This window comes from Candidatus Accumulibacter sp. ACC003, assembly GCF_907163085.1.
GTDB lineage: Bacteria > Pseudomonadota > Gammaproteobacteria > Burkholderiales > Rhodocyclaceae > Accumulibacter.
Genome location: NZ_CAJQTX010000001.1, coordinates 115,344 through 171,061 on the forward strand (window position 1 = coordinate 115,344; position 55,718 = coordinate 171,061).

The 55,718-nt window shown below is 63.4% G+C and carries 50 protein-coding genes and 5 pseudogenes (1 of these 55 only partly in view); 34 read left to right on the forward strand and 21 right to left on the reverse strand.

Annotated features, from left to right (window positions below; translation table 11 throughout):
* Positions 1 to 1,029, reverse strand: partial view of a helix-turn-helix domain-containing protein gene (locus QZ656_RS00450; RefSeq protein WP_291991554.1) — the 5' end (the start) only. It extends 1,125 nt beyond the left edge of the window; the window shows 1,029 of its 2,154 coding nt (coding positions 1–1,029); its start codon is at positions 1,027 to 1,029; its stop codon lies off the left edge, out of view.
* Positions 1,030 to 1,218: 189 nt separating this feature from the next.
* Here QZ656_RS00450 and QZ656_RS00455 point away from each other — a divergent pair.
* Positions 1,219 to 2,991: pseudogene (locus QZ656_RS00455) on the forward strand (type I restriction enzyme endonuclease domain-containing protein); the annotation flags it as partial.
* 231 nt (positions 2,992 to 3,222) lie between these two features.
* On the opposite strand, the gene QZ656_RS00460 reads toward QZ656_RS00455, so the two are convergent.
* From QZ656_RS00460 to QZ656_RS00480, 5 genes are all read right to left on the reverse strand, one after another.
* Positions 3,223 to 3,714: a DUF3368 domain-containing protein gene (locus QZ656_RS00460; RefSeq protein WP_291991555.1), complete on the reverse strand. Its 492-nt coding sequence runs from the start codon at positions 3,712 to 3,714 to the stop codon at positions 3,223 to 3,225.
* Positions 3,704 to 3,958: a UPF0175 family protein gene (locus tag QZ656_RS00465; RefSeq protein ID WP_291991556.1), complete on the reverse strand. Its 255-nt coding sequence runs from the start codon at positions 3,956 to 3,958 to the stop codon at positions 3,704 to 3,706. Before QZ656_RS00465 ends, QZ656_RS00460 begins: the two co-directional genes overlap by 11 nt.
* Positions 3,959 to 4,188: 230 nt before the next feature.
* Positions 4,189 to 5,184, reverse strand: coding sequence for a cytochrome P450 (locus QZ656_RS00470; RefSeq protein WP_366522088.1), 996 nt, complete (start codon positions 5,182 to 5,184; stop codon positions 4,189 to 4,191).
* Positions 5,185 to 5,567: 383 nt separating this feature from the next.
* Positions 5,568 to 6,074: a hypothetical protein gene (locus QZ656_RS00475; protein WP_291991558.1), complete on the reverse strand. Its 507-nt coding sequence runs from the start codon at positions 6,072 to 6,074 to the stop codon at positions 5,568 to 5,570.
* A gap of 10 nt (positions 6,075 to 6,084) precedes the next feature.
* Positions 6,085 to 6,690, reverse strand: coding sequence for a hypothetical protein (locus QZ656_RS00480; protein ID WP_291991559.1), 606 nt, complete (start codon positions 6,688 to 6,690; stop codon positions 6,085 to 6,087).
* A gap of 97 nt (positions 6,691 to 6,787) precedes the next feature.
* On the opposite strand from QZ656_RS00480, the gene QZ656_RS00485 reads away from it, so the two are divergent.
* Genes QZ656_RS00485 through QZ656_RS00500 form a run of 4 tightly spaced genes read left to right on the forward strand, consistent with a single transcriptional unit; the run spans position 6,788 to position 10,499 of the window.
* A complete protein-coding gene (locus tag QZ656_RS00485) occupies positions 6,788 to 7,423 on the forward strand; it encodes a TetR family transcriptional regulator (RefSeq protein ID WP_291991560.1) in 636 nt (211 codons plus the stop codon).
* The gene (locus tag QZ656_RS00490) at positions 7,420 to 8,604 is read left to right on the forward strand and encodes an efflux RND transporter periplasmic adaptor subunit (RefSeq protein WP_291991561.1); all 1,185 of its coding nucleotides are present in this window, start codon (positions 7,420 to 7,422) and stop codon (positions 8,602 to 8,604) included. Before QZ656_RS00485 ends, QZ656_RS00490 begins: the two co-directional genes overlap by 4 nt.
* Positions 8,601 to 9,794, forward strand: a complete 1,194-nt coding sequence (locus tag QZ656_RS00495) for an ABC transporter permease (protein ID WP_291991562.1) — start codon at positions 8,601 to 8,603, stop codon at positions 9,792 to 9,794. Before QZ656_RS00490 ends, QZ656_RS00495 begins: the two co-directional genes overlap by 4 nt.
* Positions 9,795 to 10,499 (forward strand): ABC transporter ATP-binding protein, encoded by a 705-nt coding sequence (locus QZ656_RS00500; RefSeq protein ID WP_291991563.1) that lies wholly within the window; start codon positions 9,795 to 9,797, stop codon positions 10,497 to 10,499.
* A gap of 86 nt (positions 10,500 to 10,585) precedes the next feature.
* Here the strand turns inward: QZ656_RS00500 and QZ656_RS00505 are convergent, their stop codons facing one another.
* From QZ656_RS00505 to QZ656_RS00515, 3 genes are read right to left on the reverse strand one after another with little or no spacing between them, the layout of a single operon-like run.
* Positions 10,586 to 11,134 carry a hemerythrin domain-containing protein gene (locus QZ656_RS00505; protein ID WP_291991564.1) on the reverse strand — a complete coding sequence of 183 codons (549 nt, stop codon included), beginning with the start codon at positions 11,132 to 11,134 and terminating at the stop codon, positions 10,586 to 10,588.
* Between the two features lie 12 nt (positions 11,135 to 11,146).
* Complete coding sequence (locus QZ656_RS00510; protein ID WP_291991565.1) at positions 11,147 to 11,605, reverse strand: PAS domain S-box protein; 459 nt, start codon at positions 11,603 to 11,605, stop codon at positions 11,147 to 11,149.
* A gap of 42 nt (positions 11,606 to 11,647) precedes the next feature.
* Positions 11,648 to 12,067: a MarR family transcriptional regulator gene (locus tag QZ656_RS00515; protein ID WP_291991566.1), complete on the reverse strand. Its 420-nt coding sequence runs from the start codon at positions 12,065 to 12,067 to the stop codon at positions 11,648 to 11,650.
* 189 nt (positions 12,068 to 12,256) lie between these two features.
* On the opposite strand from QZ656_RS00515, the gene QZ656_RS00520 reads away from it, so the two are divergent.
* The 3 genes from QZ656_RS00520 to QZ656_RS00530 all read left to right on the forward strand — a co-directional run bounded on the left by QZ656_RS00520 (position 12,257) and on the right by QZ656_RS00530 (position 15,805).
* Entirely contained in the window at positions 12,257 to 13,408 is a 1,152-nt protein-coding gene (locus QZ656_RS00520) for a PLP-dependent aspartate aminotransferase family protein (protein WP_291991567.1), read from the forward strand.
* Positions 13,409 to 13,469: 61 nt separating this feature from the next.
* Positions 13,470 to 15,551 carry a phosphoenolpyruvate--protein phosphotransferase gene (ptsP, locus tag QZ656_RS00525; RefSeq protein ID WP_291992097.1) on the forward strand — a complete coding sequence of 694 codons (2,082 nt, stop codon included), beginning with the start codon at positions 13,470 to 13,472 and terminating at the stop codon, positions 15,549 to 15,551.
* A gap of 5 nt (positions 15,552 to 15,556) precedes the next feature.
* Complete coding sequence (locus QZ656_RS00530; RefSeq protein WP_291991568.1) at positions 15,557 to 15,805, forward strand: hypothetical protein; 249 nt, start codon at positions 15,557 to 15,559, stop codon at positions 15,803 to 15,805.
* 212 nt (positions 15,806 to 16,017) lie between these two features.
* On the opposite strand, the gene QZ656_RS00535 is transcribed toward QZ656_RS00530, so the two are convergent.
* Positions 16,018 to 17,238 (reverse strand): IS110 family transposase, encoded by a 1,221-nt coding sequence (locus tag QZ656_RS00535; RefSeq protein WP_291991569.1) that lies wholly within the window; start codon positions 17,236 to 17,238, stop codon positions 16,018 to 16,020.
* Between the two features lie 425 nt (positions 17,239 to 17,663).
* Between QZ656_RS00535 and QZ656_RS00540 the strand changes: the two genes are divergently transcribed.
* The 8 genes from QZ656_RS00540 to QZ656_RS00575 all read left to right on the forward strand — a co-directional run bounded on the left by QZ656_RS00540 (position 17,664) and on the right by QZ656_RS00575 (position 28,591).
* Positions 17,664 to 20,465: a DUF6600 domain-containing protein gene (locus QZ656_RS00540; protein WP_291991570.1), complete on the forward strand. Its 2,802-nt coding sequence runs from the start codon at positions 17,664 to 17,666 to the stop codon at positions 20,463 to 20,465.
* 160 nt (positions 20,466 to 20,625) lie between these two features.
* Positions 20,626 to 21,900 (forward strand): extracellular solute-binding protein, encoded by a 1,275-nt coding sequence (locus QZ656_RS00545; protein WP_291991571.1) that lies wholly within the window; start codon positions 20,626 to 20,628, stop codon positions 21,898 to 21,900.
* Positions 21,897 to 22,640 (forward strand): glycerophosphodiester phosphodiesterase, encoded by a 744-nt coding sequence (ugpQ, locus tag QZ656_RS00550; protein WP_291991572.1) that lies wholly within the window; start codon positions 21,897 to 21,899, stop codon positions 22,638 to 22,640. Before QZ656_RS00545 ends, ugpQ begins: the two co-directional genes overlap by 4 nt.
* A gap of 150 nt (positions 22,641 to 22,790) precedes the next feature.
* Positions 22,791 to 25,421, forward strand: a complete 2,631-nt coding sequence (alaS, locus tag QZ656_RS00555; RefSeq protein ID WP_291991573.1) for an alanine--tRNA ligase — start codon at positions 22,791 to 22,793, stop codon at positions 25,419 to 25,421.
* Between the two features lie 70 nt (positions 25,422 to 25,491).
* Positions 25,492 to 26,523 carry a low specificity L-threonine aldolase gene (locus tag QZ656_RS00560; protein WP_291992098.1) on the forward strand — a complete coding sequence of 344 codons (1,032 nt, stop codon included), beginning with the start codon at positions 25,492 to 25,494 and terminating at the stop codon, positions 26,521 to 26,523.
* On the forward strand, positions 26,523 to 27,011 hold the full coding sequence (locus QZ656_RS00565; RefSeq protein ID WP_291991574.1) for an NUDIX domain-containing protein: 489 nt from the start codon (positions 26,523 to 26,525) through the stop codon (positions 27,009 to 27,011). Before QZ656_RS00560 ends, QZ656_RS00565 begins: the two co-directional genes overlap by 1 nt.
* Positions 27,012 to 27,112: 101 nt before the next feature.
* Complete coding sequence (locus QZ656_RS00570) at positions 27,113 to 27,790, forward strand: class I SAM-dependent methyltransferase (RefSeq protein WP_291991575.1); 678 nt, start codon at positions 27,113 to 27,115, stop codon at positions 27,788 to 27,790.
* Between the two features lie 15 nt (positions 27,791 to 27,805).
* Entirely contained in the window at positions 27,806 to 28,591 is a 786-nt protein-coding gene (locus QZ656_RS00575) for a lipopolysaccharide kinase InaA family protein (RefSeq protein WP_291991576.1), read from the forward strand.
* A gap of 77 nt (positions 28,592 to 28,668) precedes the next feature.
* Here the strand turns inward: QZ656_RS00575 and QZ656_RS00580 are convergent, their stop codons facing one another.
* Both QZ656_RS00580 and QZ656_RS00585 read right to left on the reverse strand, forming a co-directional pair.
* Positions 28,669 to 29,925 (reverse strand): HDOD domain-containing protein, encoded by a 1,257-nt coding sequence (locus QZ656_RS00580; protein ID WP_291991577.1) that lies wholly within the window; start codon positions 29,923 to 29,925, stop codon positions 28,669 to 28,671.
* Between the two features lie 375 nt (positions 29,926 to 30,300).
* Positions 30,301 to 31,122 (reverse strand): formylglycine-generating enzyme family protein, encoded by an 822-nt coding sequence (locus QZ656_RS00585; RefSeq protein ID WP_291991578.1) that lies wholly within the window; start codon positions 31,120 to 31,122, stop codon positions 30,301 to 30,303.
* Positions 31,123 to 31,691: 569 nt separating this feature from the next.
* Here QZ656_RS00585 and QZ656_RS00590 point away from each other — a divergent pair.
* From QZ656_RS00590 to QZ656_RS00600, 3 genes are all read left to right on the forward strand, one after another.
* A complete protein-coding gene (locus QZ656_RS00590) occupies positions 31,692 to 31,889 on the forward strand; it encodes a zf-HC2 domain-containing protein (protein ID WP_291991579.1) in 198 nt (65 codons plus the stop codon).
* Positions 31,890 to 32,011: 122 nt separating this feature from the next.
* Positions 32,012 to 32,722, forward strand: a complete 711-nt coding sequence (locus tag QZ656_RS00595) for a TIGR04283 family arsenosugar biosynthesis glycosyltransferase (RefSeq protein WP_291991580.1) — start codon at positions 32,012 to 32,014, stop codon at positions 32,720 to 32,722.
* Positions 32,697 to 33,407, forward strand: coding sequence for a TIGR04282 family arsenosugar biosynthesis glycosyltransferase (locus tag QZ656_RS00600; protein WP_291991581.1), 711 nt, complete (start codon positions 32,697 to 32,699; stop codon positions 33,405 to 33,407). The genes QZ656_RS00595 and QZ656_RS00600 overlap by 26 nt, the downstream gene beginning before the upstream one ends.
* A 97-nt stretch (positions 33,408 to 33,504) precedes the next feature.
* Here QZ656_RS00600 and QZ656_RS00605 read toward each other — a convergent pair whose 3' ends face one another.
* Together QZ656_RS00605 and nhaR are read right to left on the reverse strand one after the other, a co-directional pair.
* Entirely contained in the window at positions 33,505 to 34,407 is a 903-nt protein-coding gene (locus tag QZ656_RS00605; protein ID WP_291991582.1) for a Tim44-like domain-containing protein, read from the reverse strand.
* 136 nt (positions 34,408 to 34,543) lie between these two features.
* Positions 34,544 to 35,551: a transcriptional activator NhaR gene (gene nhaR, locus QZ656_RS00610; protein ID WP_291991583.1), complete on the reverse strand. Its 1,008-nt coding sequence runs from the start codon at positions 35,549 to 35,551 to the stop codon at positions 34,544 to 34,546.
* Positions 35,552 to 35,822: 271 nt separating this feature from the next.
* Between nhaR and QZ656_RS00615 the strand changes: the two genes are divergently transcribed.
* Positions 35,823 to 36,212 carry an HPF/RaiA family ribosome-associated protein gene (locus tag QZ656_RS00615; protein WP_291991584.1) on the forward strand — a complete coding sequence of 130 codons (390 nt, stop codon included), beginning with the start codon at positions 35,823 to 35,825 and terminating at the stop codon, positions 36,210 to 36,212.
* A gap of 32 nt (positions 36,213 to 36,244) precedes the next feature.
* Complete coding sequence (locus tag QZ656_RS00620; RefSeq protein ID WP_291991585.1) at positions 36,245 to 36,922, forward strand: Bax inhibitor-1/YccA family protein; 678 nt, start codon at positions 36,245 to 36,247, stop codon at positions 36,920 to 36,922.
* 214 nt (positions 36,923 to 37,136) lie between these two features.
* On the opposite strand, the gene QZ656_RS00625 is transcribed toward QZ656_RS00620, so the two are convergent.
* The 3 genes from QZ656_RS00625 to QZ656_RS24000 all read right to left on the reverse strand — a co-directional run bounded on the left by QZ656_RS00625 (position 37,137) and on the right by QZ656_RS24000 (position 40,448).
* Positions 37,137 to 38,204: a C-terminal helicase domain-containing protein gene (locus QZ656_RS00625; protein ID WP_291991586.1), complete on the reverse strand. Its 1,068-nt coding sequence runs from the start codon at positions 38,202 to 38,204 to the stop codon at positions 37,137 to 37,139.
* Between the two features lie 15 nt (positions 38,205 to 38,219).
* Positions 38,220 to 39,473, reverse strand: coding sequence for an IS4 family transposase (locus QZ656_RS00630; protein WP_291991552.1), 1,254 nt, complete (start codon positions 39,471 to 39,473; stop codon positions 38,220 to 38,222).
* 267 nt (positions 39,474 to 39,740) lie between these two features.
* Positions 39,741 to 40,448, reverse strand: coding sequence for a peroxidase family protein (locus QZ656_RS24000; RefSeq protein ID WP_366522089.1), 708 nt, complete (start codon positions 40,446 to 40,448; stop codon positions 39,741 to 39,743).
* Between the two features lie 91 nt (positions 40,449 to 40,539).
* Here QZ656_RS24000 and QZ656_RS00640 point away from each other — a divergent pair, with 91 nt between their 5' ends.
* Positions 40,540 to 41,613: a Druantia anti-phage system protein DruA gene (locus QZ656_RS00640; protein WP_291991588.1), complete on the forward strand. Its 1,074-nt coding sequence runs from the start codon at positions 40,540 to 40,542 to the stop codon at positions 41,611 to 41,613.
* On the forward strand, positions 41,577 to 42,326 hold the full coding sequence (locus tag QZ656_RS00645; RefSeq protein WP_291991589.1) for an ISAs1 family transposase: 750 nt from the start codon (positions 41,577 to 41,579) through the stop codon (positions 42,324 to 42,326). The genes QZ656_RS00640 and QZ656_RS00645 overlap by 37 nt, the downstream gene beginning before the upstream one ends.
* A 19-nt stretch (positions 42,327 to 42,345) precedes the next feature.
* Here QZ656_RS00645 and QZ656_RS00650 read toward each other — a convergent pair whose 3' ends face one another.
* Positions 42,346 to 43,155, reverse strand: coding sequence for a peroxidase family protein (locus QZ656_RS00650; protein ID WP_291991590.1), 810 nt, complete (start codon positions 43,153 to 43,155; stop codon positions 42,346 to 42,348).
* Between the two features lie 702 nt (positions 43,156 to 43,857).
* Between QZ656_RS00650 and QZ656_RS00655 the strand changes: the two are divergent.
* Positions 43,858 to 46,786 (forward strand): annotated as a pseudogene (locus tag QZ656_RS00655) (Tn3 family transposase); the annotation flags it as partial.
* A gap of 30 nt (positions 46,787 to 46,816) precedes the next feature.
* Here QZ656_RS00655 and QZ656_RS00660 read toward each other — a convergent pair.
* Positions 46,817 to 47,383, reverse strand: coding sequence for a recombinase family protein (locus tag QZ656_RS00660; RefSeq protein ID WP_169068512.1), 567 nt, complete (start codon positions 47,381 to 47,383; stop codon positions 46,817 to 46,819).
* A 183-nt stretch (positions 47,384 to 47,566) separates the two neighbouring features.
* Here QZ656_RS00660 and QZ656_RS00665 point away from each other — a divergent pair, with 183 nt between their 5' ends.
* The 10 genes and pseudogenes from QZ656_RS00665 to QZ656_RS00710 all read left to right on the forward strand — a co-directional run.
* On the forward strand, positions 47,567 to 47,818 hold the full coding sequence (locus tag QZ656_RS00665) for an AbrB/MazE/SpoVT family DNA-binding domain-containing protein (protein ID WP_012806131.1): 252 nt from the start codon (positions 47,567 to 47,569) through the stop codon (positions 47,816 to 47,818).
* The gene (locus QZ656_RS00670) at positions 47,815 to 48,210 is read left to right on the forward strand and encodes a type II toxin-antitoxin system VapC family toxin (protein ID WP_169068547.1); all 396 of its coding nucleotides are present in this window, start codon (positions 47,815 to 47,817) and stop codon (positions 48,208 to 48,210) included. Before QZ656_RS00665 ends, QZ656_RS00670 begins: the two co-directional genes overlap by 4 nt.
* 167 nt (positions 48,211 to 48,377) lie before the next feature.
* Complete coding sequence (locus QZ656_RS00675) at positions 48,378 to 48,638, forward strand: type II toxin-antitoxin system VapB family antitoxin (RefSeq protein WP_291991591.1); 261 nt, start codon at positions 48,378 to 48,380, stop codon at positions 48,636 to 48,638.
* Complete coding sequence (locus QZ656_RS00680) at positions 48,632 to 49,021, forward strand: type II toxin-antitoxin system VapC family toxin (protein ID WP_291991592.1); 390 nt, start codon at positions 48,632 to 48,634, stop codon at positions 49,019 to 49,021. Before QZ656_RS00675 ends, QZ656_RS00680 begins: the two co-directional genes overlap by 7 nt.
* Positions 49,015 to 49,587: a recombinase family protein gene (locus tag QZ656_RS00685; RefSeq protein WP_291991593.1), complete on the forward strand. Its 573-nt coding sequence runs from the start codon at positions 49,015 to 49,017 to the stop codon at positions 49,585 to 49,587. The genes QZ656_RS00680 and QZ656_RS00685 overlap by 7 nt, the downstream gene beginning before the upstream one ends.
* Before the next feature lie 41 nt (positions 49,588 to 49,628).
* On the forward strand, positions 49,629 to 51,281 hold the full coding sequence (locus QZ656_RS00690) for a hypothetical protein (protein WP_291991594.1): 1,653 nt from the start codon (positions 49,629 to 49,631) through the stop codon (positions 51,279 to 51,281).
* A 138-nt stretch (positions 51,282 to 51,419) separates the two neighbouring features.
* Positions 51,420 to 51,716: a transposase gene (locus QZ656_RS00695; RefSeq protein ID WP_291991595.1), complete on the forward strand. Its 297-nt coding sequence runs from the start codon at positions 51,420 to 51,422 to the stop codon at positions 51,714 to 51,716.
* The gene (locus QZ656_RS00700; protein ID WP_291991596.1) at positions 51,713 to 52,333 is read left to right on the forward strand and encodes an IS3 family transposase; all 621 of its coding nucleotides are present in this window, start codon (positions 51,713 to 51,715) and stop codon (positions 52,331 to 52,333) included. The genes QZ656_RS00695 and QZ656_RS00700 overlap by 4 nt, the downstream gene beginning before the upstream one ends.
* Before the next feature lie 58 nt (positions 52,334 to 52,391).
* Positions 52,392 to 53,554 (forward strand): annotated as a pseudogene (locus QZ656_RS00705) (IS3 family transposase); the annotation flags it as partial.
* A gap of 279 nt (positions 53,555 to 53,833) precedes the next feature.
* Positions 53,834 to 54,049: pseudogene (locus QZ656_RS00710) on the forward strand (IS3 family transposase); the annotation flags it as partial.
* A 12-nt stretch (positions 54,050 to 54,061) separates the two neighbouring features.
* Here QZ656_RS00710 and QZ656_RS00715 read toward each other — a convergent pair.
* Both QZ656_RS00715 and QZ656_RS00720 read right to left on the reverse strand, forming a co-directional pair.
* A complete protein-coding gene (locus tag QZ656_RS00715) occupies positions 54,062 to 54,907 on the reverse strand; it encodes an ATP-binding protein (RefSeq protein ID WP_291991597.1) in 846 nt (281 codons plus the stop codon).
* Positions 54,904 to 55,506: pseudogene (locus QZ656_RS00720) on the reverse strand (IS481 family transposase); the annotation flags it as partial. The gene QZ656_RS00715 and the pseudogene QZ656_RS00720, both read right to left, overlap by 4 nt.
* Between the last annotated feature and the right edge of the window lie 212 nt (positions 55,507 to 55,718).

The window sequence follows — 55,718 nt, forward strand, 5'->3', positions numbered from 1 at the left end:
ATCGTTAACCCAGTAGTCGGTGGTGCCCCGCAGGCACAGGCGTTCGCGCGAGACGTAGCGCTTCGACAGCCTGGCCTGCTCGCCGTGATACACCCGAACATGACCATCGACATACAGGTAACCCGCTTCTTCTGGCTCGCTTTCCATCCAGAGCTTCGCGAGATCCCGCATCCAGGCTGCCGGGTCACCCGTCTTGGCCAGCAGATGGACCTTTTCCCGCAGGGTGCGGACTTCCGGTACCCGGTCCAGGCCGATGACTTTGCCGAGTTCTCCGGGCGAGGTTTGTCGCAGATGTTCCGGCCGCTTGATTCGCCCCAGGGCCATGAAGCCGAGGACGAGAAGGATGTGCAAGGCGCTGTAGAATCCCCGGGGCAGCTTGAGATGGCGATCCAGGCCGGTCAGTAGCCCGTTCGCGCACAAGGCCGGCAAGCCGGCCAACAGCCCCCCCATCGCCACATCGTGGCTCGCTTCGAAGCGCGTCGTCGCACCGGTCGCCAATCCCAGCGCCGTTTGGATCCGCTCGTCGGCGCGCGTGCAGGCGGTGCCCATCCCCGCGGCGGCTTCCGCATCCGCCCGGCTGCGCTCACTCTTGGTGCTCGCCGCTTCCAACTCCCCTGCCTCTTGCGGCAAGGCGGCCAACTGCGGCACGCCCTGGCGCCGGATCGCCTTGCGCAGCGTCGACTCCTGGACGCCCACCTGCCGTGCCACTTCGGCAGGACGCTTTCCCTCGCTCAACAGCCGCGCGCATTCGGCACTCTTGTCCGGCGTCATGATCCGCGGCCGGCTCGCCGCCGCCGGTCGAAAGAAAGACGATGGCCCGGCTTTGCGGCTTTGTCCCACCCAGTTCATCAGCGTGCGGTGCGGGATGCACAGCGGTGGCCTTTCCAGTTCGACCGCCTTGACGTGCCCGTTCTCCATCAGGCTGGTCAGAGCGAACCTGCGGCCAGCGTCGTCTCCTACGGGGTGCGAGAAGTAATTGTCTCCCCCAACAAAGTAGATCGCTTGGCCATCCTTCTCCAGAATCGCCAACCCTTCTCCCACTTTCTGCGCACCATCCGGAAACCCTGGAAGCCACGATTGCCTCAACGTCTGCTCCTCCTTGCACTCCTAGCGAAGCTTGGTTTATGCCATAAGAAAATCATGGCCGTCAAAATAAAGTGCCACGTGCAATCCCGGAATTCTACCTACATTCCCGGCCGGGATCAGGAAATCTGCACTTTCGTCGGCTTCACCGGTACGCCCGTGGAAAGCACCGACAAGGACACGCGCGCGGTGTTCGGCGACTACGTCAGTATCTACGATATCCAGGACGCGGTGGATGATGGCGCGACGGTGCCGATCTACTACGAGAGTCGGCTGGCCAAGCTGGACCTCGACCAGGCCGCGATGGAACAGCTCAACAGGGATGTCGAGGAGGTGTTCGAGGACGAGGAGGACGTTGCCCTGCGCGAGGCGGCCAAGACGCGCTGGGCGGCGCTGGAAAAACTGGTCGGCGCGCAGCCGCGCGTCGACCAGGTGGCGGCCGACATCGTGCAGCACTTCGCGGCGCGCAATGAGGCGGTGGCCGGCAAGGGCATGATCGTCGGCATGAGCCGCGAAATCTGTGCCCGGCTCTACCCGGCCATCGTTTCCCTGCGCCCCGCGTGGCACAGCGACGACCCGGCACATGGCGCGATCAAGGTGGTGATGACCGGTTCGGCGGCCGATCGCGAGTTGTTGCGCCCGCACATCTACAATCACAGCACCAAGAAGTTACTGGAAAAGCGCTTCAAGGATGCCAACGACGGCCTCAAGCTGGTGATCGTGCGTGACATGTGGCTGACCGGCTTCGACGTGCCCTGTCTGCACACCATGTACGTGGACAAACCGATGCGCGACCACAACCTGATGCAGGCCATTGCCCGGGTGAACCGCGTCTTCCGCGACAAGGAAGGCGGACTGGTGGTCGATTACATCGGCATCGCTGCGGAACTACGCAGCGCTCTGAAGGCGTATACCGAAAGCCGTGGCAAGGGCCAGCCGACGCTGGATGCGGCCGAGGCGCTGGCCAAGCTGAAGGAGTTGATCGACGTGGCGCGTGCTCTGCTGCATGGCTTCGACTTCGCGGGCTATCCGACTCGCGCGGTGGCGCTATTGTTGCCGGCCGCCAATTTCGTGCTCGGGCAGGAGGAGGGCAAGAAACGCTGGTTCGATGTCGTGCTGGCCATTACCAAGGCTTTTTCGCTGTGCGGCACGCTCGATGAGGCGATGGCGCTGCGTGAGGAAATCGCATTTTTTCAGGCGATCAGGGCGGTGATCGCCAAGGCGACGACTTCCGAGAAGAAGCTTTCGGAGGACCAGAAGAACGCCGTGCTCAAACTGATTCTCGACAATGCCGTGGTCGCCGAGGGCGTCGAGGACATTTTCAAACTCGCCGGGCTGGATCGACCGGACATCGGGATTCTTTCTGACGCTTTCCTGGAAGAGGTGCGCCGCCTGCCGCAGCGCAACTTCGCGGTCGAACTGCTGCAGAAGTTGCTCAACGACGAAGTGAAGTCGCGTTCGCGGACCAATGTGGTGATGGAGCGCAAGTTCAGCGAACGCCTGCAGGCGGCGCTCAATCGCTACCGTGGCCGGGCCATCGAAAGCGCCCAGGTGATCGAGGAACTGATCGCCATGGCCAAAGAGTTTCGCGCCGCCGCCCAGCGCGGCGATGCGCTGGGACTCAATGACTCCGAACTGGCTTTTTACGATGCGCTGGCTGACAACGAAAGCGCCGTGCGCGAGATGGGCGATGAGATTCTGAAGAAGATCGCGCACGAGCTGACCGACAAGCTGCGCAGAAGCGCCACCGTCGATTGGCAGAAGCGAGACAGCGTACGCGCTCGCCTGCGTAACCTGGTGCGCATTACCCTGCGTCGCTACAAGTACCCGCCAGAAATGCAGGAAGAGGCGATTGCGCTAGTCCTCGATCAGGCCGAGCGGCTTTCGGACGAGTGGACGCGCTGTTAGTGACCATTCGGCTGACTTGAGCTTTCGCAAAAACCGCCTTGGCAACTGTCCCCCCACACAGCGTTGAGCACCGTCACTGCGAGGAGCGTAGCGACGAGGCAGTCCAGTAGTCCCTTCCGATCACCCCGCTGGGTCCGCCGCTGCACCCCCCTGGATTGCTTCACTCCGTTCGCAATGACGACTGGTCGGCTTAGTGGCAACTGACTGGCCGAGGCGTTGTTCATGGCCGAGTCAAATCTCTCCCGCTTCCGTCAGGATGGTGCGAACCAGACCGTCGGACAACCAGAGCCCGGTAATGCGGAGCGCATCCAGAGCCGGTTTGACGCAGGGGATAAGGTGACGATGTTTGGCCAGCAGAATGACGCCGCAAGTGCCCAGAGTCTTGACCCCAAGAGCGCGCGCGCAACGGCGAGCGTAATCGTCGTCGACGATAGCGCGCAAATCAGGGGCCGTGCGGGCAAGCGAAATTACCGCGGTTTCGCCAAGGCCGGCATCCCATGCCATGACCAGTGGGTCGGGCAATGTCGGCGGCAATCGCTTGATCCATTGCGCGGAACGAATGGCCTGTGCAGCAATGTCCTGATGGCCGCCCTCGGCAACTTCAAGCCAGACGGCATCGGGCACGTGGACTTCGGAAAACAGACCGGGCAGCAGCTCCGCGTGTCCGCTGTTGAATAGCGTGATCAGAGGCGATGAATTGACCACCACCCGATCAATCCGCATCGGACATTTCCTCGCGCAAGGATTCTGCTGTTACCTGAAACGGTGAAACCCTGGCGTCCGAGAGGGCGCGAATGAAATCGGCACGACTCAAACCAGCGATTTCAGCGGCCTTGTTTTGGCTGATCCGCGCCTGGGCATACCATTGAATTGCGGCGGCCACGCGCATCTCCTGAACGAATTCCTCCGGGGCAAGATGGAGGGCGGAGAAAACGGATTCGTGTAAGGGGATGGAAAGGTTCAGCATTGGAGCGTTCCTCCGGTGTTCTTACGTCGTTCTGGAAGCCTCGCCAATCAGCGTTTTGCAATGTGGCGTGCTGGCGAGTCAATGAATCCGGTGCTTTTCAGACCTTACTATTTGCAGATCATTTATTCCATAGCGCTGGCCTCGACAATGATCAGTTCGAGACCGGTCGGCCGAGTATGAATCGCGTCGGCCGCTTACTACTCACTCCGTCGTAAGCGTGTTGGCGGCGCTTAGCGGACTCGCAGGGGCAGGGTGGCGAAACCACTGCCGGGGTACACCGCGCCGGTGGGCGGCGTCTCCGGGATCGGGTCGATCCGGGTCGTGTGCCCGAGTATCTCCTCCATCGCCACGCGCATCTCCATCCGAGCAAGAGGAGCGCCTGGGCAGACGTGGATTCCCGCGCCGTACAGCAGATTTGCGGTCTGGTCGCGGTCCGGCCGATAGGCCTCCGGTTCCTCGAAAACACGAGCATCGCGGTTGGCGGAAATCCAGATCAACGAGAGCCGTTCGCCGGCCGCGATCTTCCGGCCGCCGATTTCAACCGGACGAGTAGTGATCCGGCGGTTGGACACCAAGGGTCCGTAAATCCGGAGAATCTCTTCGATTGCGGCGGGCAGCAGGGAGGGCTGTGCGCGCAGCTGCTGCTGCAGATCCGGGTGTTGCGCGAGGTAGTGAACGAGGATGCCCAGCGCTGCCGAGATCGTGCCGACCTCACCGACGGTCCAGTTTCGCACGATGCTGACGATTTCTTCATCGCGCAGCGGCCGGCCCTGTACCTGTTGCCGAAGCAGCGAACCGGTGATGTCGTCACTGGCCTGCGCACCGGCCGCGCGCCGGATTTGCAGCAACTGGTGAACGTAGCCCTCGAATTCTTTGGCGATTTCCGCCATCGCCGGTCGGTCCTGCGCAAAAGTCGCCTGATGATTCTTCTGCGTCCAGAGACGCAGTGTTTCGCACATTTCGAGCGGCCAACCGAGCGAGGCGGACTGAATCCGTACGGCGAACCAATGGGCGAAGTCGCCAATGAACTCCAGCTCATCGCGCTCCAGCAGCGATTGCAGACGCTTCGCGGCGATCTCGCGACATTGCGGCTCGAACGCGTCTACACGTTCCGGCCGAAAATATTGCTCGATCATCCGTCGGTACTCGGTATGCTCGGGAGGATCCATTCCGTCCGGAACGGAGAGATGTCGGGATGCGGCGTTGCTGAAGGTGTCGGGGTCCATCAGCACGCGAACGATATCCTCGTGCCGAAAAACCGACCACTCAAGAAAATCGCTGTACGCGACCGGACAGCGCTCGCGCATCTCGTCGTAGGCCGCTCGCTGATCACGCTGGACAGCGTCGGATTTTGGCTCCCAATCCGCTTGCACCTTATCGTTCACCGTCATTCCTTCCTTATCGTTTTAGAGGAGCGCCCGCGGCAGGGGCAGAGCTTGGCGTTCGCTGTGCAAGCCGTTCGTCAGGCGCGAAACAGACCCCTACACGTCACGGCGAAAGTCCAGCGCGAACTGGACGGCGGTTGGCGAAATGGATTTTATCGCGGACCGCCGCGCTTGACGATGAAAGACCGGCGGTGCCGACATCGACGATTCGCTCGCCAGACGAATCAGTCGATTGCTGCCCACCCCGGATGCTGGAAGTAGCGGCCGTACTGGTTCACTGCGCCTACCGTCTGCGCTGCTCCGGCAGCCGGCGTCGCTTTCGACTTGCCCTGCATGGCGTCGGCGCCGGTGCTGAGTTCGGCGACGATGAGGTGCAGGTTTTCGTCTGCTGCGGGGTCGAGCTTGCACTCGCTGACGATCTTGGCGACGTGCGCTTCGACCAGGCTGCCGAGCGCCTTGTAATCGTCTGCCGTCAGCGTTCCGTGGTGGATGGCTGTGGCTTTTGCGACCAGCGCGCTGCGGATTTCGCTCATGTTCCGGCGCAGCGGCTCGTCCGTTGCCCACTTCTTGCCGTGATCGAGCATCAGTTTGGTCGGCGTCGCCGCTGCGTGCTGGTGCGAATTGGTGGCAGAGGTGGCAGAGGCGGCAGGGGCTGGCGCGGCAAAGGCCGGCGCGCCGATGGCGAAGGTGGTGAGCAGGGCGGCGGTGAGCAGGCTGCGCTGGATCTTCATGGGATTCTCCTCAGTGTTGAACAACAATGATCTCCGGATCGTCAGCATGCTCGACGAGCAGCATCCGGACGCGGTCTTGCCACAATGACTGGAACTGTGCGAGCTGGTCGGCGCTGGCCGTGCCGGCGACGCAGCGTGGCATCAGGGAAGCGATGCGCGCATCGCCCGGCAGGCGCTCCAGCCGGGCGGAGACAATCGCTGTGGCATTGGTGTCCTGCCGCGTGAAACGCAGCTGGCCGGGGATGTCGGCGCCGAAGGAGAGCAGGCCACGGCGATCAAAACGACCGGCAATTCCCTTGAAACCGGTATCGGTGCTGGCACCGGTGAGCAAGCCGGCGACGTTGGCGATGACGCCAGCAACGCCGGTGAGCGGGTCTTCCCGGAGCTCGACGCGGATGCCACCGCGCTCGGGAAAGGCTGCCGGGTAGAGGACGCGCATGGCGGCGCGGGTCATCAGATACGCGGCAGCGACGGTCGGGCACGAATGCCCGGCGAGCTTGACCGCGTCGCTGTAGGTGTACTCGATGATGCCTTCCTCCGACGCCCCGAGGAACCGGGCCAGCGGGTCGCGAACGGTGATTCGTGGTGCAGATTCAAAAAACGCCGGGAATTTCATGAGTTCGTTCTCCTCGGGATGGATACGCTTGTCAAACGGACATTACACGCCTAAGATAGTAATCACTTACTTACAAATGTGCAAGCGGATGACCATCATGGATATTCAGAGCAGCGTCCAGAAGGCTTCTCGCCAACGTCTGAGCAGCGACGAACGACAGCGCGAGATCGTCGCGGCGGTCCTGGCGCTGGCCCGCGAGCGTGGGCCGGAGGCGATCACCACGCAGGCCATCGCCGACCGGATCGGCGTCACGCAGGGGGCGATCTTCCGTCACTTCCCGGACAAGGAGGCGATCTGGATGGCGGTCTTCGCCTGGGTCCGGGAATCGCTTGGCACGGTATTGGCGACAGCGGTGGCGCAGCGCCAGTCGCCGCTGGCGAAGATCGAGGCGGCGTTTTTTGCGCACGTGGCCTTCATCGCGGCCAATCCTGGCGTTCCCCGCGTGCTCTTCCACGAGCTGCAATATCCCGGCGATTCGCCGGTGCGCGCCGAGGTCCGGGCGATGATCGCCGGCTACCGCGAGCGGCTGGCGTCGCTGTTCGCCGAGGCCAGGGCGGCTGGTGAGCTTGCCGCCGAGCTGGATACCGCGCTGGCGCCGGTGCTGTTCATTGGGGCGGTGCAGGGCCTGGTCATCGAGTCAGCGCTCGCCGGCAACGAGGACGCCATGATGGCGCGTGCGCGCCAGATGTTCCCGTTGCTCGTGCACGGCTATCGTGGGCCGCAAGAAGCATGAACGCGCGCTTTTCCCGCAAGGTCGTATTGGGCGTCGTCGCCGTCGCCAGTGTGCTGCTGTTCGGCTGGCTGGCGACCAGCCAGGGACCGCTGGCGCCGACCCGGGTGACTTTGGCAAAAGTACAGCAGGGGCCGCTGTCGGCGAGCACCTTCGGCATCGGTACCGTCGAGGCGCGCCGCAGCTATACACTGGCTCCGACGATGGCCAGCCGCGTGGCGCGCGTGCTGGTCGACCAGGGCGATGCCGTCGTGGCTGGGCAGCTGCTTGCCGAACTCGACCCGGTCGACCTCGACGATCGCGTCGCCAGCGGCCGACTCGTCGCCCAACGTGCCGAAAACACTGTCCGCGCGGCGCAAGCCCAGCTCGCCGAGGCGCAGAGCCGTGCGCGAGTCGCGGTCGCCAGCGCGCGTCGTTCGGCCGAACTGCGGGGCCGCGGTTTCTTCAGCCAGGAGGCCGCCGATGCCAGGCAACAAGAAGCCAATGCCGCGACGGCGGCAGTGGACGCCACTACCGCCCAATTGGCGGCGGCGCGGCGCGATCACGAACGCGCGCTGTCCGATGTCGCCGGTGTTGGCAAGCTGCGCGCGCAGGCACGGCTGCTGAGTCCCGTCGATGGCGTCGTCAGTGCGCGGCTGTTCGAACCGGGATCGACGATCGTCGCCGGGCAGGCAGTGCTGCAGGTCATCGATCCGGCGAGTCTGTGGGTCAGGGCGCGCATCGACCAGGGCCAGGCGGGCGGCGTGCGCGTCGGGCAGTCAGCCGAGGTCGTGCTGCGCTCGGATGCCAAGCGGGTCTACCCGGGCGAAGTCCAACGCGTCGATTGGCTAAGCGATGCGGTCGCCGAAGAGCGCATCGTCAATGTCGGCTTCGCGGCGATCCCCGACGCACTGTCGATCGGCGAGCTGGTCGAGGTGACCATCGGCACCGCCGAACTGCCCGACGCGCTCTGGTTGCCGGCGGCGGCGGTGAAGCGAGTGGACCGGCAGGACGGCGTGTGGCGAATCGAGGGCGGGCGCGTCACGTTCCATCCGGTCGAGGTTGGCATCGCGACCCTCGATGGCCGCAGCCAGGTTCTCTCTGGCCTGGCAGCGGGCGACGAAGTGATCGTACACAGTGAGCAGGCATTGCAGCCCGACGCAAAAGTCAGGGCCGTCGCCGCCATCGTCGGTGCCGGGAGATGATCAACCTCGCCGGTCGCGACATCCTCAATGGCTGGGGCAAGTTCCTGTTCACCGGCATCGGGCTCGGCTTGCTGATCGGCGTTACGCTGTCGATGGCCGGGATTTATCGCGGACTGGTCGATGACGGACGTGTCCTGCTGAGCAATGGTGGTGCCGATCTGTGGGTCGTGCAGCGCAATACACTCGGCCCCTACGCCGAACCGTCGAATGTGCGCGACGACGCCTATCGCGCGCTGCTCGGCGTCAAGGGAGTGGCCGAGGCTGGCAACGTCACCTATCTGACGATGCAGATCGAAGATCAGGGCAAGGATGTACGGGTGATGCTCGTCGGCTTCCAGCCCGGCCACCCCGGCGAACCCGGCTACCTCGTCGCCGGGCGTCCGATCACGCGCTCGCACTACGAGGCGATTGCCGATATCAAGACCGGCTTCCGTCTCGGGCAGCGCATCCGTATCCGACGGCACGAGTACACCGTGGTCGGGTTGACCCGCCGCATGGTGTCGTCGGGCGGCGACCCGATGGTCTTCGTGCCGCTGCGCGACGCGCAGGAAGTGCAGTTCCTCAAGGACAACGACGCGCTGGTCAATGAACGTGCGCGCAGCGCCGCCAATCCGGCGTTTAATCGCCCCGCTGTGCCGGGACTGCTCGAGGCCGTACAGGCCAGCCAGGCCAGCAGCCGGACGGTGAATGTGGTCATGCTGCGGCTCGCGCCGCACGCCGACGAAGCGATCGTGGCCAGCGACATCAGGCGTTGGAAGCACCTGGAAGCGTATACGCGCGCCGATATGGACGAAATCCTCGTTGCCAAGCTGATCGCCACCTCGGCGAAGCAGATCTTCATGTTCCTGGTCATCCTGGCGATCGTCAGCGCGGCCATCGTCGCCTTCATCATCTACACCATGACCCTGAACAAGGTGCGCGAGATCGCCGTGCTCAAGCTGATCGGCGCGCGCAACCGGACCATCTCCGCGATGATCCTCCAGCAGGCGCTTGGCCTGGGCGCGATCGGCTTCATCGTCGGCAAGACCGCAGCGACGCTGTGGGCACCGATCTTCCCCAAATACGTCTTGCTGCTGCCGGGCGATGCGGTGCTTGGCGCCTTGCTGGTACTGGTCATTTGTGCGCTGGCGAGCATCGTCGCCATCCGTGCCGCGCTGCGCGTCGACCCGGCGACGGCGATCGGCGGCTAGATGGCTGCGGCGATTGAAATCAGCGGCCTGACCAAACGCTACGGCGTTGGCGATGCCGCGGTCGACGCACTGAAGGGCGTCGACATGGTCGTCCAGCCCGGCGAGGTCGTCGGGCTGATCGGTCCCAGCGGTTCCGGCAAGAGCACGCTGCTGAAATGCCTGGGCGCGGTGATCGAACCGACCTCGGGCCGTATGGCGCTCGCCGGCGAGGCGATCTACGACAACGGCTGGCGGGTCAGCGATTTGCGCGCCCTGCGGCGCGATCGCATCGGCTTTGTTTTCCAGGCGCCGCATCTCATCCCTTTTCTCGACGTCACCGACAACGTCGCGCTGTTACCGATGCTGGCCGGTATGGCCAACACCAGGGCGCGTGCCCGGGCGCGCGAGATGCTTGCGGCGCTGGATGTCGGGCATCGCGCCCAGGCGCGGGTGGAGCAGCTTTCCGGCGGCGAGCAGCAGCGGGTGGCGATCGCCCGTGCACTGGTCAACCAGCCGCCGATCATCCTCGCCGACGAGCCGACCGCACCGCTCGACAGCGAGCGCGCATTGGCCGTGGTCCGGATCCTGAACGAGATGGCGCAGCGCTTTTCGACGGCGATCATCGTTGTCACCCACGACGAGAAGATCATCCCGACCTTCCGGCGGATTTATCACATCCGCGACGGGCGCACTTACGAGGAAGCCGGCGAGGGACGGGCGGCGTGATCCGGGGGCGGGTGAGCGAGCCGACCGGCGATCGCCGGCGGCCGAGGATTGGAGCATGCGCCTGCGCCTGCGCTTGTAGCTGGTGCCTAAACCTCGCCGGCCCCCCGGCGCGCGCGCATCGCACGGCCGACGCCAGCGAGCTCAGCATCGCTCAACAAGCGCGCCGCCATTGGCAAGAGCTCGCTTTCCTCGCACTCGATATGGTGTTCGTAGCGAACCGCCAGTGCCTCGACATCGTCGACGAGCAGCGGCACGCACTCGCCCGCTGCGATCATTTCGAGAGTGGCGCGCAGGTGTCGCCAGCAGGCTTCCAGTGCGCGGTGATCGGCGCTCAGCCCAGCGATTATTGCGCGCAGGCAGAGCGCGTCCGATCCGGCCATCGACTCGATCAGCGCTGGGAAGAGATCGTCTTCCTCATCGGCATGATGGTCCAGGGCGGCGGTGTCGAAGTAGCGCATCAGCGTGATCGCTGCGGTACGCGCCGCGTCGTCGGCGCCGTGGGCAAGCAGGTGCGGGACCAGGCGCCGCAAGCGCGTGCATTGCGCCTCGATGCTGCGGTGGCAAGCGGCAAGCATTTCCAGCGGCGCCTCGTTTTCGGCGATCGGCTCGGAAAACTCCGGGAGGTTTGTCATCATTTCACGATCCATTCACTCGGCTTGTTTTGCGCAGGGACTCGCAGTCTGCGAAGACTGCGCAGGGACCGCCTTGAGATGGCGGGCGGTGCAGTCACGGCCGATAGCCAGCGAACCGACAACCAAACCGCTGCCGTTCTTGACCAGTCCGAAGCTCAATTCCACGTAGAGCTTGCTGCCGTCCTTGTGCACCGACCGGGTCGTCAGTACCTTGTTCCGGTGCTTGGTCTGGCCGCTGTCGATGGCTTTGTGAAAGCCGTCCCAGTGCGCTTTTCGGAGCCGCTCCGGAATGATCACGTCGAGGCTTTCGCCGAGGACTTCGCTAGCGGCAAAGCCAAAAACGGTTTCAGCACCGTGGTTCCAGACGCGGATCATTCCCTGGCAGTCGGCGAAGATGATCACGTCCGGCGCCTGCGCCACGATCGCCTCGAAGAGATCAGAATTCGCCTCTGGGAAGCCGGAATTTCCCGCCATGGTGTAACTCCTTTCAAGCGCGATGTGCGCAGCGATACGCGGCTATTCGTGACCGAGCGTCGTCAAGTCGGGCACCGCGAATTTGCCCTGCAAGGACAGCAGCTCGCGGCGATGAAGGCCTGCCAGCTGCTCAAGGCATTCGTTTCCTTTTGCGGTCAGTTGCACGTCCACCTGCCGCCGGTCGTCGCAGCCGACGCTACGCCTTACCAGCCCGGCGAGCTCGCAGCGCGAAATCAGCGACACCACCCCATGATGCTTGGCCTGCAAGCGTTCGGCGAGTTCGCCTACGGTTGCCGACTCGCGTCCGGGGAAACCCTTGATCTGCAGCAACAGCAGGTACTGCAAGGGCGTTATTCCGTTGCCGCGCGTCAGCTCTTCGCTGAAACGCAGATAGCGGCGCAGTTGGTAGCGAAAGTGGGCAAGCGTTTCAAAGTCAGTCTTCGACATTCGCTGCTCAGCCATTTCTTGCAAACCGCCTTCCCTGATATTTGTATCACAGCATGATAGAGTTAGCCTGACGCAAGGGCAAGCCGCACTGGCTCGAGTCGCTTCCCCTCGGACGCTGCAAGGTATGCTCGAGGCAAGGAAGTGAACCGCCTCGTTCAGGCGTCATCCCATAGCATCCACAGCCAAAGGCGGGCCAAGAACCTGATGACTACTGACTCCCATACTCACCACCTTTCGACGCTTTGTGTCCACGCTGGCACCTACCGGGACCAGACCACGGGCGGCGCATGCAGTCCAATCTTTACGTCAACGGCCTTCGCGGTGCCGAACCCGGCCGCCGAGAATCTCTATCCGCGTTGCTTCAATACGCCCAACCAGCAGGTCATCAACCGCAAACTGGCGGCGCTGGAAAAGGGCGAAGCGGCAGTTGTCTTTGGCTCGGGAATGGCGGCCATTGCCACTTTCCTGCTCGCCCACCTGAAAGCGGGTGAGCACGCAATCTTCCAGAATGATCTCTACGGCGGCAGCATGCAGTTGATCAGTCAGGAACTGCCGCGACTCGGCGTGCAGGTTTCGTGGGGTGCGAACGTCGCCGAGTTCGCTGCGCTCATCCGACCCGAGACGCGGCTGATCTATGTCGAATCGCCTTCGAACCCCCTTTTGCGCTGCGTGGATCTGGTGGCGCTGGCCACGCTCGGCAAGCGCCATGGCGTGTTGACCGTCATCGACAATACCTTCGCCACGCCGATCAACCAGAATCCGCTTCCACTGGGGATCGACGCCGTCATCCACAGTGCGACCAAGTATCTCAACGGCCACAGCGACGTGAACGCGGGTATCGTCGTTGCGTCCGCTGAAATCGTCAGCCGAGTCACGGCGAGTGCGGTGAGCTTTGGCGGCATGCTCGATGCGCACGCGTGTTCCCAACTCGAGCGTGGCCTGAAGACGCTGGCTCTGCGCGTGCAACGGCACAACGAGAATGCCGGCACGCTCGCGCGCTTCCTCGCCGCGCACCCGGCCGTTGCGCGCGTCAACTATCCCGGCTTGCCCGAACATCCCGAGCACGCCATCGCCGCGCGCCAGATGAGCGGTTTTGGCGGCATGTTGTCCTTCGAACTGCATCAACCCGAGCACGTGGATCGCCTGCTGAGCCGCCTGAAGATCGTCATGCCGGCATTGAGTCTCGGCGGTGTCGAAAGCCTGATTTGCGTTCCGAGTCGCAGTTCGCACCGAACAATGACGCCGGCGCAGCGGCAGCGTGCCGCTATCAGCGACGGATTGTCACGAGTTTCTGTTGGTATCGAGGATATTGAAGACCTGCTCGCGGATTTCGCAGCAGCGCTGTCCATGCAATGACCACCCACCAGGAGCCATCAAGCTGATGGAAAGTACCCACAAGGCGCGGCCAGCGTCTTTGATGATCATTGGCCAGGTCGCGTCGTCCGGTCTTGCCCGGGGCCGTGCCTTGCTCTGCGATTGCGCCCGAAAACAGATCGCCATTCCGCGCCGGCAGGTGAGCGAGGCGGAAGTGCCAGGAGAGATCGAGCGCTTCGATGCCGCGGTTGCCGCCGTCGAGCGGAAGCTGCTGGAGGTTCAAGAGAGCGTTCGGCGCAGCCTGGGGAAGGACGAGGCGGAGATTTTTGAAGCGCAAATCCTCCTCCTGCGCGACGTGCAACTGCGCGATGCGGTCCGTGAGCTTTGCCTCGAAAATCGGCTGAATGTGGAGGCTGCCGTTGATGACGCGATCAAACGACTGATGGACTTGTTTGCGCGCCTCGACGATCCCTACTTCCGCGAGCGGGCCACCGACCTGCACGACGTCGGCAGACGCCTGCTGGATCACCTTGAGGAGAATGGGCGGCCGGATGTTCCTGTTCTTCACGATGGCTGCGTCATTGTCGCCAACGAGTTGCTGGCGTCGGTCGTTGCGCAGCTGGAAGGTCACGGCGTGCGTGCCCTGATTATCGAAAAAGGCGGCCTCACGGCGCACGCGACGATTCTGGCCCGTTCGCTTGGTATCCCGACGCTGGTGCACGTGCCCGAGGCCACGCGGAGAATCCGCACCGGCGATCTGGTGATCGTCGATGCGCTGGCCGGACGCGCCCTCATCAACCCGCAGGCGGAGGTGCTGCGCCGATACGACCGACTGGCGGCCGACCTGCAAGTTCACCTGGGTGTCTTGAAAGGCTTGATCGGCGTGCCGGCGGTCACTCGCGATGGCACCGCGATCAAACTCTGTGCCAATATCGGTCAGACAGCCGATGCGCTAACGGCCGCGAAGCTGGGAGCCGATGGCGCCGGTTTGTATCGTACCGAGTTTGGCTTCATGGTCCAGGATCAATTCCCTTCGGAGGACGAGCAGTACTACTTCTACCGTGCCACCGCCGAGCACCTGCAGCCGGGCGAAACGGTGATCCGCCTTCTCGATGTCGGCAGCGACAAGCCGCTGAGCTATTTCCCGCTGCCTCGCGAAGGCAATCCGGCGCTGGGCTATCGGGGCATCAGGCTTTTGCTCGGCCACCCGACGCTCATGCAGGCACAGTTGCGCGCTATCCTCAGGCTCAGCGCATCGCATCCGGTCGCCATCCTCCTGCCGATGATCGATGGCATGGACGACTTGCTCGCGGCCAAAGCAGCCATCGAAGTGGCAAAAGCGGAACTCGTCGCCACGGGGCAGTCGTTCAATCGCGATATTCGCGTCGGCGCGATGATCGAAACGCCAGCTGCGGCGATCCTCATCGAACACCTGGCCGACGAAGTCGACTTTTTCAGTGTCGGCACCAACGACCTCGTCCAGTTTCTCCTGGCGGCTGACCGAATTCGTGGCGAAACGGCGTCCACCTACGACCCCTTGCATCCGGCAGTCATCCAGGTCCTCGCGACGCTGGCGAGGGTGGCCAGCAGCAAGGGCAAAGCCATCTCGCTGTGCGGCGAAATCGCCAGCGATCCGGCGTACACGAAGCTCTTGATCGGCCTCGGATTTCGCAGTCTCAGCGTCAATCCGGGGCAACTTCTGGAGGTCAAGTACGCGCTTCGCTCGACCACCTTGCACGACGCCGAAAGCCTGGCCGGCCAGGTTCTGGCAATGCGCTCGACGTCCGCTATCAGGACGCAGGTGGAGGCCGACTGGAAACGGCGCAGACCGGTCTCTTCACCCGAGTTCCCGAAGTCGAGTTTGACGACCGGCGCGACGACCAACGCAGAACCCTGCCCAATCAGCCACAACGTCGCCAGGCAGCGCTTCGAATCGCCGGCGGGCGCCGCTCTGGCGTTCCTGAGCTACGTTGTCGAAGGTGGCCGGGTTGTCCTGGACCATACCTTTGTTCCCGACGAGCTGCGCGGACGCGGAATAGCCGCTGCCTTGGCCCGTAGGGCGCTGGACGAAGCGCGGCAACGGCGCTGGAAGATCGTCCCTCGCTGTTCGTACGTCGCCCGCTTCATCGAACGCCACCCGGAATTCGCGGACCTGGTCGACCGGCATGAAGAGGCCCAGGACTGAGGCGAGTGTTCCCGGCGGCCGGAGCGCAGCACAATTGTAGGGAGAATCAAGCGCCCGAGGCAAATTCCAGGCTACTGCTCGAGCATCGAAACCTGGGCAAGCTGCTCGGCCTGCTTGATCGTTTTACTGGCAATCGGAAGCATCCGACGCTCGCCGAGATCGAGCTTCTGGCAGGCGTCTTTTTTTATGTGAAAGTCGCGTACGCGACTCAAGAATCTCCCTTCACCCCACTGCGGGAGAAGGGCCGGGGGTGAGGCGGGGAATTCAGGGAGCATGCTCCCTGCCCGGCGAACGATTCCGGCGTGCAAGCCGGAATGCGCACTGCAAGTGGAGGGATACGGTCATGACTTTCATGATCTGGGGAATCTCAACATGTCATGACCGTTACCGTGAAAGAACACCCTCCTGAAGGCGAGCGAATCTCTGGCACTTGATGCCATTGAGAGCAACAGGCGGGAAGAGTAGCTCAGGCGGCAGCGGGGATAAAACCGTGCTTCTTGAGCATCTTCAACCAGCGAGGGGCGTTGCGTGCAACAGATAGGGCTTCGAAGTCGGTTGCCGAGTCCCGGTAGTGCGTCTGTCGGCTGATCAACAGGAAGACCGTTTTGAGAATCTTGTGGGCGATGGCGACGATGGCGCGCTTATGCCCTCGTCGCAAGCGAAGCGCCTCGAACTTGGACTTGAAAGCACATCGCGTCCGACTGGCCGCGTGCGCGAACTGGCAAAGCAGGCGTCGGACCCAGGGGTTACCTTTTCGTATCCGTCCGGTCTTTCGCTTGCCGGCGGACTCGTTGTTGCCAGGACAAATGCCCACCCATGAGGCCAGTCGATCAACCGAGCCGAAGGCGCTCATGTCATTACCGATCTCGACCAGCAGCAAGGCGGCACCGACGGCGTCGATGCCGGGGATGGTCTGCATCAATGCCAGCGTGCTTCGGTAGGGTGTCAGTTGATCGAGCAGATACTGGTCGAAACGATCGATACGGCGTTCGAGCTCCTCGACGTGCGCGATCAATTCATGCAGCACGAAGCGGTGGTCGGCGGTGAGTTCGCCGTCGAGCGCGTCGAGCAGTTCCGTACGGTCGGCCTTGAGACGGTTGCCGGCGAGCATCAACACCTCGGCGGGAGAGTGCTCGGCGATCAGCGCCTTGACCATCGCCCGCCCGGCGACGCCGTGGATGTCGCTCACCACCACCGACAAACGAATGCCGCCGTCGGAGAGGATCTTGTGCACGCGGTTCTTCTCGCTCGAAAGGATGCCGACCAGCTGCTGGCGTTGTCGCCCGACGTGGCGCAAAGCCCGAAACTGTGCCGGCGGCACAAAGGACGCGCGTAGCATGCCGGCTCGCGCCAGCATCGCCAGCCACTGCGCATCCGCCCAGTCCGTCTTGCGGCCAGGTACGGTCTTCACGTGCCGCGCATTGACGACCGTCGCGACGATGCCGACCTGTTCCAGCGCCGCATGCGGACTCTTCCAGTAGATGCCGGTGCTCTCCATGACGACCATCTCGGCGCCGTGAGCGGCCACCCATTGCGCCATCGCCTGGCGGTCACGCTTGAAACCACCAAACTCGGCCAACTCGACACTCGTCTGGCCGGCCTCATCTTCCGTGATCGCACAGGCCGTGATCTTCGCCTGATGAACGTCCAGCCCGACGACACGCTTGTACAGTTTCGCCAGTTCCATCCGTTACTCCTTTCCCGTAAAGTCACGAACGGGTGGGAACGGCGCTTGACCGAAACAACCTGCAGGGTTGCCCCTGCGGCCTTTTTACCGTGCGCTCTCTACGAGGCAATCCGGGGTACGAGTCGGTTCAGCGGGTCACGTTAGGCATCGGGGTCCAACCACCATCTCATTGCTCGACCTCTGCCGTTTCCACCCACTCGTATTTTCTTTCATCATCCGGGGTGGCGCGAGCCGCCTCACGCAATGACCGTTAGCTGACAAACCGAGCCGATGAACGGGCTTGCGCTCGGGCGCCCGCCGGCAAGGGCGGTAGCGGCGACGAAGAATCGTGTAAAAAAATGTCAGCGCTGTCAGACCAGGCGGGCGCTCAGGCGTTAAGCCTTGATCCGGCGTTTTTCGTGCCGTCCCCTCCGAGACCTGAAGCCATGTCCTTTCACTTCGCCGTCCTGCGCCGCTGTCGTCAAGTGCTCGCCATCTTGCTGCTCACGCTGCTCGCCGCGCTACCGGCAGTGGCCGACCCGTCGGGCCGTGTCGGGCGTATCGCCTGGCTGTCGGGCTCGGTCCATCTGCACCGGGCGGATAGCGGCGAGTCGAGCAGTGCCTTGCTGAATTGGCCGATTTCCACCGGCGACGTGTTGTCGACCGCTGCCGGTGCGCGTAGCGAAGTCCAGATCGGCTCGACCTTGCTGCAGCTCGACTCGGCCAGCGTGCTCGAATTCGTGTTGGTCGACGATCAGCGCGTGCACCTGCGCCTGCTCGACGGTAGCGTGCTCGCCAGATTGCGTTCTGCGGATGCGGCGCGCGAATTCGTGCTCAGCACGCGTGACGGCGACTTCAGCCCGCGTGAGGTCGGTAGCTACCGCTTCGACGCCGACCGTTCGACAGTCAGCGCCAGCGTCCTCGCCGGCAGCCTCCGCTTCGAAGCCAGCGACAGCGCGCTCGAGGTCAGCGTCGGCCAGCGTGCGCAGTTGTGGAACGATGGCCGCACGCATTACCAGCTGTCGGCGCCGGCCAATGACGACTTCGCGCTGTGGAGCGCCGGCCGTCCCCGGCCGCTCGTTGACGCCGGCCATGGCCGTTACGTGTCGCCGGAAATGACCGGCGCGGCCGACCTCGACGCCTATGGCAGCTGGTCGGATAACGCCGAATACGGCGCCGTCTGGTTCCCGCGCGCGGTCGCCGCCGACTGGGCGCCGTACCGTAATGGACGCTGGCTGTGGGTGGAGCCCTGGGGATGGACCTGGGTTGGCGACGAAGCGTGGGGATTTGCACCATTCCATTACGGTCGCTGGGTGCTTTACGGAGGCGCCTGGGGCTGGGTTCCCGGCCGGCGCGTGGCGCGACCGGTCTATGCGCCGGCGCTGGTGGCCTGGGTCGGCACGCCAGGTGCTGGCGTCTCGGTGCAGGTCGGCACGCGCCCTGCCGTCGGCTGGTTTCCCCTGGCGCCACGCGAAGTCTATGTGCCACCGTACCGCGCCAGCGCCAACCATGTGCGTCAGGTCAACATCACACAGGTCACGCAGATCAACAACATCACGGCGATTACCAGCGATCCGCAGGCGGCGGTTGCGCGCATGCCCTACGCGCATCGCCAACAGCCGCGAGCGCTGACCATGGTTCCCGCCAACGTGCTGACCGAGCACCGGCAGGTGAGCGGGGCGGCGATGCCGGCCCGCGATCGCCAGCAGCTGGGCAGCCAGACTGTACAGGTGCAAGCGCCAGTCGCCGCTCCACCGGTCGATGCGCCGCGGCGGGCGGCAGCGGGCCGCCAGTTCGAGCAAGCGGGCCGCCAGTTCGAGCAAGCTGGCCGTGCGGGCGAAGCCGGTCGGCTGCCTGGCCAGGAGCAACTCGGCGGGCGCGGCGATCGTCGGCAACAGCCGCCGGTGGCCGGCGCCGCGGTGCCACTTGAGGCGGCGTCAGCCGCCGTGCCGCCGGCGCCGACCGCGGCGCGTACGCCGCCGCCAGGCGACCGACGAGCGCGGCCCGAAAATGCGCCGCCGATCGGCTCGTCGGCGCCGCTGCCAGCGCCCGCATCAGCGCCACCGCCAGCGCCCGTCGCCGGCGAGCGGCCCGAGGTCGGCCGCTCGTCCGGACAGGGGCAGCGCGAACGCGAAGCCGGTCGTACGCCGGGCGATGAGTCGCCTGGCGGCCGCGCCGACCGCCGGCAAGCGCCGCCGGTGGCTGTTGCACCGTCACCGCTTGATGCGCCAGCAGCGGCCGTGCCGCCGCCGGTAACCACGCGGACGCCGTCGGGAATGGTCGGCAACACGCCGGCAGCGAGCCCGCCAGTGCGTCCGCTCGGCGCGTCAGCGCCGTTGCCGGCGCCGGCAGCGGGGGCCGCCGCGGGGAGTACAGCCGCACCCGTCGGCACGCGTGTCGAGCCGCAGGGTGGCGGACGTCTGGTGGTCGATGCGGTGCCGGGAAATGGCGCACGAACGCCAGCTGGTGCTGGGCGGTCGGTCAGCCCGGCGGCGGCGCCAGCCGCGTTGCCTGTCGCGAACGAGAGAATTGATCGCTCGGAAAGCGCGGCTGTTCGTCGCGCCGCGGATCCGGGCGCGCTCGGCAGTCCGTCGGGAGGCGGCGTGCCTGTGCAGCGAGTTCCCGGGGCAAGCGCGCCCAGGGTCGACCTTCCCGCGTCACCGACAAGGTCGCCGGCGGCGATCGAAACCGCCGCTCCCAACCGCGCCGCCGCGGCCGCGGCGCGTCCGTCGGTAGCGCCCGAGCGCTTCGATCCGCGGCCGTCGCCGTCACCGACGGTCGTCCCGCAATCGCCGGCGAGTGGCGCCGCGATCCTCGAGCGACCGGCGGCGCCAGTTAACCGGGCGAGCGCCGCCAGCCCGGGCGCGCCAGAGCAGCGCCGCGAGGCGCCGCTACGGCCGCTGCCGTCAGCGGCCGTGCCGCCCGCGTTTTCCGAGCGCGCAACGGCCGCTGTACCGGCGCCGCCGACACCGGCGGCAGCGCAACGCCCGGACGTACGCGCCGAGCCGCGTCGCCCCGATGCGGCGGCGCATCGTGAAGACGCGTCTGCTCGCCAGGCGCGGCCGGAAATGCGCGGCGACCCGCGGCCAGTGGCGCCGCCGCCAGCGGTCGCACCCGGACGCCTTGAGGCGGCACCGGCCAATGACCGCCCGGCGCGCGCCGACCGTCGCCAGGGGGCCGGCGGCGGGCCAGGCGAGCGCCAGGGCGATCCGCGCGAGAATCGGCAGCCGCGCGGGCCGGACGGCTAAGCCGCGCCCGGCAGCGGCGCGCGTTACCGGCGCCTTGGCTTTGTTGCGCGGACGCCGTTGAGCGCTATCGGCGGCGTCCGCGGCGCCGCAATTTGAGCGCCGAACGTCGGAAGCTGCGGCTATAATCACCGGCTCTCCAACTTGCTCCTCAGGGATCGCCATGCGCCTGCTCAAACTTCTCCCCTCAGCGGTGGCACTCGCCCTTGCCGCCCCTCTTTCGCTTGCTGCTGGTGCGCCCGCCGCTGCCGCCGCGCCAATCGAAATCGACTTCTCGCATCGCCTGGACGAAGAACGCGGCGAGCGGCTCGAAAAAGTGGTCGAACGCTTCAATTCGCGGCAGAAGGACTACCAACTCAAGGTCGTGCGCCGCGTCGACGGCGATGCGCCAAGAACTCTCAACCTCGTGACGCGCGAGGAGCAGGCACAGTTCATGGTCGCCAAGGCCGACTTCAAACCCTTGTATCAGGTGATGCTGCAAGCCAAAGAGCCCTTCGACGGCCGCAAGCTGTCGCCCGAACTGCGCGTCGGCCTGGCCGACAAGAAGGGCAATCTGTTTGCGCTGCCGGTGGCCTTGTCCACGCCGGTTCTGTACATCAACAAGGCCGCCTTCCGCAAAGCCGGGCTTGATCCCGAGAAGCCGCCGAAGACCTGGGCGGAGGCGCAAAAGGCCGCCGACAAGCTCTTCGACTCGGGCAGTACGTGTCCGTACACCACCTCGTGGCCGGCCTGGGTGCATATCGACAACCTGAGCGCCTGGAACGGCGCCGAAGTATCGACCGCCAAGGGCAAGCTGGACTTCAACGGCCTGGTTCAAGTCAAGCATACGGCGATGCTGACGACCTGGTCGAAGGCCAGGTTCTTCACCTATTTTGGTCGTCGCGATGAGGCCGACAGGCGCTTTGCTGCCGGTGATTGCGGCATGCTGACGAGTTCGTCGTCGCTGTTTGGTACCCTGCACGAAAGCCGCAAGGTTGAAACCGGCGTGTCGTCGTTGCCGTATCACGACGATGTTCCCGGAACGCCGCAGCAGACGCTCGCTGACGGCGCCTCGTTGTGGGTGGGTGCCGGCAAGAAGCCCGCCGAGTACAAGGGCGTCGCCAAGTTTGTCAGCTTCCTCATGGAACCCGACATGCAGGTCGAGTTTACCGCGCTCGAAGGTTTCCTGCCGATGACGTCGGTCGCCCGGGCGGCGGCCGACAGCCAGCTGTTGCGCGCCGACGTTGCCGGTCTGGATGTCGCCTACAGCCAGTTGCAGGGCAAGGGCGCGCTTCGTGAACTGCGGGTGTCGCAGATCGAGCCGGTGCGGATCATCGTCGAGGAAGAGCTGGAAATGGCCTGGGAAGGCAAGAAGCCGGCCAAGGAGGCGCTTGACAACGCCGTCGATCGTGGCAATGCCGTCTTGCCCGCGGCGCTCAGAGCGCAACTGTTGAAATGATCCGCCCGCGGCTTGGCTGGTCCTTGCCGCGTGTTTTCGCGCATCGCTGCGGCGGTGCGCTGGCGCCGGAGAATACGCTCGCCGGGCTGCGTATCGCCGCCCGATTGGGTGTCCGGGCGGTCGAGTTCGACGTCATGCTGTCGGCCGATGGCTCGCCCTGGCTGATCCATGACGAGACCCTCGAGCGCACGAGCAACGGCGTCGGCGCCGTCTGCGAAACGCGCGACGCGTGCCTGCGGGCGCTCGACGCTGGCGCTTACCGGCATGCTGCTTTCACCGGCGAGCCGCTGCCGAGTCTGGAGGCGGCAGCGCGTCTCTGTCGGCAGCTGCGCCTGATGGTCAACGTCGAGATCAAACCGGCCGCGGGTTTCGAGGCGACGACCGGCGCGGTCGTTGCCCGCTGCGTTCGCGAACTCTGGGCGGGTGTCGAGCTGCCGCTGCTCTCGTCGTTCTCCGAAGTGGCGCTGGCCGCGGCGCGCGAGGCCGCACCCGAGCTGCCGCTGGGCAGCCTCTTTGAGCGACCACCGGCAGATTGGCTGGCGCGCGTCAATCGGGTCGCGGCCTTGAGCCTGCACTGCGCAGCCGCTTCGCTCGACGATGAAGTCCTGCGTAGCGCGCGGGCGAACGGCATTCCGGTGCTCTGCTACACGGTCAACGAGCCGCAGGCCGCGGCGGCGCTGTTCGCGCGTGGCGTCATGGCGGTGTTCAGCGATCGGTTCGACTGCGTCGGCGAAAATTGAGCTGGCGTTGATTCGGTGCGCTGCTTTGCGGCGTACGCCAGGGGCCATCCGAGCCGTGTTTGCCGGGAGATTGGCCGGTCGCGCCGGCGACTTTCAAGTTAAAATCGCAGCTTTTTGACCGCGCCCGAATCGGGCATGGCAGGCGACGCGATGAAAACCACCACCACGAGCAGCGCTGAAATCCGCGACAAATTCCTCAAGTTCTTCGAATCGAAGGGCCACCAGATCGTTGCTTCGAGTTCGTTGGTGCCGCATGCCGATCCGACGCTGTTGTTCACCAACGCCGGCATGAACCAGTTCAAGGACGTCTTCCTCGGCTTCGACAAACGCCCCTACGTGCGCGCGACAACTTCGCAGAAGTGTGTTCGCGCCGGCGGCAAGCACAACGACCTGGAAAACGTCGGCTATACCGCGCGCCACCACACCTTCTTCGAAATGCTCGGTAACTTCTCGTTTGGCGACTACTTCAAGCTGGATGCGATTCGCTATGCCTGGGAACTGCTGGTCGACGTCTACCAGCTACCCGCCGACCGCCTGTGGGTGACGGTCTATGCCGATGACGACGAGGCCTACGACATCTGGACCAGAGAGATCGGCGTGCCGGCCGAGCGGGTGATTCGCATCGGCGACAACAAGGGCGCGCGCTACGCCTCCGACAACTTCTGGATGATGGGCGACACCGGGCCCTGCGGCCCGTGCTCGGAGATTTTCTACGACCACGGCGAAGGTATCGCCGGCGGGCCGCCGGGTTCGCCAGACGAAGAGGGCGATCGCTACATCGAGATCTGGAACAACGTCTTCATGCAGTTCAACCGCGACGAGGCCGGCGTCATGCATCCGCTGCCGAAGCCGTCGGTCGACACCGGCATGGGACTCGAGCGGACGGCAGCGGTTCTGCAGCACGTCCATAGCAACTACGAGATCGACCTCTTCGTTCGGCTGATCGCCGCCGCGGCGCGCGAAACCTCGTCGGCCGACCTCGACAGTCCGTCGCTGCGGGTGCTCGCCGATCACATCCGCGCCTGCTCTTTCCTGCTCGCCGACGGCGTCATCCCCGGCAACGAAGGGCGTGGCTACGTCCTGCGGCGGATCATCCGGCGCGCCATCCGGCACGGCTACAAACTCGGCGCGCGGGCAGCATTCTTCCACCGCATGGTGGCCGACCTGGTCGCCGAAATGGGCGCCGCTTATCCCGAGCTGGTCAGTAGTCAGCCGCGCATCACGGAGGTGCTGCGGCAGGAGGAAGTGCGCTTTTTCGAGACCATCGAACACGGCATGAGCCTGCTTGAAAGCGAGCTCGCGGCGCTGGCCGGCGACGGCGTTTTCAGCGGCAGCACCGCTTTCAAGCTGCACGACACCTTTGGTTTCCCCCTCGACCTGACCGCCGACGTCTGCCGCGAGCGCGGCGTTCGCGTCGACGTCGCCGCTTTCGACGCGGCGATGAAGCAGCAGAAGGAGCAGGCGCGCGCCGCCGGTAAGTTCAGGATCGCCGCCGCGCTCGAATACAGCGGCCCGGAGACGGCTTTTCACGGCTACGACGCGCTTGAATTCAACGGTCAGGTGCTGGCGCTGTACAAGGACGGCAGCCCGGTCAATGAACTGAAGGAAGGCGAACTGGGCGTCGTCGTCCTCGACGAGACGCCGTTCTACGCCGAATCGGGTGGTCAGGTCGGCGACCGCGGGGTGCTGCAGGCGGCGCAGGGTATTTTCGCCGTCGAGGATACGCAGAAGGTTCAGGCCGCCGTCTTCGGCCATCAGGGTGTCGTCAGGACCGGCGCCATCGTCGTCGGCGACCGTGTCGCTGCCCGCGTCGACGTCGTCGCGCGTTCCCGGACCGTGCGCAACCACTCGGCGACGCATCTGATGCACAAGGCGCTGCGCGAAGTTCTTGGTGCGCACGTGCAACAGAAAGGTTCGCTGGTCGACCCGGAGAAGACGCGTTTCGACTTTGCGCACAACGCGCCGATGAGCGCCGAAGAGATCCGTCGCGTCGAGCGCCTGGTCAATGACGAGATTCTCGCCAATGCCGCCGCCGAGGCCCGCGTGATGGCCATCGACGACGCCCGCAAGTCGGGCGCGGTGATGCTTTTCGGCGAGAAATACGGCGACCAGGTGCGCGTCCAGACGATCGGCTCATCGATCGAATTCTGCGGCGGGGTGCACGTTCGCCGCAGCGGCGATATCGGCCTGTTCAAGATTGTCTCGGAAACCGGCGTCGCCGCTGGCGTCAGGCGCGTCGAGGCGCTTACCGGCGATACCGCGCTGGCGTTGGTGCAGCAGCAGCAGGCGATCCTCAGCGACGCGGCGGCGGCTTTCAAGGCGCCGCTCGCCGAGTTGCCGGCGAAGCTCACACAGGTGCTCGACAATGTTCGCTCGCTGGAAAAGGAGCTGGCTCGCCTGAAGGCGAAACTGGCGTCGGCGCAGGGCGACGATCTGCTTGGGCAGGCGGTCGAGGTCAAGGGCGCGCGCGTTCTCGCGGCGCTCATGGAAGGTGCCGACGTCGACGCGCTACGTTCGACGATCGACAAGCTGCGCGATAAGCTGCGCAGCGCGGCGATCGTCCTCGCCGCGGTGGCCGACGGCAAGGTGACGCTGATTGCCGGCGTCACCGCCGATCTGACCGGCAAGCTGAAGGCCGGCGAGTTGGTGAATATGGTCGCCCGGCAGGTCGGCGGCAAGGGCGGCGGTCGTCCGGACATGGCGCAGGCCGGCGGCAACGAACCGGCAGGACTGCCGGCGGCGCTGGCCTCGGTGCGCGAATGGGTAGAGCAGCGGCTGTGACTAGTCGTTGCCCGACGAGCAGGCGCCAGCGCTGATTTGCGAGAGATGAAACACGATGACTGAGCCTAGCGTGCAACATTTCGCCAGTGACAACTACGCTGGCATCTGCCCGGAGGCCCTGGCCGCCTTGCTGGCGGCCAACGACGGCCACGTTCGCGCGTACGGCGACGACGAGTGGACGCGGCGCGCCGCCGATCGTTTACGCGAGGTCTTCGAGACCGACTGCGACGTGTACTTCGTCTTCAACGGCACGGCGGCCAATTCGCTGGCGCTCGCGGCGCTCTGCCAGTCTTACCACAGCGTCATCTGCCACCAGCTGGCGCACGTCGAGACCGACGAATGCGGCGCGCCACAGTTCTTCTCCAACGGTGCGCGGCTATTGGCGGTCGCCGGCGAGCACGGCAAGCTGACGCCGGCGGCGATTACCGAGGTGGTGACCCGGCGCAGCGATATCCACTATCCCAAACCGAAGGTGGTGACGCTGACGCAGGCCAGCGAAGTGGGGACGGTGTACCGTCCCGACGAACTGCAGGCGCTCACCGCGACCGCGCACGAGCTCGGTCTGCGGGTGCATATGGACGGCGCGCGCTTTGCCAACGCGGTCGCTGGTAGCGGCGTCGCACCGGCCGATCTGACCTGGCGGGCAGGCGTTGATGTGCTCTGTTTCGGCGGCACCAAAATGGGCTTGCCGGTTGGCGAGGCGGTGGTTTTTTTCGACCGTCGACTGGCCGACGACTTTGCCTATCGCTGCAAGCAGGCCGGGCAACTGGCTTCGAAAATGCGTTTCCTGTCGGCGCCGTGGCTTGGAATTCTCGAGGGCGATGCCTGGTTGCGACACTCCGCGCACGCCAACGCCATGGCGCAGCGACTGGCCAAGGGCCTGGCGGCGGTGGCCGGTCTGCAACTGCTCTTTCCGGTCGAGGCCAACGGCGTTTTCGTGCAACTGCCGAGTTCGCTGGAGCAGGGCTTGCGCGCGCGTGGCTGGCTCTTCTATACCTTCATCGGCGCCGGCGGCGCGCGTTTCATGTGTGGCTGGGATACGGCGCCGGCGACCGTCGATCGCCTGCTGGCCGACATTCGCCAGTTGGCAGACGAGCGCTGATGAGCGTCTGGCAGTTTTGCCCCTATTGCGCTGAACGGCTCGACAGCCGCGACGAGGGCGGTCGGCGGCGGCTCGCGTGTCACGCCGGCTGCGGTTTCGTCCATTGGGACAACCCCGCGCCGGTGCTCGCGGCGCTGGTCGAGTGCCAGCAAGGCATCGTCCTGGCGCGTAACCGCGCCTGGGCCGAGGGGGCGTTTGGCTTGATCACCGGTTTTCTCGAACGCGGCGAAGACCCGGCCGCCGGCGTCGCGCGCGAGGTCAGGGAAGAGCTCGGCCTGGAGACGCTGGCGACGACGCTGATCGGCGTTTATCCCTTCGTCCGCAAACACGAGGTGATCATCGCCTACCATGTCGTCGGACGCGGCGAAATCAGGCTCAATGAAGAGCTCGCCGAGTTTCGCCTGATCGCTCCCGAGAAGCTCAAGGCCTGGGACTTTGGCACTGGCCTGGCGGTTAGCGACTGGCTGGCTCGGCGCGACCAGGCGTAGCCGCGGCGCGACGCGGTACGGCGCTGGCGACGCTTCATGACCTATAATGGCCGCGTTGTCCGCCAGTGGATGTCTTTTAACGACTTGTCAAGACCGAAGAAATGGAAAATCAACCCGTCCCTGATCTGGAATTCTCGCAAAAGTATGACGAAGCGCATGCCAAGTATTATTTTGACAAGCACGAAAACGAATTCTGGCGCAAGCTTTCGAACCGGCGCGACCATCAGATCGCCAGAAAAGCACTGCAAATCGCCGGGAATCCAAAGTCTGTCCTTGACGCGCCATGCGGTACCGGCCGTTTCTGGGATGTTCTGGCCGAAGACCCTGATCGGGTCATTCATGTCAGCGATTATAGTCAGAATATGATAGATGCTGGCCTGAAGTATCGTGCGCCTGAAATCAGCAGGCGCATCAAGTCGTCTTTCCAGGCATCGGCTTTCGATTTGCCAGTGTCGGATGCTTTCGTTGAGTCGGTTTTCTGTATTCGATTTGTGCACCACCTGGCGAAATCGGAAGAACGCGTTACCCTGCTCAAGGAATTTCATCGGGTAGCTTCGGATTCGGTGATTATTTCACTGTGGGTCGATGGCAACTACAAATCGTGGGTCAGAAACAGACGCGAGAAGTCGCGCGATCCGCATCAATATCAAAACAGGCTGGTCATTCCAGCCAGGCAGATCGAACAGGAATTCAAAGAGAATGGCTTCAGGGTTGAAGCGGCTCTCGATTTCATCAAGTACTATCATATGTGGCGCACTTACGTGCTCAAGAAAATCTGACCGGCGTTCCGAACCGTGCTCAAGGAATATATCGACGACGCCTGGTTGCCTATCCTCCGGCATAACCACCTGGATAGTTTTGACGCGTTGTGGGAGCTTGACAAGGATAACTGGTTCGAACCGCCAAACTATCGAAGAGGTGGCTGGAGCGGTGTGGTCAGGACCAGTATCGCTCTTCCTGATGGGCAAATGGCCTGGGTTTTCGTCAAGCGACAGGAAAATCACTTCTTTCGCTCGTGGCGAAATTTCTTCAGGCCCACCGCCACTTTCGAGAGAGAGTTCAGAAATATTCTCAACTTTCGCAAGCTTGGCGTCCCGACGCTGGAACCGGTCTACTATTGTCAGAAGACCGTTGATGGCAAGGTGCGAGCCATTGTCGTTACGCGCGAGCTCACCGGTTATCGGCCTTTCGATGCCGAGTGTTACAGACCGATCAAGCAGGTCGACAAAGGCCGGCGCAGACAATTGGTGACCACCGTTGCGAGAACCCTGCGCGGCATGCACGACGCGCGACTGCAACACAACTGTCTGTATCTGAAACACATCTTCGTCAAGGAAGGACCTGGCGATGCGGTTGACGCGCGCCTGATCGATCTGGAAAAAGCCAAGTGGCGGCCGATCAGGTCGATCATTACGACCCGGGACTTGTATTCGCTGAGTCGCGGCGCTGACGGCTGGTCGCGGACCGATCGTCTGCGATTCTTCCTGGCCTATCGCGACGAAGCTCGTCTCGGCGTCGAATCAAAGAAACTCTTGCGGGCAATCGTTCGCCGATTGATTGCCAAGAAGCGCTCGTTCTGATAGGGGCAGCGGCGGCAATTGCTGCGCGCGCAGGCGATTTTTCGGTGCTCGCGGCGCTCGGCGGCCGCCGGCACGCGTTATTCGCTGCTGCTGTTCAGCCAGCGCAGTGCGACGCTCAGGCCGGCGTTCAGGGTGTGCCGGTCGAAGCCGCCGGGTAGTTTGGTCAGCAGGCTGTCGCAGCACGCGGCGTCGTCGTTGTCGAAGCATTCCAGCAGCGCCAGGATCGCTCCCAGTAGACCGTCGTGCCGACGCAGCGCGTTGCCGACTTCGCGCTCGACGGCGATCTGTTCGAGGATTTCTTCGATCGGCAGTCCCAGCGCCGACGGCATCATCGACAGGATGCCGGTGAGGAAGGCCAGGTCGGAGAGCTTGCGATCGCCGGGCTTGCCCTCTTCGACCAACAGTTCCATCATGCGCCCGCGCAAGGCAGCAACCTGCAGCAAGGGCGAACGCGTTGGGTCGCTGTGCTCGTTGCCGGGCGCCAGCAGCAGCAGCGACAGCCAGCGTTGCAGCTGCCGTCGCCCGAGCAGGGCGATGGCGTGCCGCAGCGAGGTCACCGGTTGCGCGGAGCGGTTGCCCAGGCGGCCGACCGAATTGACGATGCGCAGCAGGTTCAGCGTCAGTGCCGGTTCGTGTTTGAAAGCGTCTTCGATGACCGTGGTGTCGACGTCGCGCCCGACCAGGTTGCACAGTTGAATCAGCGCCGCGTGCGAGGCCGACAGGCGGCGGCCGCTGACGATTTCGGCGTGCGCGAAGTAGCGGCCCTGGAACAGCGCGAAGCCGAGACTTCGGCATTTCTCCATCTGCGCCTGACTATCGACGCCCTGCGCCAGAAGCTTGAGCGGCAGCCGTCGGAGCGACCCTGCCAGGTCGTGGAGGCAGTTTTCGTCGCCCTTGGCAAGATCGATCTTGATGATGTCGACGATCGGCAGCAAGGGCCGGCTGCGGTCGTCGATCCCCTGGTAGTTGGTCAGCGCCAGCGAGTAGCCGCGCTCGACGAGAGTCGCGCAGCGCGCCAGCGTCACCTTGTCGGGAACGCTGTCGAGCAAGAGCTCAAGGACGACATTTTTCTGCGGCAGTAGCTCGATTGCCTCGTGCTGCAGAAAAACGGGGTCGATGCCGATGAACGCGCAGGTGTTGCCCAGCGCACCGTGCAGCCCGAGTTCGGAATACGCCGCGCATAGCGGCGCGCCAGCTCCGCGGTTGCTGTGCTCGCTGTCGTCGGTGAGCGCTTCGCCGCTGTGGAACGACAACTGGTAGCCGGCCAGTTCCTGCTGCCGGTCAAGAATCGGCTGCCGGAAGAGGAAGGCGTTGCGGAGCGATTGATCGGTCATTGAAGATGCTTTCTTGCGGCCTGGCGCGGCGGCTGATCGCCTCGCAGCGGATGATCGCCTCGCAGCGGATGAATGGAAGTGCCGCAGCAAGTGCTTCGGGGTCTGCTCGGGCTACCGACGACCGGGCCAGAGGCGGACGGGAAGCGTCTGCGGGCAGTGCTGCTGTCAGCCTTGAATCTTACCGTGAAAGCCGCGTTCGCGACTCACGAATCTCCCTATTTGGAGCTGCGGGAGAAGGCCCAGCGCGGTCAACGCGGCAAGCGCGGTGTTGCCGACGGTGGGGCGATGAATCGGGCTCCCGCCCGGGAGCTGCGGCGAGCGTCGGTGGGAGCCGATTGATCGGGCGATTTCTGCCTGACCGTCGTCGCGCCGTGTTCAGCGATTTCCCAGCGCGATGCGGAAACCGGTGCTACGCGGCCGGTAAGCGGGTTCGATTCGGCTGCGGTTCGCGGAGCGCGCGTAGCGGCTGGGGTCGCTCCAGGTGCCACCGCGGAGTACTCGCTGTTTGCCGTGTTTGGGGCCGAGCGGGTCGAGCTGCGGTTTTGTCGGATAATCGGCGTACCAGTCGCTACACCACTCCCAGACGTTGCCGTGCATCTCGTGCAGGCCCCATGGGTTGGCGGGCAGCGAGCCGGCCGCGACCGTACGCTGGCGATGGCGGCCCTTTTCGCCGTCGGCGTAGGGGTAGCCGCCGTGGTAGTTCACCGCTTCGGAAGTGATCTGCTCGCCGAAGGCGAAGGGCGTGCTGGTGCCGGCGCGGCACGCGTACTCCCATTCGGCCTCGCTCGGTAGGCGCGCTGGCAGGCCAGGTAGCCGCCTGTTGAGCTCGGCGATGAAGCCCTGAGCGTCGTGCCAGCTGACGTTCTCGACCGGATTGTCGGGATGATCCTGAAAATGGCTGGGGTTGACCGGCCAGACCGCCAGCCAGAAGGCCTGCGTGCACGCCGTGTCGGCGAGCCAGAAGCCACGGCTGAGCCGCACCTCATGCGGCAGCTCGGCGCTGCCACGCGCCAGTTCGGCGACCGGCGAACCCATCACGAAACGCCCCGGCGGAATCCAGCGAAAAACCTGCCGCGCCTTGTCGACGGCCAGCACCAGCGAGTGTCCAAAGGTATCCTCGAGCACCTCGCTGGCCCAGGGCACGGGGAAGGGGTCGGCAATCGCTGCTTCGGCATTTTCGGGGCTGGGGTCTGACATCGTGGGCTTTCGCAGAGCGGTCGGCTGGAGGACCGGTGTAAGTGACTCGCGCGCTGTGCGTCGCCATTGGCAGGGAGCGGCGTGTTTCTGAAGTATCGTTGCGGGCGCTGAAAACCCGTCACGGCGGCAAATATACCGCGAACAAGGTTTATCGATGTATCGTTTTCGCCATGCCCGCTCGCCGTCCAGCGCGCACGCACTCTTTCGCCGCTGCTCACTCTGCGCCTGCGCATGCGGTGGCGGCCCGGTGTTTCGGCGTGCAGCGGCCGTGGCCTGCGCGCCGCATCGTTGCCGTCGGCGTGCGGAGTTTGTAAGCATTGGCCGTGCTCTGCGACAGATGCGGTAATCTCGGTCATGCGCGGCCGCCGGGAGCTTATCCAGCGCTCGCCGGGCCAGGCAAAGACGAGGCCAGGTCGCTGAAGAGACACGTCAAGCTCGCGAAGCAGGCCGCTTACGGGTCGGCGGAAAGGCCGGGAGGATCATTGGATGGCGGCGAGTGCTACGTTCACCGGCGGTGGCTTGCGCCAGCGCGCGGCGTGTAATGAATTACGATGCAACGGAGACAGCACATGCTGACTTGTCGAGAGGTGACCCAACTGTTGTCGCAAGCACACGACCGACCGTTAAGCGTCCTCGAGCGCTTACGCTTGCAGCTGCATCTGGCGTTCTGCAAGGGCTGTGCGAACTTCAAAAAGCAAATGCAGTATCTGCATGCCGCGTGTCGATTGTTTGCCGCGCCGTCATCGGCGAAAGACCGTGAGGATTAGTCGTCCGTGTGCGCCGCGCCGTCCCCAAGCCAGGGCTCGCACTTCCCTGCCAGATCGATGCGCTCCTTGCGTTTGACCGGCAAAGCATGGCCGCCAAGCGCGTGAAAGCTGCCCTGGAGCCCGTGCAAAACTCGCCTGCAGCGCCGTTTCTTTCGCTGATTCTGCCGGTGCTGAACGAGGCGGCGACGCTGACCGCGCAGCTTGCGGCGCTGCAGCCGCTGCGCGCGCGTGGTGCCGAGGTGCTGGTCGTCGACGGCGGCAGCGCCGACGGTACGGCGGAGCTGGCGCAAGCCGTTGTTGACCGGCTGCTCGCTTCGCCAGCTGGTCGTGCGCTGCAGATGAACGCTGGCGCGAGTGTCAGTCAGGGGCAGTTCCTGCTCTTTCTGCACGCCGATACGACGCTGCCGCCAGCGGCCGACGAGCTGATCCGGCAGGCGGCCGCGGCCGGCGCCGCGTGGGGACGCTTCGATGTGCGCATCGATGGTCGCCAGCGCCTGCTGCGCGTCGTCGAGCGAATGATGAACTGGCGCTCGCGGCTGACCGGGGTGGCCACCGGCGACCAGGCGATCTTCGTTCGCCGCGATCTCTTCTGCGCCGTCGGCGGCTATCCCGAGCTGCCGCTGATGGAGGACATCGCCTTGTCGAAGCGGCTCAGGCAGATCGCGCCGCCGGCGTGTCTGCGCGAACGCGTGCTCACTTCGGGGCGACGCTGGGAGAAGCACGGGGTTCTGCGCACCATCCTGCTGATGTGGCGACTGCGGGCGAGCTATTTTCTGGGAGCCGACCCGCAAGGCCTGGCGGTTCGCTATGGCTATCTTCCGCGCCCGCGCTGAGGCGCTCGCGGTGGCCGTTTTCGCGCGTGCGCCGCGGGCCGGCGCCGCCAAGACTCGTCTGATTCCTGCCCTCGGTGCTGCTGGCGCCGCGCGTCTGCAGCGGCGGTTGACGCTGCACGCGCTGCACGTCGCCCAGCGCGCGGCACTCGGCCGCGTCACGCTGTGGGCAGCGCCTGACGCCAGCCAGCGCTTCTTTCGGGCGCTGCGGCGGCGCTGCAGCGTTGCCGGTGTTGGCAGCTTCGAAATTCGCAGCCAGTTCGGAGACGAACTTGGTCAGCGCATGGCCAGTGCATTCGCGGCGCAGGGCGGGCCCTTGCTGCTGATCGGCAGCGACTGTCCGGCACTGACCGCGGCGCATCTGGCGGCTGCCGGCAGCGCGCTGCTCGACGCGGGCGACGGCGGCAAGGACGCCGTCTTCATTCCGGCCGACGACGGCGGCTACGTCCTGGTCGGCTTGCGTCACCCACAGCCAGAGCTGTTCGCCGGCATCGCCTGGGGCACCGAGCAGGTCATGGCGCAGACCCGGCAACGCCTGGCGCAGCAGCGTCTGCGCTGGGCCGAACTGCCGACGCTGTGGGACGTCGATCGGCCGGCCGATCTGGCGCGTCTGGCGACGCTTGCGGCTTTTTCGGAATACGCCAGCGCTGGCTGCTGCGAGGATTTGGCGCAGCCAGCTGACGAATGAACAAGAACCGCGGTCGGCAACGCCGCCGCGGGTCTGCCGCCAGTCGACCAAGGCGGACGCCAGCCGCTGTGCACACCGGCGCCCACCCCGATGTTGGCTACAGCGTTTGCTGAATTCCGGCCAGCACCCAGCCACCCTGGCCGTCGCGCGGCTTGAGCAGGTGCCATACCTCGTCTATCGCCTCCGCGGTGTCGCTGTCTTCGCGCAGCAAACCGGTGAAACGGACGCTGACGACGTAGCGGTTTTGTTCTTCAGCAACGTCGAGGACCGCCGCATCGATGGTCACCACGTCGGTTTCCTGCACGGCGCCGCCGCGTTCGCTGATCGCCATTCGGATCTCGGCAAACATCTCGGGCGTCGTGAATTCGCGAATGTCGTCCAGGTTGCCAGCATCGTTGGCGGCTTGCAGGCGGATGAAGCTGACTTTCGCGTTGCGGACGAAGCCGGCGGTGTCGAAATCGGCGGGGATGCTGCCGCTCGCGGTAGCCGGTGCGGCGGCGGCGGCGGCCGGTGTGGCAGCAGCGGCAAGGCCGGAGGCCGCCGGCATCATCGGTTCGTCGATGCGCCGTGCCAAGGGTGCGTGCTCGTTAGCTGCCGCGGCGTACTGCATGCCGCCCGCGCTGGCCATCGCCGGTTGTCGGGCAGCGGCACGGCGGCGCATGACGAAGCCGATCACCGCTATCGCCGCGACGACCAGCAGGCCGATCATCAGCATCGAGCCGAGTTCTTCACCCAAGCCGAGGTGTGAAGCCAGCGCCGCCAGTCCGAGGCCAGCGGCGAGGCCGGCGAGCGGGCCCATCCACGAACGCTTGGGCTGCGCTGCTGCGGCCCCCGGCGTTGTCGCCGGGGCCGATGTCGGCGCGGCGGCCTTGTTGGCCGTGACGTTTTCGCGCTGCATGCCGGACGACTTGCCGGCGCCGAGGCGCTTGCTGGCGGCGTCGGCGTCGCCGCTGAGCAGCGCGAAGCCGAGAGCGAGGACGGCGAGTGAGAGGGTTTTCATGCGGGTCTCCTGCACATACGAGTTGAGAGAGCGCAACAATAAAGGCGGGCTGCTACCGTGAAAAGCAGAATTATGGACGACAATACTTCCAGAAAACTGGATGTATTGCCGGATTCTCGTCAGCGCTTGCCGGGGTTCAGCTAGTGGTCTTTGGTGACCGCGAACGGCCGCGCGACCGTTGCGTCGTGGTCATCGGCGTTTGTTGCGGATCGCCAGCGCCGCCGGCAAGGGGCGCCCGCGTGCTGCCGCCAAACACCTCGGCGCGGGCGACCTTGATGATGGCCACGATCGCCGGGTGCGTCAGACGACGCTCGGTGGTAATCGCAAACAGCTGTTCGGCGATCGAGTCGATCCGGCCGACGGCCTGAACGCGATACTGCTCGGTGACGTAGCCGGCGATTGCCGTCGGCGCGACGAACAGGCCGGCGCCGGCCTGGCCGAAGGACTTGAGCAGCGCGCTGTCGTCGAATTCGCCGACGATGCGTGGGTGCAGTCGCCGGGTTTCGAACCATTGTTCGAGCCGTACACGGATAGCGACGTCGTCGCCCGGCATCAGAAAGGGTGCACCGTCGAGCAGCGCCGGGAAAGCGCCACGCAGCGACTGCAGCAGCGTTGCGGTTCCGAAAACTGTCAGATCGCTGTCACCGAGCGGGTGGCTGTGGCCGCGCACATTCAGATTGGTCGGCATCGGCCGGTCGGCGATGACCATGTCGAGACGATGCACGGCGAGGTCCCCGAGCAGCGCCGTCAGGCGCCCCTCGCGACAGACCAGGCGTACCGCTTCGGGCAGGTGCAGGACCGGTTCGACCAGGCGATAGGCGACCGATTTCGGCACCGAGTCGGCAATACCGACGGCGAAGCGCAGCGTCTTCGTCGCCGTCTGGTCACGCGCCACGTCGAGCAGTTCGTCGCCGAGCGCGAAGATCTCCTCGGCGTAGCTCAGGATGCGTCGGCCGCCGTCGGTCAGTTCGAGGCCGCGGCCGGCGCGGCGAAACAACTCGACCTCCAGCGCCTCTTCAAGCTCACGCAACTGGCCGCTGATCGCCTGCGGCGTCAAGTGCAGCTGCTCGCAGGCGCGGGCAATCGAGCCGCACCTGGCGACCATCCAGAAGTACCGCAGATGCTTGTAGTTGAGTGCGGCCATGATTCTGAAAGTATCAAAAAAAACTGAATAGAAGATAAAGTATATGCGATTTGTCGGATGTCTTGGTGTGTCCTAGACTGGCGCTTCGGCTTCGGCGATTGCCGGCCGGGAACGGACCCGATTGCAGCGGATTTTCGCTGGTCTTCAAGGCGCGACAACGCGCGCCTGAGCGAGCCCTGTAAGGCTTGTTGCCACCGCGAAGACCGGCGAAAAGACCAGCAAGATGGTCTGCCATGTGACAAAAGTCGCCTTAACTCAGAGGAGAAAACTCATGCAGGTCCTTACCCAGGCCAGAGGCTTCGATCTCACGGCGAGCGTTCGCGAACACATTGAGCGGCGTCTGCATTTCGCGTTCGATCGGGCGCGTCACCGCGTCAACCGTATCTCCGTCATGCTTTCCGACGTCAACGGGCCGCGCGGCGGCGAGGACAAGCGTTGCCGCATCCAGGTGAGCGTTGCCGGTGCGGCCGACGTACTGATTGACGATTGCCAGAGCGACCTCAACGTTGCCATCGACCGGGCGGTCGATCGCGCCGGACGAACTGTCGCGCGCCGACTCGCCCGGCGACGCGAGCATCCGCACGGCGTCTCTGCCGATCGTCGCAGCGAGCTCGCACCGACCGTCGCGGCAGACGAAGTCGCCGGCCAGGAACTGCCGTAGCTTTGCCAACTGATCAATCAAAGGAGTACGCAATGAATACCTTCAACCAGCAGCCGACGGCGCCCATCGAGCAGGCAGCGTCGGCACTCGCCACCAACACGGTGATCCGCAACACCTATCTGCTGCTGTCGATGACCCTGCTGTTTTCGGCGCTGACCGCCGGTGCCGCGGTGGCGCTGAAGTTGCCGCATCCGGGCCTGATCGTCACCCTGGTCGGTTACTTCGGTCTCCTGTTCCTCACCAACCGCCTCAAGAACAGCGGCTGGGGAGTCGCGTCGGTGTTCGCCCTGACCGGTTTCATGGGTTACACCCTGGGGCCGATCGTCGGTCACTACCTCGGACTGCCCAATGGCGGCCAGACGGTGATGATGGCCATGGCCGGCACGGCCGCGATCTTCCTGTCGCTGTCGGGCTACGCGCTGACCACCCGCAAGGACTTCAGCTTCATGGGCGGTTTCCTGATGGTCGGCATGGTGCTCGCGTTTCTCACCGGGCTGGCGGCGATCTTCTTCGAAATTCCGGCGCTGTCGCTGACCGTTTCGGCGGCCTTCGTGCTGCTGATGTCGGGTCTGATCCTCTACGAGACGTCGAACATCATCCACGGTGGCGAAACCAACTACGTGATGGCCACGGTGACCTTGTTCGTCGCCATCTTCAACCTCTTTACCAGTCTGCTGCACTTGCTGGGCTTCATGAACAGCAGCGACTGACGAGCGCAAGCGGCGCCCTCGTGGCGCCGTTCGTCGCTGATTTGGGGCGTCTCGGAAACCTGAGCGCGAAGTAGGCCAGGCGGTACAGGCTAGCAACGGAGACGCCGAGGTTCCTGGCGACGTCCTTGCTGCCAGCTCACGAAACTGAATAAAGCGCGTTGCAGGCCGAGCTTGTCCAGGTTGCTCTTCTTGTTCGCCAGTCGCACCGAGCCGTTCATTTCAGTGCCACCGACAGGTCAATGCGGACCAGATCGATCAAATCCCTGGGCAGCGTGGCAACGGGCTTCTGCAGCGCCGGAAGCGTTGCTTCGTCCGTATTCGGCAGGGCTGGGTCAGAATTTTCTGGATCATCGAGCAACTCGTCGACGTCGAGTGTGAATTCCGGTTTCCCGAGCAGTACCTCGAATTTCTGCGCACGTGACAGCAGGGTCTTGAACCGGAATTCGTCGTAGTCGAAGGCGAGAAACGGCACTCCGATGTCGAGCCGATGAACTCGGGAATCCTGGCGATAGAGCCGGTCCGCAAGCGAACCGACCCGGTCGAGGCGACCTGTCCGCTGCTCGAAACGTGCCGGATTCCACGGTAGATCGTGGTGAATGATCTCATCGCAATTGAGATGAAGATCGATGCCCTCTGAGCCAATCGCCGTACAGACCAGAATGTCCGGAAGCAATGGCGAATTGAACGCCGCACAGCGGCTGATCCGGGTCTCGGTCTTCACGTCGCCATGCAGTTCGGAAACGATTTCCTCATCCCGTAGGTAGACGCCCTTCCATAGGCTCTGTCGCCGAGAACTGTGGCGCTGAGGTCGCCGGATGCTGCCCTGTGCCTTATGCAAAACCCGCAGGAACTCGATCATCCGGAGCCAAGGAGAAAGCAGGCGCGTCTCGGTGGAACGGGCAAGCATGCGGGCGACGGCGGCACCCGGCCGCTCCCCATCTGCCCGCGCGACATCCTTGAGGGAATCCAGGCGCAACAGGATCTTGCGAAGGCCTTGACCAAGATCCAGCAGGAGATGTGCAAACGCCAATGGATCGGCCGAACCGGCACTTTTGGCGAACTGTTCGCATTCGTTCCCAAGCAGATCCCACAGGGTTCGATGAAAGTCGGTGGAATCCGGGAACGGATGCCAGATGCTCGCTCCCTCGGCAAGCTCTTCGAACGGACAGGCATCTGTAGCGTCGCTGTCGTCGTCATCCGAGTCGTCGTCAAAGGGCTCGAGTTCAGGATTGCTGTCGAGTCGCAGGTAAATCCGGAGCGCCGACTCGGAAGCCAGTAGCAACGGTGTCCGGCTGCCTCATAGGTATGCCAACAACAATGGCCGCAACTGGGCCTCGTAGAGCGCCTGCGAGGCGGGTTTGTGAAAACAGTGCTTAAAAAACCGCAGGACTTGGCGGCTCACCTTGGAGGTGTAGCGGAATACCGGGGCAGTCCAGTCGGGGCGATCGGTCCCGTCGGTCGCCGAGGTCTGGCGCCGGTCCTGCTTGCGCAAAGCCTTCTCGTCCACGATTCCGTGCTGCCCCATTCTGTAGTGCACCAGCAGGGCCACCAAGAGGCTGGTGACAACGGCCAGGCGGACCTGATTCTCGATGGCCGCCACACTGGCGCCCCATGCCTTGGCGAGGCTGAAGTCGTTCTTCCATGTGTCGAAACATTTCTCCTCCTCCCAGCGGCGGGAGTAGAGGAAGGCGATGACGCCGGGCGCGAGGTCGAACTCGTTGGTCAGAAACTCCACGAGATGTCCTCGTCGGCTGCGGAAGGTGATCAGGCGCCAGTGTTGGCGGGAACTGAGCAAGGTGATGCGCAGATCGTTGAGCACCCCGTCGTTGGCCGGGACATCCTCGATCTTTAAGGGCTCGGTGGACTCGACGCACAGGCTGCTTTTCATGCGCGTGATCATGGTCACGCCCAAGCTCTTTTTCCGGTCATCCCAAAACGTCGCGTCGATGAAAGCGCGGTCGACCAGCCACAGCGCGCCCTTGTCACGGGTCATGGCCTGCGCGGATTGGTCATAGTCGCGCAACAGAGTGATTTCGTGGCGACTGCGGGTGTCGACGTGCACGTCGGTGGGGCAACCCAGGCGCACGTCGTAGAAGCTCAACAGCGCGTGCCCCTTGGGATTGTCCGTCCCGCCCTGGCGGGGCGTACACCGCCCGTAGTGGGCGCTTTCGCTCTGATAGGTCCCATCCATTGCATACACCGGCCGTCCTTGCAGGGCTGGGAATTGCGCCAGGCGATCCGGCAGCGCGGCCCGGGCCTCGGTGAGCAACGGCGGCATCGCCGCCTCCAAGACCGTGCGGCGGCGGCGCGAGGACAGCGCGTCCGACCAGGTGGAACGTGCCAGCGGGACGCGCTGCGCCGTCCCCGGCTCGCAATGCAGCAGCGACTGCACCTGCTCGCGCAGGGTGCGCATGCCCTGCAGGTGGCGCAGCACCCCCAGGCCGATAAAATCCGCCATGCTCAACACTCGCGATACCGCGTCGGTACCGCGCACCTGCGCCAAGGCACGAGCCATCGGCGCCAACAATTCACCCAAGACGGTTTGGTTCATGAGGCTATCCATGACCGCAGTTAATCGTTCGGTATCCACAAGACACTCCAATAAGCTGTTGTTTATACAGCCAAAATTGCGAGCATTTTGCCAAACCTTTGTCAAGTGTTTTTCGCATTATTTTAAAAATATTTTTGCCGCCTCAATATCCGCGCCATAGAGCACGTCGATTTCGAACCTGCCGCTTTTCTATTAAATACTCAAATTATCCGCGTATAACACGACTGCGACGCCGCCTTGTGGTGGATTACCTGCTTCGGCCAAAATTCAAGCCGGACACCGTTGGTTCTGGACTATATCGGCAAGCGTTGTCGCTTCGAGTTTCTGTTTGGTGGTCTCGTCGATTCCGTGGTCGTTCGCGTACCAGAAGCGATCGCCGTGCCGCGTACGTTGAAACTGCTCAACCAGTACCGTTCGGATGAACTCGCCGACACTGGCACCCGCGACATGATCTTCACAGAGCCCTCCGACCCAAGGGTCGACATCATCAACGTCACTATAGACACTTGCAAGAGCTTGCTGGAGGGTCACATCGGAAGTCATGTCCGCGAAGGTTTTTTTCCGGGGCAATCCGTAGGCTTCGCGGCAGCCGTTGTACGACGGAAGGCCATGGTCTCGACCCCGCTGGATGTTAAGGGCCACCAGATCAAGGAGTTGAGAACCGACTGGATCTGGGGCGTGGAAAAGGAAGCTGCGAACGTCATCGATGATGTGGTGGTCTATCTCCTCCATACGATGGTAAGCCAGACCATCCAGTAGAGTGTCTACGCCAATACGCTTGACCTCCTCCGGTCGGAAAAACAGATCGCGAAGGAGAAGGCTACGCCCAATGCGCCCGATACCCACCACGCCGGACAACATGCTATGACCCAATCGGTAGCAGGCGGTTGAAAAGATGTTCGAAACAGAGGCATCAACAGTGTCATCGTAGCCCTTGTAGGGTCCGAGGGCATCCGGCCCCAGGATGGATGGCAGGGTGGATTTGTCCTCTCAGGCAACGCACGGGCAATCAAGCAGTTAGTTCTTCCCCCTGGACATCTGCGCCGGAAGTCCGTATAAATGGCGCATGGAAAGCGTTCTTGGTGCATTGCGTGTTCGCTTGGTGGGCAAGAGCGAAGAGGCTCGCTATCGGGAGTTGATGGCAGAGCATCACTACCTGGGCGACCTGGCGAAGATCGGGCACACGCTTTGGTACGTGGCCACCTACGGCGAAAAGTGGACGGCCCTGCTGAGTTTCTCTGCGGCGGCCTGGAAATGCGGCGTTCGTGACCGCTGGATCGGCTGGGACTATCGGCATCAGTACGATCGCTTGGGCCTGGTCGCCAACAACAGTCGCTTTCTGATCCTTCCCGATTGGCATTACCCCAATCTCGGCTCCAAGGTGCTCTCGCTGTGCGAGCGACGGGTCGCCGAGGATTGGCAGGCGCATTTCGGGAAGCCGCTGTTACTGCTGGAGACCTTTGTGGACCCCTCGCGCTTCCAGGGGACCGTCTATCGCGCCGCGAACTGGACGCCTCTGGGGCTGACGCAAGGCTTTCGCCGCACCCGAGAAGGCTACAGCGCCCACCCGACGTCGCCCAAAGTTGTCTTTGTTCGCCCCTTGCAGGCGGACGCTCGCGGCCAACTTTCCCGCTCGATACTCAACCCCCGCTATCGCACAGGAGCGCCCAGGATGATGCTCACCGCCGAACAGATGCGCACGCTTCCCGATTTCTTTGCCGGCATCGCCGACCCGCGGCGCGCGCAAGGAAGGCGTCACCCCCTTCCTGCCGTTCTGGCCATCGCCACGGCGGCGGTCTTGTGCGGAATGCGGGGCTACAAAGCCATCGCCGGGTGGGCCAAAGACCTCACACCGAAAGCACGCGAGCGTTTCCGCTGTCGTCGCGAGAAGGGCGTTTACCGCGTACCCAGCGAGTTCATCATTCGTGACGTCCTGATCCGTGTCGATCCCATGGCGCTCGATCAAGCGTGTCAGCAGTGGAACAAGGCCTATGCTCAAGACGACCCCAGTCTGGCGGTCGACGGCAAGACCATGCGCAATGCCCATGACGAGCACGGTCAGCAAGCACACATCATGAGCGTGGTCGGGCATCAGACCGGCGTGTGTCACACCCAAAAAAAGTCGGCACCTTGCCCGTAAATGGCGGGGACGAGCTCAAGCAGACCAATGAAATCGGGATGTTCATACCCCTGCTCGATGCGATCGATATTCAGGGCAAGGACATCACCGCCGACGCGCTACTGACACAGCGCAAGCTGGCGACCTACCTGGTGGAGCGCAAGGCGCACTATCACTTCACGGTCAAAGGCAATCAGCCAACACTGCAAGCCGATATCGCGCTCCTCTTCCAGGATCGGAAGGGGGCAGACTTCGTGGCGGTTTCGCCACCTGACCATGGTCGGATCGAGACTCGGCGTATTTGGTGCAGCAATGCCCTCAACGCCTATCTCGACTTCCCGTATGTCGGCCAGGTGTTCTTGATCGAGCGCGAAGTGCTGCACAAGAAGAGCGGCAAGCGGACGCACGAAATCGCTCTCGGGATCACCAGTCGCCCTCCAGAACAGGCCAGCCCACAGCAAATCCTCGCCATCAATCGCGGCCATTGGTCGATAGAGAACCGCTGTCACTACGTCATCGACTGGAACTACGACGAGGACCGTAGCCGTATTCGGACTGGTTACGGACCCGAGAACATGTCACGCCTGCGCCGCTTTGCCGTCGGAATCCTGCACCACTTCTCCGACGGCAAAACCAGCATTTCCGAAAAAATGCGCCACCTCAACCGCAACATCCGATTGGTCTTCGACTACCTGCGCATGACCAAAAATTCTACAGGCCACGTATCACCTTGATCCCGGCACGAGAACAAATTTACCGTGGGATGGATGGCAAAAACTCTTGGTAAGTGATTATCTGCATCAAGGCGCAAACTTCTCTGCGCGCCCGCTGGTAGATATCCTCGCCGCTTATCCCAGGGTTTGCCGCCTTAATCGCATCGCACCGGCGGTTGTGTTCGCGAACAAACAGGGTGTGCATCGCGGACAGAACCGCATGCTCGTTGGCTCGAACGTCACCTGCTAGAAACAATTCAGATGCAACTGTTTGTTGCGGTAGGGCCGCGTTAGGAAGCCCGGCAGCGTTGTAGGGAAGGAGATCACCATTGGGGTCGGGGGTTACCGCAAGCCGCCCGGTGTCGTCCTTGGCGCGCAGCATTGTGGCGCGTTTTTCATCAGATCCGTAGACGTTGGAGGCGTCAATGTAGGAGGTAATTTGGTTGATCTGCTGACGTGGGTTGTCGAGGTCGGTGCCCGTACCCTTGACAAAGTTGGAGCGCTTGAACGGAATGCTGGCGTCAGGAAGTACAGGGTCGTCGGGCGGCGTCCGAAGTTCCACCGCCTCCTGCATTGGCTCCGTGAGATCCAGCTCGTGATCGAGGAACTGGCCCCATGCCCAAGTAAAGTTGGAAAGATCAGCAGCGCTGAGCACGGACTTGCTGTGGCGATGAATCGCGTTGCTCACCTTGCGAGGGTGAGATGGTGAACCATCGCCTCGTTTGGCGATGGTTGAGATTCCGTCTTCGTAGGCACTCTTTGCGACGCGCCGCAGGGGTGTGCCTGCCGCGCCCCACTCGGGGTGCGAAGCGTTGTTGCCCTTGCCATCAATGCTTCGGTATTCAGCCATTAGTCCATCCTCACAAGAAATAGAAACGCAAGTCATTATTTTTGGAGCGCCTGACCGGCGCGGGCTTAAGACGCTCACTAGTTCCACGCAGCTTTTCTTCGTTGGACAACAGCCTCGCATTAGAAAGATTGGCAGTCCAAACACTTTCCCATGGACATAGAAGGAAGGCAAGACGTATGCCAAGTCATGGCGCGTCTTTAATCACAGGTATTTCCTGGCTTTCTTAAATGGGATGACGGTCTCCGGTAGAAAAGTGGGTCTGTAATGACCCACAGCCGCACACATTGCCGCGATGTGTATCGCACTCGTCGCATACTCGGCTCGTGCTTATGTTGTTGGCCAGGACAGGGGGCTAGGGACCATCCCGGGCGCGCCGAACACGTCGGGTCAGATTCGACCCGGGTGGGTCGGGCGTGCCCCAAAAAGGATAGAGAATCCATAAAATTGGTCCCTTATGACTCAATTTTTCACGTTCTGTGATCAGACTTTGTTACGCACGTGCGGCTGCTAGGGCGGGCACGATGGTCTTCGGTGATGCGGCAAGCGGCGGCAATGGCGCTGCGGCCAAGCCTGGTGAGGTAATAGCGGTAACTAGGCCCAGTGGGAGCGAAGCTGCAATTTGAGGCCATATAAGCCGCGGCTGATATTCTCGTCATTGTTTCGTCCACCCGCTATCTCTATAATCCGTCCAAATCGACCCCGATGGAACTTCCCTTGGTGCAATCGTGGACTGATATCGACTTGCAAGAACAATGGGCACTGAACGCTGACGAGCTCGCCCTGCTACCCGGCATGACCAACACGGGACGCCTTGCCTTCGCGGTTCAACTAAAGTTCATGGAAATCCATGGCCGCTTTCCGGAACGTCATGATGAGATTGATCCGGCCGTGCTTGATTGGCTCGCGACTCAAGTCGGTAGCGGTAGTGTCACCGATGGTTTCGTAGCCTTCGAACTCGATGGCCGCCAAGGACGCCGGCAGCGCCGTACCATTCGTGGGATATTGGGAATCCGTCCCACGACGGGCGGCGACCGTCAGCGCCTGAGCGATTGGCTGGCCAACGACGTGCTGCCGTTCGATCCGCAGGCCCGCCACGGCCGCGATCTCGCGCTGGAATGGTGCAAAGCGCAGCACTTTGAACCTCCGGCGCTCGAGCACCTCGATCGCGTCATCCGCTCGACAGTCCATGGTTTCGAGACGCGGCAGTAGGAAGCTATCCATAGGCGCCTGTCCGCTGCCAGCAAGGCTGCAATCGACCGGCTCCTGGCAAGCGAAGAGCCCGACGCCAGCAACGATAGCGAAGAGGTATCGGTCACCCCCGTCTCCGCATCGACGTTCTCACAACTGAAGGCCGATCTCGGCAAGGCCAGCCGCGACAACCTCCTGGCCGGCATCGCCCGGCGCCAATCTATCGACGCTATCGGCCTGGTCGCCGACGTGTTCAAGGGCGTGCCCGCCAAATTCATCGACCAATTCCGTCAGCGCTGCGCCACCGAATCGATCCGCGAGTTGCGTCGCCATCCGGCGTCGATTCGCTACAGCATGGTTGCTATGTTCTGCTGGCGCCGCCGGCAGCAATTGACCGACGCGCTGGTTGACATGCTGCTGCAGCTCATCCACAGCATTAGCACGCGCGCCGAGAAGAAGATCGACAAGAAGCAGTTCGCCGCCTTCAAGAAGGTGCGCGGCAAGGCGCGACTACTGTTCAAACTGGCCGAGGCGACGGTGGACCAGCCGGAAGGCGTGATCAAGGACGTGGTCTACCCGGTGGTCAGCCAGAATACGCTAAAGGAGCTGGTGTCAGAGTTCGAAGCCATGGGCTTGGACTTCGAGCGCGAGGTGCAGGAGACGATGCGCTCGTCCTACGGCCGCCACTACCGCAGCATGCTCGCACCCGTGTTGGATGCGCTCACATTTCCCTCCAACAATACGGTGCACCGGCCTGTGATCGATGCGCTCGCCGTCCTGCAGGCGAATCGCGACAGCAAGCGAATACTACGAGGCGGACGAAGTGCCGCTCGAAGGCGTGGTGCCGAAGAAGTGGCGTCACATCGTCATTGATACCGCCAAGGACGGCGCCGAGCGCGTCAACCGCATCGACTACGAAGTCTGCGTGCTGCAGGCATTACGCAAGCGCCTGCGTGCCAAGGAAATCTGGGTCGAAGGCGCGGACCGCTACCGCGACCCAGAACAGGATCTGCCCGCCGATTTCGACGAGAAGCGCGACACCTACTATGACATGCTCAAGGTGCGGAAGGACGCCCAGGTGTTCATCGAGCAGGTCAAGACCGCCATGCGCCAGTGGCTCAAAACCTTCAACGACAGCCTGCCGAGCAATCCCAAGGTCAAGCTGCGCAAGCAGGGCAAGAACATCATCCACTTGTCGCCCTATACCGCGCAAACCGAGCCGCCCAACACCGCCGCGCTCAAGCGCGAAATCGGCCGGCGCTGGTCCGACGTCGAGCTGATCGACATCGTCAAGGAGGTCGACCTGCGCCTCAACTTCACGTCGGCCTTCCGCACCGCCGCTAGCCGCGAAGTGCTAGACCCGCCCGTACTGCAACGGCGCCTGCTGCTGTGCCTGTTCGGCATCGGCACCAATGTCGGCCTCAAGCGCGTGGCCAGCCAGCAACCGGGCGTCACCTTCGACGAGCTGCGCTATGTGAAGCGCCGATTCGTCAACAAGGAGGCGCTGCGCGCGGCCGTCGCCGAGATCGTCAACGGCACCTTCCGCATCCGCCAAGCCGCGATCTGGGGCGACGCCACCACCTCGTGCGCCTCCGACTCCAAGCAGTTCGGTGCCTACGACCAGAACCTGATGACGGAATGGCACGCGCGCTACGGCGGGCGCGGCATCATGATTTACTGGCACGTCGACCAGAACTCGACCTGCATTTACTCGCAGATCAAGCGTTGCTCATCGTCCGAAGTCGCGGCGATGATGGAAGGCGTGCTGCGCCACTGCACGACCATGGAGATCGAGCAACAGTACGTCGATACCCACGGGCAGAGCGAAGTCGCGTTCGCCTTCAGCTACATCCTGGGCTTCGACCTGCTGCCGCGCTTCAAGCTGATCGCCCGCCAGAAGCTGTCCATGGTCGATGCCGATGACGCCAAGCAGTTCGCGAACCTGGAACCGATCCTGGTGCGCGCCATCAAGTGGGATCTGATCGCGCAGCAGTACGACGAGATTATCAAGTACACCACCGCCTTGCGGTTGGGCACTGCGGATTCGGAGGCCATCCTGCGCCGCTTCAGCCGTGCCGACCCGGTGCACCCGACCTATCAGGCGCTGGCCGAGTTGGGTAAGGCGATCAAGACCCTCTTCCTCTGCCGCTACCTGCACGAGGAATCGCTGCGCCGCGAAATCCACGAAGGCTTGAACGTGGTCGAGAACTAAAACAGCGCGAACAGCTTCATCTTCTACGGAGAGAAGAGCGAGATCGCCACCAACCGCGTCGAGGACCAGGAACTAGCGATGCTGTCACTGCACCTGCTGCAAGCCTGCCTGGTGTACGTGAACACGCTGTTCATCCAGGAGGTACTGGCCGAGCCGGTGTGGCGCGAGCGCATGACGGCCGACGACTGGCGAGCGCTGTCGCCGCTGATCTATCACCACGTCAATCCGTATGTCGTTTTCAGAAGGCGATTGCACGAAATGTCAGGAGTCGGCTGCACTGGCCGATTGCAGGGCGGCATACAGCGCCGTCTTGCTCACCTTGAGCCGCGTTGCAGCCTCGCGGACGTTCAGCCCGTTGGCGATGTGATCCTGCGCCCGCTGCAACTTGTCGGCGGTAACGACCGGCTTGCGTCCACCTTTTCGCCCGCGAGCGGCGGCAGCGGTCAACCCGGCCTTGGTGCGCTCGCGGATCAAGTCGCGCTCGAACTGGCCCAATGCGCCGAACACATGGAAGATGAGCCGCCCGCCCGGCGTCGTGGTGTCGATGGCCTCAGTCAGCGAACGGAATCCAACGCCACGCGCTTCCAGTGCGGCTATCGTATCGATCAGATGAGGCAGGGAGCGCCCGAGCCGATCCAGCCGCCAAACGGCCAGCACGTCGCCGTCGCGCAGATAGGCCAGCGCCTCAGCCAAGCCGGGACGGTCGGCCTTGGCCCCGGAAACCGTGTCCTCGAAAATGCGCTCGCAGCCCGCCTTGTTCAGCGCGTCCGTCTGCAAAGCGGTGTCTTGTTCCGCAGTCGATACCCGCGCATAGCCGATCAGTGCCATTGTCAGCCCTTTTGTCCGTCATTGCGTCCGCCTATCTTAATGTCCGACAACCCATTAAACAAGTGTTTTGTCGGACACTGTCCGGCTTGGCCGCCTAATGATCGTTTGACGGACATTGACTGTAAGGCAGTTTTGCATTACGCTGCAAAGCGTCAACCTACGAGATTGCGAGGGCACAGCACCATGACCACATTGACTGTTACCGCACGGGGACAAGTGACGTTTCGGAAGGACGTGCTGCAACACCTCGGCATCAGGCCAGGCGACAAGATCGAGCTGGACTTACTGCCAGATGGTCGGGGCGTACTCAAGGCGGCGCGGCCCGCTGGGACGATATCCAGCTTCGTCGGCCTGCTCGCGGGCAGGACGCAGAAGGTTGCCACCATCGAAGAAATCAACGAGGCGGCGGCGCTTGGATGGGCAGGCAAGAAATGAAGGTCGCAGTCGATACCAATGTCCTTGTGCGTGCTGTTGTGCGCGACGATCCCGTACAAGCGAACGTTGCCGCGACAGTCTTGACCGACGCCGAGTTGATCGCGGTAGCAACACCGTGCCTATGCGAATTTGTTTGGGTGCTGCTCCGGGTATATGGCTTCCAGCAAGCCGACGCGGCCGGCGCGATCCGGGCACTACTTGCCGCTGCGAACGTGGAAGTGAACCGGCCCGCCGTGGAGGCCGGCTTGCTGGTGCTCGACGCGGGCGGAGATTTTGCCGATGGCGTTATTGCCTACGAGGGCAATTGGCTTGGCGGGGAAACCTTCGTTTCCTTCGATAAGAAGGCGGTGGCACTTCTCACGGCTCAAGGGCAATCAACGCGCCTTTTGTGACGGTCAGAAGTCCGCTGCAGACACGGCGGCCAGCCCAATGAACTGGTGCAGTCGTCTTCTGAAAATGACAAACATGGAGGCCAATGAACCCAATATTTCTCCCGTAACTATCTCTTGATATGTTCTCCCGAAACGACCATCATGCGGTCGAGTAACAGGAGAGATTTATGGCCATCGTGATCGAAGACATCCAGATGGAACGTTTGGCGGAAGAGATCGCCGTCGCCGAAGGCGTGACCGTCACCGAGGTATTGCGCGAGAGCCTGCTGTCGCTCGCCGGCTTGCGCGGCTTGGCCACGCGCAAGGCGCCGCTGCGTGAACGGCTGGCTGCGCTGGCGCACGAAGTCGATGCCGTGCCAGCACGCGTGCCGGCGGACACGCGTAGCGATGACGAAATACTGGACTACAACGAGCACGGCGTATGGTGATTGATACCTCCGCTGTCCTGGCGTGGCTCAAGCACGAACCCGAGCGCGAGCGAATTGTTGCCGCGCTTGAGGCGCATCCGGTCTGCCGTATCTCAGCGGTGAGCTTGCTCGAAGCGCATATTGTTGTGCGCGCCCGCGAGCACTCGACCATGGTTGGCAAGCTGCAACGCTTCCTGGAGGAGATCGGCGCCGTGGTCATGCCGTTCGACGAGCGCCAGGCACGGCTTGCCGACGCGGCGTTCGTTCACTACGGCAAGGGACAGGGCCACCCGGCCCAGCTCAACTTCGGCGACTGCGCGGTCTATGCGCTGGCCAGCTCGCTTGGCGAGCCGCTGCTGTTCATCGGCAACGACTTCGCGCAGACGGACATTCAGCGATGCTGATCGGCTATGCGCGCGTCTCCACGCGCGACCAAAAGCCGCACCTGCAGCTCGACGCCCTGCGGCAAGCCGGTTGCGAGCGCATCTTTGAGGAAACCGCCAGCGGCGCCAAGCGCGACCGGCCGGAATTGAATGCAACGCTTGACTACGTGCGCGCCGGCGACAGCCTGGTGGTGTGGAAGCTTGACCGGCTGGCGCGTTCGACTCGCCAGTTGCTGGAAACGGTCGAGGTGCTGGAGCAGCGCGGCATCGGCCTGAAGATTTTGACGCAGAACATTGACACGGCCAGTGCCGGAGGGCGCCTAATCTTCACCGTGTTCTCGGCGATCGCCGAGTTCGAGCGCGAGATTATCCGCGAGCGCACGCGGGCCGGGCTGGATGCCGCGCGGTCACGAGGGCGCACTGGCGGTCGCCCTCGTGCCCTCTCAGAGAAAGATCTGAAAGAAGCGCGTGCCTTGCTGGCCGATTCCGAGATCACGGTCGAGGACGTGGCGCGGCGGCTCGGCGTGGGACCATCCACGTTGTACCGCTACCTGCCTGCGGCACGCCATGCCGCACAGGACAACTAACCCTTTACAACCAAGCGGCAGCCTGAACCGGAGCAACTTGCATGGCGAGAAAGCGAGACGACGAATGGACCAACGTGGAGTCCCTGATCGCGCTGCTGTCCCATGGCTATACGGACGAGGTAAGAGCCTTCACCAAGAGCATCCAGGCGAATCCCTCGGCCGTTACCGGCTTCGAGCGGCTGTTCAAATTATTGAACGCCGAAGGAAAGATCGACTGGGCGGGCACCGAATCCCAGCAAGCGGCGATGGCCAGAGCCGAGGAAAGCGCCCAGGAACTGGACGATTTCCTCGAAGGCATGACCCATCCGTTCGAAACCTATGTCCTGATACTCAATCACGGCCACGAGATCATCGTCGAGACCGGCTGGCATGACGACGTCGCCGGTCCGGTCGTGTGGGATCGCTGGGCGAGCGACGTAGACGATCCCGTCATGGCATACGCCGACATCGGCTTTCTGTTCGACAACCCGGACTACCGCTGCGAACCGAAGACTGCCGAGAAGCCAGCACCGCCGCTGTACCGCTATCACCCGGAACGCTTCAAGGCATACCGTGACTATGCCGAGCCGGTCGGCAAGCTGTACCGGCAGCGGGTCGATCCGGCAACGGGCATGTTGACTATCGACCAGCTCAACGAAATTGCTCGTCATATGAGCACCGAATTGAACCAGCGCTCACTCCGGTTTCCTCGCAAGCGCAAGGAATCCCATCCGCAACCATCACTTGTCATTGAGGCCGAGGAAACGCTTGCTACTGCCTACGGGCGCTTCGTCCAAGCCGGCCGACAGATCATCGACTTCCCGCCGGCGTTGACCGAAATGCTGGCCGAGACGGACATCGACGATATCCCGCTGAACAGCATCAATCTGCCCTACGCGTCGCAATACCTGTACTTCGGCCCGCAGCCCAGCCTGGAGATCGAGCCGGACTGGCTGGTTGACGGCGCCTATGTCGAGCAGCGCGGCGCACGCGGCGACGTGCGCTTCACGGTCACGGCCGTCCCGCACGAGCAAGCCTTGTCGGCGCAGTGGTATCTGTTTCCGGAGGTTGAGTATACCCAGGACTTCGTCGGCGAGTTTCGCTCAATGGATTTGGCCACCGCCATCGACACTGTGCTGTCGAGCAGGCTCGCCGAGCTGATGAAACGGCGCGCGGGCGCCGGTGGCGACATCACGGCGACGTTGGAGGAGGCGGCCACCGAGAGCGGCATGGCACCGCCCGCGGGCGTCAGTGTCGTCGACGTCAGCCCGACGCTGGCGGCCGTGCGCGACGACATCACCCGCCGCCGGCACCCCGTCTACAAAGCGGCCCTGCAATTGGTGGTCAATGCGCTGTGCTACGTCGCGGCCTATCCCGAAGACATTGATACGGTCTGGCCGGAAGGAACACCCGACTCGCTCAAACAGAAGGCGCTGCACGGCAAGGGCAAGGAGCAGATGCGGGCAAAGTCGAAGCTGACCGCGCTTGGCTATGTACCGGTGCATATTTGCGGCAAGCGCGTCGCCGAACAGCGTACGCACCAGGGCATCCCAGCGCATGGTCACGTCGCTACGCACTGGCGGCGTGGTCACTGGCGCAACCAGGTGCACGGCCCGGCGCGCTCGCTGCGCAAGCTGATCTGGGTCATGCCGGTCGTCGTCGGGTCCAAGCACGCCGACGAACCTGAGGCCGGGCATGTCTACTTGGTGTCGTGAGGACGCCTGCCGTGACTTTGCAAAAACGCGGGTTTGCCAACCACGCTCTCTTCCCAAAATCGACCATCTGACAATGACGTGGTCTAATTTCCCTGGACACCTCGATAGGTGGATGATCCACCCTAAGAGGAGCAATTGATGAGCCAACAACGCAAGACCTTCGACCCGAGCTTCAAGCTGCAGGTCGTTCAACTGATCAAAGAGCAAGGCCTGAGTGTGGCGCAAGTCTGCCGCGACATGAGCCTTGGCGAGACGGCCGTCCGCCGCTGGCTGAGGCAGTTTTCGGCCGAGCAATCCGGCCAGGCTGGCATCGGCAAGCCGCTGACGGCCGAGCAGCAGCGCATACGCCAATTAGAAGGGGAGGTTCGGCAACTGCGTCAGGACAACGACCTACTAAAAAAAGCGTCGGCCTTCTTTGCCCGAGAACTGCGATGAGCCACCGGCTCATCGATCAGTTGGCAGAGAAGGCCACCACCGGTGTCGCGCCGCTGTGCCGCCTCCTCGGCGTCAGTCGCTCGGGGTACTACGCCGCCGCAGCACGGGCCAGAAAGACCACCAGCGTTTGCGCGGCAACGGTTCATCTGAAGACGCTTTTTACGGCCTCTGGACGAAGCTATGGCAGCCGGCGCTTGCAGCAGGCCATGGTTCAAGAAGGGCGGCCCATCGGCCGGCACCGTGTTCGAACGCTGATGCGAATCAACGGCCTACGGCCTGTCTGGAAACGCAAGTTCATCCACACCACCGATAGCCGCCATACCCTGCCGATCGCCGACAACCTGCTCAACCGGCAGTTCGAACCGGCCACGGCGAATGTCGCCTGGGTCTCGGATATCACCTACATCCGCACGGCTAGCGGCTGGTTGTACCTGGCCGTCGTGATGGACCTGTTCTCGCGCAAGATCGTGGGCTGGGCGATGGCCCCAAACATGCTTGCCGAACTGGTCTGCGCGGCCTTGCAGATGGCCATTACCCAGCGGCAACCGCCGGCGGGTTTGCTGGTGCATTCCGATCGCGGCAGCCAGTACGCCAGCGACGCCCACCGTAGCTTATAGTGGTCCCTGGAAATCAGACAGTGGTTTAAGCTGTGCTCCATCATAGGAGCGAGAAGCGATGAGTGAAGCAACGACGCGGAAGGTACATACGCCGGAGTTCAAGGCCAAGGTTGGTCTGGAGGCGGTACGCGGGGTCAAGACGATCAACGAGATTGGGCGGGAATACGGCGTGCATCCTGTGCAGGTTGGGCAATGGAAGAAGGCCATCCAGGAGAATGCCAAGACGCTGTTTGAAGGCAAGCGTGGCCCCAAGCCGGCGGCGGCGCACCGGGAGCCGGAGCTGTTGTACAGCGAGATCGGCAAGTTGAAGATGGAACTGGACTGGCTCAAAAAAAAGTCTGGGATCAGCCTGCCGTGATACGGCATGCGTGGATCGACCCCGGTGAGGCCGTCGCCGTGGTGCAGCAATGCGCTCTGGCAGGCTTATGCCGAGCCACGGTCTACGCGCAGCGCCGGCCGCCGGTGGTCGATGCCAACGATCTCCTCCACAGTCGGCTGATTGACGAGGAGTACACGCGGCATCCGTTTTACGGCACCCGCCGGATGGTGATCTTTCTTGAGAACGTGGGGCACACGGTCAATCGCAAGCGCGTGCAACGCCTGATGCGACTGATGGGGCTGTCGGGCATGGCGCCGGGGCCGAACACCAGCCGTCCGCGCCCAGAGCACCCGGTCTATCCGTACCTGCTGCGTGGCGTTCCTGTGGTCAGACCCAACCAAGTGTGGAGCACGGACATCACCTACATCCGGCTGGCCCACGGCTTCGCCTACCTGGTCGCCGTGATCGACTGGTATAGCCGCAAGGTGCTCAGCTGGCGGATCAGCAACAGCATGGAATCGGTGTTCTGTGTCGATTGTCTGGAGGAGGCCCTGCGTAGCCACGGCAAGCCAGAAATCTTCAACAGCGATCAAGGCGCGCAGTTCACCAGTGAAGCCTTCACCGGGGTGCTGAAACGGGAAGGCGTGGTCATCAGCATGGATGGGCGGGGGCGGGTATTCGACAACATCTTCGTCGAGCGCCTCTGGCGCAGCGTCAAGTACGAGGACGTGTATCTGAAGGGCTATGCCACGATGGGCGAATTGATGCTTGGCCTGACCGAGTACTTCGCCTTCTACAACACTGAGCGTCCGCACCAGTCGCTGGGCAACACGGCACCCGCGGTCGTCTATCGAAACGGCATAGGTGGCGGGGCGTTGATCCTCGACAAGTTTGGCGGCGCGGGTGGGGCATCGCCTGTTCCGCTACGCTCCACAGGCGATGCCCCACCCGCAAAAGCAAAATCAACGACAGAATCAAAGGCAGAGTCAAAGGCAGAGTCAAAGGCAGAGTCAAAGGCAGAGTCAAAGGCAGAGTCAAAGGCAGAGTCAAAGGCAGAGTCAAAGGCAGAGTCAAAGGCAGAGTCAAAGGCAACACCGGGGCAGCGCCGTCCAGCTGCTAGCGAAGTCAAATGCACAACTTAAACTGGGTTGATATTTGTCTTGACTCAGGGGACCACTTTAGCCGTCATGGAGCGCTTCTTCCTGAATCTCAAGATGGAGCGCGTCTGGCCGAACAACTATGCCAACCATGCCGAGGCCACTCGCGATGTGACCGACTACATCGTCGGCTTCTACAACAGCACCCGCCTGCACTCGAAACTCGGTTACCTGCCGCCGAATGTCTATGAACACCAAATGGCAGAAAAACAACCTATCGAGGTGTCCGAAATTACTTGACCACGACAGTCGTCACCGGCCGGCCGCCACGCGACGCTGCGCAGGGGTCTCGGGTGACGCGAAGACCTCGAGGTAAAGTTTCTCGTCGAGTTGCGGCAACTCACGCTGCGCCGCGGCGGCGAGCAGTTCGGCCGCGAGGGTGGTCAGGATGCGGTAGTTACCGGCGGCGTGATCGCACAGCGTATGACAGAGTGCGGGGGTCATCAGGCTGGCGTTCCCGGCGCGGCTCAGCAGATGGGTCAGGCAGGCGAGTAACTCGTCACGCGACGCATACTCGATGGCGAGGCGGGTACGGATGCGGGAGCCGAGCGGGATCAACTCCTCACGACGCAGCTTCTCGATGAGATGCGCATCGCCGGCCAGCACCACACACAGGAGCGGCTGCGAATCGAACCGCGCACTGGCGAGCAGGCGCAACTCGCAAAGAACGGCCGGACTCATCTCCTGCGCCTCATCGACCAGCAACACCACCCGGCGACGGGTCGTTTCCAGATGCGCGAACCAGACTTCGCGCAGCGCCTTGAAGCCACCCCAGCGGTTATGCGGGCGCAAGGGCACGGTGAAGATGTCGCCCATTTCGCGATAGAAATCGGCCAGGTTGCTCTGCGGATGGTTGATCGCGCCGACGGTGACGTCCGACTGACTTCCCAGACGGTCGGCCAGGAGGCGCAAGGCCACGCTTTTGCCGGTGCCTGGATCGCCGTGGATCATCGCGAAGCCCCCTTCGCGGATCTGAGCGTGTTCGATTCGCCAGCAGAAGTTCTCGATCCGGGGCGGAACAAAGAGGGCCTCGATTGGCAATTCAGGGGAGAAGGGATTCCACTTCAGCCCGTAGAGGGCGAGGAGCCGATGGTTCATGCCGGCTCCTTGTCGGCGGACGGGAAATACGCAGGCGGCAAGCCCGTCGCGGCGTAGTCAGCGAGCAGCTGGCGCAGCAGCGGCGCGATCCCGGTAGACGCCGGCGCCAGAGCCTCTGTCGTGACGGGCGCGAGGCGCCGACGCTGACCATCGGCGTTGGCCGACTTGTCGAGCACCTTGACCGGGCAAAGCACGACGCCGGTGCTCGGATCCACGAGATCGACGTGCCTGAGGTCCCAGCGGGCGTAGCGTAGATGAACCACCGGCAGGTGCCGATAACTGGCGGGGATCTCGAAGCGTATGCCAGCCAGACTGACCGTGCCATCGGCACGCCGCTGGCGGCGCGCGACCTCAATCCGGAAGGCGGCCTGCAGCGTGCCAGTATCCGGGCAGTCACGGCGAACACTGGGCCCAGCGAGATAGCGCGCCAAGGGGGTCGCATCGATCTCGGAATGGAGCGTACGGTGGTACTCTTGTTCGACCCAGGCCTGGCTGGCCTGATTGAGCAGGTCCAGCGTCAGCAATTTCTCGCCTTCGAGCATCGCCATCAGGCGCCCTTCGATGCGCCCCCAAAACGATTCCTGTTTGGCATTTTGATAGTTACGTGGCCGGCCACGTAACTATCAGTATGTGGCGCTCAGAAATATGTGGCGACGAATCCGGCACCCCGCTTGGTTGCGGGCGGTCGGTCAAATTTACGCCACATAAGTTTGCGCGGATCAGGATCACGATGATCGTCCATCTTGTTGAAGACGGAGATCGATCATGATTGAAGAGCTATTCAAGCGCCCCACGGCGCTGGCGCGCTACC

What these genes read in the sequence shown, in the direction of transcription:
- QZ656_RS00460 (WP_291991555.1), bottom strand. Translation starts at nt 3,714, where the DNA reads ATGCGGATTGATCGGGTGGTGGTCAATTCATCGCCTCTGATCACGCTA.
- QZ656_RS00465 (WP_291991556.1), bottom strand. Translation starts at nt 3,958, where the DNA reads ATGCTGAACCTTTCCATCCCCTTACACGAATCCGTTTTCTCCGCCCTC.
- QZ656_RS00470 (WP_366522088.1), bottom strand. Translation starts at nt 5,184, where the DNA reads ATGGACCCCGACACCTTCAGCAACGCCGCATCCCGACATCTCTCCGTT.
- QZ656_RS00475 (WP_291991558.1), bottom strand. Translation starts at nt 6,074, where the DNA reads ATGAAGATCCAGCGCAGCCTGCTCACCGCCGCCCTGCTCACCACCTTC.
- QZ656_RS00480 (WP_291991559.1), bottom strand. Translation starts at nt 6,690, where the DNA reads ATGAAATTCCCGGCGTTTTTTGAATCTGCACCACGAATCACCGTTCGC.
- QZ656_RS00485 (WP_291991560.1), top strand. Translation starts at nt 6,788, where the DNA reads ATGGATATTCAGAGCAGCGTCCAGAAGGCTTCTCGCCAACGTCTGAGC.
- QZ656_RS00490 (WP_291991561.1), top strand. Translation starts at nt 7,420, where the DNA reads ATGAACGCGCGCTTTTCCCGCAAGGTCGTATTGGGCGTCGTCGCCGTC.
- QZ656_RS00495 (WP_291991562.1), top strand. Translation starts at nt 8,601, where the DNA reads ATGATCAACCTCGCCGGTCGCGACATCCTCAATGGCTGGGGCAAGTTC.
- QZ656_RS00500 (WP_291991563.1), top strand. Translation starts at nt 9,795, where the DNA reads ATGGCTGCGGCGATTGAAATCAGCGGCCTGACCAAACGCTACGGCGTT.
- QZ656_RS00505 (WP_291991564.1), bottom strand. Translation starts at nt 11,134, where the DNA reads ATGATGACAAACCTCCCGGAGTTTTCCGAGCCGATCGCCGAAAACGAG.
- QZ656_RS00510 (WP_291991565.1), bottom strand. Translation starts at nt 11,605, where the DNA reads ATGGCGGGAAATTCCGGCTTCCCAGAGGCGAATTCTGATCTCTTCGAG.
- QZ656_RS00515 (WP_291991566.1), bottom strand. Translation starts at nt 12,067, where the DNA reads ATGGCTGAGCAGCGAATGTCGAAGACTGACTTTGAAACGCTTGCCCAC.
- QZ656_RS00520 (WP_291991567.1), top strand. Translation starts at nt 12,257, where the DNA reads ATGACTACTGACTCCCATACTCACCACCTTTCGACGCTTTGTGTCCAC.
- ptsP (WP_291992097.1), top strand. Translation starts at nt 13,470, where the DNA reads ATGATCATTGGCCAGGTCGCGTCGTCCGGTCTTGCCCGGGGCCGTGCC.
- QZ656_RS00535 (WP_291991569.1), bottom strand. Translation starts at nt 17,238, where the DNA reads ATGGAACTGGCGAAACTGTACAAGCGTGTCGTCGGGCTGGACGTTCAT.
- QZ656_RS00540 (WP_291991570.1), top strand. Translation starts at nt 17,664, where the DNA reads ATGTCCTTTCACTTCGCCGTCCTGCGCCGCTGTCGTCAAGTGCTCGCC.
- QZ656_RS00545 (WP_291991571.1), top strand. Translation starts at nt 20,626, where the DNA reads ATGCGCCTGCTCAAACTTCTCCCCTCAGCGGTGGCACTCGCCCTTGCC.
- ugpQ (WP_291991572.1), top strand. Translation starts at nt 21,897, where the DNA reads ATGATCCGCCCGCGGCTTGGCTGGTCCTTGCCGCGTGTTTTCGCGCAT.
- alaS (WP_291991573.1), top strand. Translation starts at nt 22,791, where the DNA reads ATGAAAACCACCACCACGAGCAGCGCTGAAATCCGCGACAAATTCCTC.
- QZ656_RS00565 (WP_291991574.1), top strand. Translation starts at nt 26,523, where the DNA reads ATGAGCGTCTGGCAGTTTTGCCCCTATTGCGCTGAACGGCTCGACAGC.
- QZ656_RS00570 (WP_291991575.1), top strand. Translation starts at nt 27,113, where the DNA reads ATGGAAAATCAACCCGTCCCTGATCTGGAATTCTCGCAAAAGTATGAC.
- QZ656_RS00580 (WP_291991577.1), bottom strand. Translation starts at nt 29,925, where the DNA reads ATGACCGATCAATCGCTCCGCAACGCCTTCCTCTTCCGGCAGCCGATT.
- QZ656_RS00585 (WP_291991578.1), bottom strand. Translation starts at nt 31,122, where the DNA reads ATGTCAGACCCCAGCCCCGAAAATGCCGAAGCAGCGATTGCCGACCCC.
- QZ656_RS00590 (WP_291991579.1), top strand. Translation starts at nt 31,692, where the DNA reads ATGCTGACTTGTCGAGAGGTGACCCAACTGTTGTCGCAAGCACACGAC.
- QZ656_RS00600 (WP_291991581.1), top strand. Translation starts at nt 32,697, where the DNA reads ATGGCTATCTTCCGCGCCCGCGCTGAGGCGCTCGCGGTGGCCGTTTTC.
- QZ656_RS00605 (WP_291991582.1), bottom strand. Translation starts at nt 34,407, where the DNA reads ATGAAAACCCTCTCACTCGCCGTCCTCGCTCTCGGCTTCGCGCTGCTC.
- nhaR (WP_291991583.1), bottom strand. Translation starts at nt 35,551, where the DNA reads ATGGCCGCACTCAACTACAAGCATCTGCGGTACTTCTGGATGGTCGCC.
- QZ656_RS00615 (WP_291991584.1), top strand. Translation starts at nt 35,823, where the DNA reads ATGCAGGTCCTTACCCAGGCCAGAGGCTTCGATCTCACGGCGAGCGTT.
- QZ656_RS00620 (WP_291991585.1), top strand. Translation starts at nt 36,245, where the DNA reads ATGAATACCTTCAACCAGCAGCCGACGGCGCCCATCGAGCAGGCAGCG.
- QZ656_RS00630 (WP_291991552.1), bottom strand. Translation starts at nt 39,473, where the DNA reads ATGAACCAAACCGTCTTGGGTGAATTGTTGGCGCCGATGGCTCGTGCC.
- QZ656_RS00640 (WP_291991588.1), top strand. Translation starts at nt 40,540, where the DNA reads ATGGAAAGCGTTCTTGGTGCATTGCGTGTTCGCTTGGTGGGCAAGAGC.
- QZ656_RS00650 (WP_291991590.1), bottom strand. Translation starts at nt 43,155, where the DNA reads ATGGCTGAATACCGAAGCATTGATGGCAAGGGCAACAACGCTTCGCAC.
- QZ656_RS00660 (WP_169068512.1), bottom strand. Translation starts at nt 47,383, where the DNA reads ATGGCACTGATCGGCTATGCGCGGGTATCGACTGCGGAACAAGACACC.
- QZ656_RS00665 (WP_012806131.1), top strand. Translation starts at nt 47,567, where the DNA reads ATGACCACATTGACTGTTACCGCACGGGGACAAGTGACGTTTCGGAAG.
- QZ656_RS00670 (WP_169068547.1), top strand. Translation starts at nt 47,815, where the DNA reads ATGAAGGTCGCAGTCGATACCAATGTCCTTGTGCGTGCTGTTGTGCGC.
- QZ656_RS00675 (WP_291991591.1), top strand. Translation starts at nt 48,378, where the DNA reads ATGGCCATCGTGATCGAAGACATCCAGATGGAACGTTTGGCGGAAGAG.
- QZ656_RS00680 (WP_291991592.1), top strand. Translation starts at nt 48,632, where the DNA reads ATGGTGATTGATACCTCCGCTGTCCTGGCGTGGCTCAAGCACGAACCC.
- QZ656_RS00685 (WP_291991593.1), top strand. Translation starts at nt 49,015, where the DNA reads ATGCTGATCGGCTATGCGCGCGTCTCCACGCGCGACCAAAAGCCGCAC.
- QZ656_RS00690 (WP_291991594.1), top strand. Translation starts at nt 49,629, where the DNA reads ATGGCGAGAAAGCGAGACGACGAATGGACCAACGTGGAGTCCCTGATC.
- QZ656_RS00695 (WP_291991595.1), top strand. Translation starts at nt 51,420, where the DNA reads ATGAGCCAACAACGCAAGACCTTCGACCCGAGCTTCAAGCTGCAGGTC.
- QZ656_RS00700 (WP_291991596.1), top strand. Translation starts at nt 51,713, where the DNA reads ATGAGCCACCGGCTCATCGATCAGTTGGCAGAGAAGGCCACCACCGGT.
- QZ656_RS00715 (WP_291991597.1), bottom strand. Translation starts at nt 54,907, where the DNA reads ATGAACCATCGGCTCCTCGCCCTCTACGGGCTGAAGTGGAATCCCTTC.